The 45,524-nt window shown below is 71.5% G+C and carries 39 protein-coding genes (1 of these 39 cut by a window edge); 23 read left to right on the forward strand and 16 right to left on the reverse strand.

Features of this window, described 5'->3' with window-relative positions:
- On the reverse strand, positions 1–1,329 hold the 5' portion of the coding sequence (locus ACWGJ2_RS12235; RefSeq protein ID WP_453345963.1) for an HSP90 family protein. It extends 591 nt beyond the left edge of the window; only the first 1,329 of its 1,920 coding nucleotides appear in the window; the start codon lies at positions 1,327–1,329; its stop codon lies off the left edge, out of view.
- A gap of 189 nt (positions 1,330–1,518) precedes the next feature.
- On the opposite strand from ACWGJ2_RS12235, the gene ACWGJ2_RS12240 reads away from it, so the two are divergent.
- From ACWGJ2_RS12240 to ACWGJ2_RS12265, 6 genes are all read left to right on the forward strand, one after another.
- Positions 1,519–3,135, forward strand: coding sequence for an alkaline phosphatase D family protein (locus ACWGJ2_RS12240; protein WP_453345964.1), 1,617 nt, complete (start codon positions 1,519–1,521; stop codon positions 3,133–3,135).
- Positions 3,132–3,734 (forward strand): DUF1990 family protein, encoded by a 603-nt coding sequence (locus ACWGJ2_RS12245; protein WP_453345965.1) that lies wholly within the window; start codon positions 3,132–3,134, stop codon positions 3,732–3,734. Before ACWGJ2_RS12240 ends, ACWGJ2_RS12245 begins: the two co-directional genes overlap by 4 nt.
- Before the next feature lie 99 nt (positions 3,735–3,833).
- Complete coding sequence (locus tag ACWGJ2_RS12250) at positions 3,834–5,258, forward strand: GNAT family N-acetyltransferase (RefSeq protein ID WP_453345966.1); 1,425 nt, start codon at positions 3,834–3,836, stop codon at positions 5,256–5,258.
- A 197-nt stretch (positions 5,259–5,455) separates the two neighbouring features.
- Positions 5,456–7,159, forward strand: coding sequence for a DUF885 domain-containing protein (locus ACWGJ2_RS12255; protein WP_453345967.1), 1,704 nt, complete (start codon positions 5,456–5,458; stop codon positions 7,157–7,159).
- A 329-nt stretch (positions 7,160–7,488) separates the two neighbouring features.
- The gene (locus tag ACWGJ2_RS12260; protein ID WP_453345968.1) at positions 7,489–9,009 is read left to right on the forward strand and encodes a SulP family inorganic anion transporter; all 1,521 of its coding nucleotides are present in this window, start codon (positions 7,489–7,491) and stop codon (positions 9,007–9,009) included.
- 249 nt (positions 9,010–9,258) lie between these two features.
- A complete protein-coding gene (locus tag ACWGJ2_RS12265; protein ID WP_453345969.1) occupies positions 9,259–10,110 on the forward strand; it encodes an endonuclease I family protein in 852 nt (283 codons plus the stop codon).
- Positions 10,111–10,203: 93 nt separating this feature from the next.
- Here ACWGJ2_RS12265 and ACWGJ2_RS12270 read toward each other — a convergent pair whose 3' ends face one another.
- A complete protein-coding gene (locus ACWGJ2_RS12270; protein WP_453345970.1) occupies positions 10,204–10,698 on the reverse strand; it encodes an STAS domain-containing protein in 495 nt (164 codons plus the stop codon).
- Positions 10,699–10,995: 297 nt separating this feature from the next.
- On the opposite strand from ACWGJ2_RS12270, the gene ACWGJ2_RS12275 reads away from it, so the two are divergent.
- Complete coding sequence (locus ACWGJ2_RS12275) at positions 10,996–11,910, forward strand: alpha/beta hydrolase family protein (RefSeq protein WP_453345971.1); 915 nt, start codon at positions 10,996–10,998, stop codon at positions 11,908–11,910.
- Positions 11,911–11,954: 44 nt separating this feature from the next.
- On the opposite strand, the gene ACWGJ2_RS12280 is transcribed toward ACWGJ2_RS12275, so the two are convergent.
- Together ACWGJ2_RS12280 and ACWGJ2_RS12285 are read right to left on the reverse strand one after the other, a co-directional pair.
- A complete protein-coding gene (locus tag ACWGJ2_RS12280; protein ID WP_453345972.1) occupies positions 11,955–15,131 on the reverse strand; it encodes an AAA family ATPase in 3,177 nt (1,058 codons plus the stop codon).
- Positions 15,128–16,372, reverse strand: coding sequence for an exonuclease SbcCD subunit D (locus ACWGJ2_RS12285; protein WP_453345973.1), 1,245 nt, complete (start codon positions 16,370–16,372; stop codon positions 15,128–15,130). Before ACWGJ2_RS12285 ends, ACWGJ2_RS12280 begins: the two co-directional genes overlap by 4 nt.
- A gap of 438 nt (positions 16,373–16,810) precedes the next feature.
- On the opposite strand from ACWGJ2_RS12285, the gene ACWGJ2_RS12290 reads away from it, so the two are divergent.
- The gene (locus tag ACWGJ2_RS12290; RefSeq protein ID WP_453345974.1) at positions 16,811–17,041 is read left to right on the forward strand and encodes a hypothetical protein; all 231 of its coding nucleotides are present in this window, start codon (positions 16,811–16,813) and stop codon (positions 17,039–17,041) included.
- Between the two features lie 61 nt (positions 17,042–17,102).
- On the opposite strand, the gene ACWGJ2_RS12295 is transcribed toward ACWGJ2_RS12290, so the two are convergent.
- Complete coding sequence (locus ACWGJ2_RS12295) at positions 17,103–17,732, reverse strand: YigZ family protein (protein WP_453345975.1); 630 nt, start codon at positions 17,730–17,732, stop codon at positions 17,103–17,105.
- A gap of 98 nt (positions 17,733–17,830) precedes the next feature.
- On the opposite strand from ACWGJ2_RS12295, the gene ACWGJ2_RS12300 reads away from it, so the two are divergent.
- From ACWGJ2_RS12300 to ACWGJ2_RS12310, 3 genes are all read left to right on the forward strand, one after another.
- Positions 17,831–18,271, forward strand: a complete 441-nt coding sequence (locus tag ACWGJ2_RS12300; RefSeq protein ID WP_453345976.1) for a CoA-binding protein — start codon at positions 17,831–17,833, stop codon at positions 18,269–18,271.
- Positions 18,272–18,516: 245 nt separating this feature from the next.
- Positions 18,517–19,470 (forward strand): endonuclease/exonuclease/phosphatase family protein, encoded by a 954-nt coding sequence (locus ACWGJ2_RS12305; protein ID WP_453345977.1) that lies wholly within the window; start codon positions 18,517–18,519, stop codon positions 19,468–19,470.
- 135 nt (positions 19,471–19,605) lie between these two features.
- Complete coding sequence (locus ACWGJ2_RS12310; RefSeq protein WP_453345978.1) at positions 19,606–20,133, forward strand: GNAT family N-acetyltransferase; 528 nt, start codon at positions 19,606–19,608, stop codon at positions 20,131–20,133.
- Between the two features lie 45 nt (positions 20,134–20,178).
- Here the strand turns inward: ACWGJ2_RS12310 and ACWGJ2_RS12315 are convergent, their stop codons facing one another.
- Entirely contained in the window at positions 20,179–20,730 is a 552-nt protein-coding gene (locus tag ACWGJ2_RS12315) for a YbaK/EbsC family protein (RefSeq protein ID WP_453345979.1), read from the reverse strand.
- 138 nt (positions 20,731–20,868) lie between these two features.
- On the opposite strand from ACWGJ2_RS12315, the gene ACWGJ2_RS12320 reads away from it, so the two are divergent.
- Entirely contained in the window at positions 20,869–21,456 is a 588-nt protein-coding gene (locus ACWGJ2_RS12320; RefSeq protein WP_453345980.1) for an N-acetyltransferase family protein, read from the forward strand.
- Positions 21,457–21,477: 21 nt separating this feature from the next.
- Here ACWGJ2_RS12320 and ACWGJ2_RS12325 read toward each other — a convergent pair whose 3' ends face one another.
- Entirely contained in the window at positions 21,478–22,050 is a 573-nt protein-coding gene (locus ACWGJ2_RS12325; RefSeq protein WP_453346035.1) for a helix-turn-helix domain-containing protein, read from the reverse strand.
- 102 nt (positions 22,051–22,152) lie between these two features.
- On the opposite strand from ACWGJ2_RS12325, the gene ACWGJ2_RS12330 reads away from it, so the two are divergent.
- Positions 22,153–23,028: an EamA family transporter gene (locus tag ACWGJ2_RS12330; RefSeq protein WP_453345981.1), complete on the forward strand. Its 876-nt coding sequence runs from the start codon at positions 22,153–22,155 to the stop codon at positions 23,026–23,028.
- Between the two features lie 258 nt (positions 23,029–23,286).
- On the opposite strand, the gene ACWGJ2_RS12335 is transcribed toward ACWGJ2_RS12330, so the two are convergent.
- A complete protein-coding gene (locus ACWGJ2_RS12335) occupies positions 23,287–24,090 on the reverse strand; it encodes an acyltransferase (RefSeq protein WP_453345982.1) in 804 nt (267 codons plus the stop codon).
- A 134-nt stretch (positions 24,091–24,224) separates the two neighbouring features.
- Between ACWGJ2_RS12335 and ACWGJ2_RS12340 the strand changes: the two genes are divergently transcribed.
- Entirely contained in the window at positions 24,225–24,800 is a 576-nt protein-coding gene (locus ACWGJ2_RS12340; protein ID WP_453345983.1) for a gamma carbonic anhydrase family protein, read from the forward strand.
- Positions 24,801–24,881: 81 nt separating this feature from the next.
- Here the strand turns inward: ACWGJ2_RS12340 and ACWGJ2_RS12345 are convergent, their stop codons facing one another.
- A complete protein-coding gene (locus ACWGJ2_RS12345; protein ID WP_453345984.1) occupies positions 24,882–25,670 on the reverse strand; it encodes a DedA family protein in 789 nt (262 codons plus the stop codon).
- Positions 25,671–25,871: 201 nt separating this feature from the next.
- On the opposite strand from ACWGJ2_RS12345, the gene ACWGJ2_RS12350 reads away from it, so the two are divergent.
- Together ACWGJ2_RS12350 and ACWGJ2_RS12355 are read left to right on the forward strand one after the other, a co-directional pair.
- A complete protein-coding gene (locus ACWGJ2_RS12350) occupies positions 25,872–26,945 on the forward strand; it encodes a hypothetical protein (protein ID WP_453345985.1) in 1,074 nt (357 codons plus the stop codon).
- Positions 26,946–27,101: 156 nt separating this feature from the next.
- Positions 27,102–28,424, forward strand: a complete 1,323-nt coding sequence (locus ACWGJ2_RS12355) for an MFS transporter (protein WP_453345986.1) — start codon at positions 27,102–27,104, stop codon at positions 28,422–28,424.
- Here the strand turns inward: ACWGJ2_RS12355 and ACWGJ2_RS12360 are convergent.
- The 3 genes from ACWGJ2_RS12360 to ACWGJ2_RS12370 all read right to left on the reverse strand — a co-directional run bounded on the left by ACWGJ2_RS12360 (position 28,364) and on the right by ACWGJ2_RS12370 (position 30,831).
- Positions 28,364–29,209 (reverse strand): spermidine synthase, encoded by an 846-nt coding sequence (locus ACWGJ2_RS12360; RefSeq protein WP_453345987.1) that lies wholly within the window; start codon positions 29,207–29,209, stop codon positions 28,364–28,366. The two genes, ACWGJ2_RS12355 and ACWGJ2_RS12360, sit on opposite strands and share 61 nt — an antisense overlap.
- A gap of 78 nt (positions 29,210–29,287) precedes the next feature.
- Positions 29,288–30,505, reverse strand: coding sequence for an elongation factor Tu (gene tuf / locus ACWGJ2_RS12365; protein ID WP_453345988.1), 1,218 nt, complete (start codon positions 30,503–30,505; stop codon positions 29,288–29,290).
- 140 nt (positions 30,506–30,645) lie between these two features.
- A complete protein-coding gene (locus tag ACWGJ2_RS12370) occupies positions 30,646–30,831 on the reverse strand; it encodes a hypothetical protein (protein ID WP_453345989.1) in 186 nt (61 codons plus the stop codon).
- Positions 30,832–31,040: 209 nt separating this feature from the next.
- On the opposite strand from ACWGJ2_RS12370, the gene ACWGJ2_RS12375 reads away from it, so the two are divergent.
- The gene (locus ACWGJ2_RS12375) at positions 31,041–31,784 is read left to right on the forward strand and encodes a TVP38/TMEM64 family protein (protein WP_453345990.1); all 744 of its coding nucleotides are present in this window, start codon (positions 31,041–31,043) and stop codon (positions 31,782–31,784) included.
- Positions 31,785–31,803: 19 nt separating this feature from the next.
- Here the strand turns inward: ACWGJ2_RS12375 and ACWGJ2_RS12380 are convergent, their stop codons facing one another.
- Entirely contained in the window at positions 31,804–32,013 is a 210-nt protein-coding gene (locus ACWGJ2_RS12380) for a DUF6011 domain-containing protein (protein ID WP_453345991.1), read from the reverse strand.
- Positions 32,014–32,147: 134 nt separating this feature from the next.
- On the opposite strand from ACWGJ2_RS12380, the gene ACWGJ2_RS12385 reads away from it, so the two are divergent.
- The 3 genes from ACWGJ2_RS12385 to ACWGJ2_RS12395 all read left to right on the forward strand — a co-directional run bounded on the left by ACWGJ2_RS12385 (position 32,148) and on the right by ACWGJ2_RS12395 (position 35,252).
- Positions 32,148–32,831 carry a DNA polymerase ligase N-terminal domain-containing protein gene (locus ACWGJ2_RS12385; RefSeq protein WP_453345992.1) on the forward strand — a complete coding sequence of 228 codons (684 nt, stop codon included), beginning with the start codon at positions 32,148–32,150 and terminating at the stop codon, positions 32,829–32,831.
- Positions 32,828–33,838 carry a non-homologous end-joining DNA ligase gene (gene ligD, locus ACWGJ2_RS12390; RefSeq protein ID WP_453345993.1) on the forward strand — a complete coding sequence of 337 codons (1,011 nt, stop codon included), beginning with the start codon at positions 32,828–32,830 and terminating at the stop codon, positions 33,836–33,838. The genes ACWGJ2_RS12385 and ligD overlap by 4 nt, the downstream gene beginning before the upstream one ends.
- A 541-nt stretch (positions 33,839–34,379) precedes the next feature.
- Positions 34,380–35,252: an undecaprenyl-diphosphate phosphatase gene (locus ACWGJ2_RS12395; RefSeq protein ID WP_453345994.1), complete on the forward strand. Its 873-nt coding sequence runs from the start codon at positions 34,380–34,382 to the stop codon at positions 35,250–35,252.
- A 17-nt stretch (positions 35,253–35,269) separates the two neighbouring features.
- Here ACWGJ2_RS12395 and ACWGJ2_RS12400 read toward each other — a convergent pair whose 3' ends face one another.
- Positions 35,270–35,680 carry a hypothetical protein gene (locus tag ACWGJ2_RS12400; RefSeq protein ID WP_453345995.1) on the reverse strand — a complete coding sequence of 137 codons (411 nt, stop codon included), beginning with the start codon at positions 35,678–35,680 and terminating at the stop codon, positions 35,270–35,272.
- Between the two features lie 483 nt (positions 35,681–36,163).
- Here ACWGJ2_RS12400 and ACWGJ2_RS12405 point away from each other — a divergent pair, with 483 nt between their 5' ends.
- Entirely contained in the window at positions 36,164–37,378 is a 1,215-nt protein-coding gene (locus tag ACWGJ2_RS12405; RefSeq protein ID WP_453345996.1) for a DMT family transporter, read from the forward strand.
- A 44-nt stretch (positions 37,379–37,422) separates the two neighbouring features.
- Here ACWGJ2_RS12405 and ACWGJ2_RS12410 read toward each other — a convergent pair whose 3' ends face one another.
- Entirely contained in the window at positions 37,423–38,064 is a 642-nt protein-coding gene (locus tag ACWGJ2_RS12410; protein WP_453345997.1) for a flavin reductase family protein, read from the reverse strand.
- A gap of 125 nt (positions 38,065–38,189) precedes the next feature.
- On the opposite strand from ACWGJ2_RS12410, the gene ACWGJ2_RS12415 reads away from it, so the two are divergent.
- The gene (locus ACWGJ2_RS12415; RefSeq protein WP_453345998.1) at positions 38,190–39,866 is read left to right on the forward strand and encodes a recombinase family protein; all 1,677 of its coding nucleotides are present in this window, start codon (positions 38,190–38,192) and stop codon (positions 39,864–39,866) included.
- 394 nt (positions 39,867–40,260) lie between these two features.
- Complete coding sequence (locus ACWGJ2_RS12420; RefSeq protein ID WP_453346036.1) at positions 40,261–40,392, forward strand: hypothetical protein; 132 nt, start codon at positions 40,261–40,263, stop codon at positions 40,390–40,392.
- A gap of 1,143 nt (positions 40,393–41,535) precedes the next feature.
- Here ACWGJ2_RS12420 and ACWGJ2_RS12425 read toward each other — a convergent pair.
- A complete protein-coding gene (locus tag ACWGJ2_RS12425; RefSeq protein ID WP_453345999.1) occupies positions 41,536–45,390 on the reverse strand; it encodes a WD40 repeat domain-containing protein in 3,855 nt (1,284 codons plus the stop codon).
- Between the last annotated feature and the right edge of the window lie 134 nt (positions 45,391–45,524).

The raw sequence follows: 45,524 nt of genomic DNA on the forward strand, positions 1-45,524 counted from the left end.
GCCGGGGCGGGCCCTGGGCAGCAGCTCGACCAGCTCGCTGTCGTACGTGTAGCCGCCGTTGACGACGCCGATGCCCTGGGCCGAGGCGATGGCGGCGACCTGGCGGTACTCCTCGACGCCACGGGTGAAGTGGACGACGGGGTGCCGCTTGGCGAACTCCTCCAGGGAGAGCTGTCCGTCGGTGGTCTCGAACGGCAGCCAGGGCAGCATCAGCCTGAGCATGTCCTCGTCGTGCCTGGCCAGGGACTTGACGCCCAGGTGGTGCACGGCGAGGAAGCGGCCCAGCCGCTCCTGGTCGCCCGCCGCGAGGCCCGCGAGCCACTCGCGGATGCGCCCGCCCAGCGCCTCGCGCACGGCCTCCAGCGTCCCGTCGGCGTACAGGTTCTCGCGCGACGCGGTGGGCCGGAGGCTGTCCGTGTCGATGACGCAGCGGACGAAGAAGGCCCAGTCGGGCAGGAGTTCGTCGGCGCGCTCCGTCAGCAGCATGCCCTTGAGGTGGACGCGGTGGGCGCCGCGCCGCGCCGGGCTGACGGCCGAGGGCAGCACATAGGCCACACCGCGGACCCCGGCGAGCGGCACCTCCAGCTCGATGACGTCCAGCGGCGAGAAGCCGAACGTCTCGTGGCAGTGCGCCGCGAGCGCCGCACGCCGCGCGGAGGGCCCGGAGTGGCGGCGCTCCCAGACCGGGGGCCTGTCGGTGACGGGCTTGTCGGCGACGCGCACGTCATAGGGCAGCAGCGCCCCGAAGTGGCGGGCCAGCTCGGCGACCCGCTCCTCCGTCAGCCACTCCTCGGCGCCGGGGCGCGCGGTGAGGTGCACGGTGGTGCCGGGCTCGGCACGGGCCTCGTCGGGCAGGGTGCGCACGGTGTACGAGCCGTCGTCGCGGGCCAGCCACTCGACGGGCGGGGCCTCGGGGTGGCGTGCCGAGCGGGAGACGACGCGTATCCGCTCCGCGACGACGAAGCAGGCGAGGAGGCCGATGCCGAACTGTCCCAGGAACTCGGCGCGCGCCGTCTCCAGACCGGCCTCGTCGCCCCGTTTGGAGCTGCGCCCGATGGTGGCCAGGAGGCTGTGCACATCGCTCTCGGTCAGGCCGACACCGCTGTCCTCGACGCGGAGAGCGCCGTCCGCCGCGTACAGGCGGACGGTCGCGGGCGCTTCGGGCTCCTCGGCGCGGCGCGCGGTGATGGCGTCCACGCCGTTCTGGAGCAGTTCGCGCAGATACACCTTGGGGCTGGAGTAGAGGTGGTGGGAGAGGAGGTCCACGAGCCCGCGCAGGTCGACCTGGAAGGTGTGCGGAGGTACGTGCGGTATCCGTTCGGCAGTCATTGCGCGGAATCCTAGGACGAGGGTCCGACACCGCACACGCCATATGACCACGCCGTACGACCACGCCGTTCGGCCGGAACCCTTATGTCCGCTGTGGCGTCGGTGTTCACTGGGGCGTCGTGTGTGGGGCACACGAAACGGCTATACGTGAGCCGCCGACCCTTTGACCACCACCAGGAGGCCCGTCCCATGGCGCAAGACGATCCGACCACCGGCAGAACCCCGGCCCCGGGCCCGGCCCCGGTTCCGGCCCCGGGGCGGCGCGCGGTGCTGCGCGGCTCGCTCGCCGCTTCCGCCGCGCTCTCGCTGCCCGCGCTCTCCGGTGCGGCGCCCGCGCAGGCACTCGCGGGGCGGCCGAGCGCCAGGTGGGGCGTCCAGGCGGGTGACGTGACCACGTCGTCCGGGCTGGTGTGGGCGCGTGCCGACCGCAGGGCGCGGATGGTGGTGGAGACGTCGGCGACGGAGTCGTTCCGGAACGCGAAGCGCTGGCACGGTCCCGTGGTGGGCCCGGAGACGGACTTCACGGGGCGCACCGCGCTGCGCGGCCTGCCCGCGGGCGAGCAGATCCACTACCGCGTGCTGCTCGCCGACCCCGACGACCCGCGCCGCACGGGCGAGCCGGTGTACGGCACCTTCCGTACGGCCCCTGACCGCAGGCGCGAGGACGTGCGCTTCCTGTGGTCGGGCGACCTGGCGGGGCAGGGCTGGGGGATCAACCCGGACCGGGGCGGCTATCCGATCTTCGAGGAGATGCGCCGTCTGGACCCGGACTTCTTCCTCAACAGCGGCGACACCATCTACGCCGACTCCCCCATCGTGGAGAAGGTGGAGCTGCCGGGGGGCGGCGTGTGGCGGAACGTCACCACGCCGGAGAAGGCGAAGGTCGCCGAGACCCTGGACGAGTTCCGCGGGAACTTCCGCTACAACCTCCTTGACGAGAACCTGCGCCGCTTCAACGCGCAGGTCCCCTCCGTCGTGCAGTGGGACGACCACGAGGTGCTGAACAACTGGTACCCGGGCGAGATCCTGGACGACGCCCGCTACACCGTGAAGGACGTGGACACCCTCGCCGCCCGCTCACTGCGGGCCTTCAGCGAATACTTCCCGCTCTCCACCCTGCCCCCGGGTGACGACGAGGGCAGGGTCTACCGCGTGGTGCACCACGGTCCCCTGCTGGACGTGTTCGTGCTGGACATGCGCTCGTACCGCAACGCCAACTCGCCGGGCCGCCAGGCCGACGACACGCAGGGCATCCTCGGCGCGACACAGCTCAAGTGGCTCAAGCGGGAGCTGTCGCGCTCGCGCGCGGTGTGGAAGGTCATCGCCTCCGACATGCCGGTCGGCCTCGTGGTCCCGGACGGCAAGACGGACTTCGAGGCGGTCGCGCAGGGCGACCCGGGCGCGCCGCTGGGCAGGGAACTCCAGATCGCGGAGCTGCTGCGGCACATCAAGCGGCAGCGGATCACCGGCACGGTCTGGTTCACCACGGACGTGCACTACACCTGCGCGCAGCACTACGAGCCGTCGGAGGCGGCGTTCGACGACTTCGCCCCGTTCTGGGAGTTCATCTCGGGCCCGCTGAACGCGGGCGGCTTCCCCGCGCTGAAGCTGGACGGCACGTTCGGCCCGAAGCAGGCGTTCGCGAAGGCACCGAGCACGGCGAACGTGCCGCCGTCCGAGGGCGGCCAGTTCTACGGGCAGGTCGACATCGACGGGTCGAGCGGCGAGATGACGGTCCGGCTGCGCGAGGAGGGCGGCGAGGTCCTGTTCACGAAGGTGCTCCAGCCGGGGCGCGTAGGCCAGTGAGTCCGGGCACGCCGGGGCGCCCCGCCGTGCGGCGCGCCCCGGACCTCACGGGCCTCACGTACGCGGAGACGGGCGCGACCTGGGAGGACACGGCTCCGCCCGGCTACCGCACGCTGCGCGTGAGCACGGTGCTCGGCTCCGGCGACGCCGTGTTCCGCGCCGCCGCAGCGGCCCTCATGGAGTGGCGGATGCACCGCGCGATGGGGGTACGCGTAGCCAAGGGGGCCACGCGGGCGGGGCGCGCCACTCCGGGCGCCGAGGTCACCGTGGGTCTTGGCGTGGGGCCGCTGCGGGTGTACGGGCCGTGCCGGGTGGTGTGGACGGCGGAGGGCGAACGCCTGGCGGGGTGGGCCTACGGGACGCTGCCGGGCCACCCGGTCTCCGGCGAGGAGGCGTTCCTCGTCAGCCGCGACGGCGCGGGCCCGGACGCCGCCGTGGTGCTGACGGTGCGCGCGTTCAGCAGGCCCCGCACCTGGTGGACACGGGCGGCGGGCCCGCTGCTCCGGTGGTTCCAGCGCGCGTACGCGCGACGCTGCGGGCAGGTGCTCCGGCGCGTCGCACGAGCTGACGCGACGGACAGGGCCGAAAGGGATAAGTAAAAGGGGTATCAATGGGGCACTAAGCGTCCAGATGCACCCTTAACCCGTCGGTCACAGAGCGTTCTTGATCACGCAATACCCGTGCGTGAGGGTGGTTTCATGGCTCACAACCCGAAGCGCAGGAAACCACACCGTCCCCACCACTGGCGCCGTGACATGGTGGAGCTGGCGGCCCTGTTCACCGCCGTCGCCGTCGCCGACACCGCGGCCAAGACCGTGGTGCACGCCCCCGAGGGGCCCGTCACGCTGAGTGTCGCCGCCGCGGCGCTGCTGGCCACGGCCGGGTTCCACACATGGTGGTCACGACGTCACACGCACGCGCCGCCGGGCTCCGATACGGACGGTCCGCGCACGGCGGGCGGACCGGCGCACACCCGCACCCCGGCGGACGGCGAGGACTCCGCGACGCGCGGGGTGACCTCGCTGTGGCGGATGCGGACGACCGTCGAGGAGGCACCGGGCTCCCTCGCCGCGCTGTGCACGGCGATGGCGGAGCACCGGGTGGACGTCCTCTCCCTCCAGACGCACCCGCTCGGCGACCGCACCGTGGACGAGTTCCTGCTGCGCGCCCCTGAGGCGCTGGAGGGCGACGAGCTGTCCCGGTTCGTCTCCCGCGCGGGCGGCAGCGACACCTGGCTGGAGCGCGCCGACGCGCACGACCTGGTGGACGCCCCGGCCAGGGTGCTCGGCCTGGCCACCCGTACGGCGCTGGACGCGGCGGAACTCCCGCTCGCACTGCGCCAGTTGCTGGGGCGCTGCGCCATCCAGTCGCTGCCCCCGGTCTCCGTGTTCGGACACAGGGCGGCCGGTGAGGTGCCGCCGGAGGGTGTGATGGAGGAGCACACGCTGCGGCTGCCCGACCCGGCGGGCGGGGCCATCGTCGTCGAGCGGCCCCACCTGCCCTTCACCCCGACCGAGTTCGCGCGCGCACGCGCCCTCGTCGAGCTGGACGCCAGGCTGGGGCACCGCATGCCGCGCAGCCGTGACGCGCTGACCCTGCCGGAGGGGCAGGAGATCACCGTACGCAGGGCGGACACCAGCGACCTCGACGCGGCCCGCGCGATGCACGAGCGCTGCTCGCAGCGGACCCTCGCGCTGCGCTACCACGGCCCCGTCAAGGACGCCGACCGCTATCTGGGCCACCTGCTCTCGCCGCGCTTCGGGCGGACCCTCGCCGTGGAGACGGCCTCGGGCAAGCTGGTGGCGCTGGGGCATCTGCTGTGGGACGGCGACGAGACCGAGGTGGCCCTCCTGGTCGAGGACGCCTGGCAGCGCAGGGGCATCGGCGAGGAGCTGCTGCGGCGGCTGGTCGCGCTGGCCGGTGAGGCGCGCTCCGAGTGCGTCTACGCCGTCACCCAGTCGTCCAACACCGCCATGGTCGCGGTGATGCGGGGCCTCGGGCTGCCGCTCGACTACCAGGTGGAGGAGGGCACGCTCGTCATCACAGCGCGGCTGGCTCCCGTGCCCGCGTCCGCGCCGTCCGCTGAACCCGTGGCCCCCGCGACGAAGGGCGCCGAGGGCTGAGCACCGGAGCGGGACGGCCCAGGCCCGGAAGGGTACGTCCCGCTCCCGGCGCGCCCCGGCGCGTCCCGGCGCGGCGACCGGCCGCGTGCCGTACGTACGCCCCCCCGCGACGCCCTCGCCCACGGCGCGGCGCCGATCCGTCAGCTCACGGCGCAATGCTGGTGACGCGGGGCGCTTCCCCGTACCAGGATGGGCGCATGTCCGATGCAATGAATGCCGCGCCCCTGCCGCGCCAGGTCGCCGACGCCTATGTCGACGCGCTCGTCGAACTCGACCCGATCACCGGCACCTATCTCGGAGTGCCCGAGAGCCATGGCAAGCTGCCCGACTTCTCCCCCGCGGGCCAGGAGGCGCTGGCGGAGCTGAGCCGGGTGACGCTCCAGCGGCTGGCCGAGGCGGAGGCGCGGCCCGGCGGGGACAGCGAGGCGGAGCGGCGCTGCGCGCGGCTGCTGCGCGAGCGGCTGACCGCCGAGCTGGCCGTGCACGAGGCGGACGAGGGCCTGCGCGCCGTCAGCAACCTCAGCTCACCGGCGCACTCCGTGCGCGGCATCTTCACCGTGATGCCGTCCGAGTCCGAGGAGGACTGGACGAACGTGGCCGCGCGGCTGCGTGCGGTGCCCGCGGCGATGGAGGGGTACCGCGCGTCGCTGGAGGCCGGGCTCGCCAAGAAGCTGTACGCGGGCCCGCGCCAGGTGTCCACGGTGACCGGCCAGCTCAGCGAGTGGATCGGCGAGGACGAGCAGGGGGACGGCAAGGGCTGGTTCGTCTCCTTCGCGGGCGAGGGCCCCGAGTCGCTGCGCGCGGAGCTGACCGAGGCCGCGGGAGCGGCCACGCGCGCCATCGGGGAGCTGCGCGACTGGCTGCGCGACGTGTACGCGCCCGCCGTCGAGGGCGCACCGGAGACGGTGGGCCGTGAGCGCTACGCGCGCTGGGCCCGCTACTGGAACGGCGCCGATCTGGACCTGGACGAGGCGTACGCGTACGGCTGGTCCGAGTTCCATCGGCTGCTGGGCGAGATGCGCGTCGAGGCGGAGAAAATCCTGCCGGGCGCGCGCACCCCCTGGGAGGCGCTGCGTCATCTGGACACGCACGGCGAGGCCGTCGAGGGCGTGGACGAAGTGCGCGACTGGCTCCAGAGCATCATGGACGAGGCCATCGAGAAGCTGGACGGCACCCACTTCGAGCTGGCCGAGCGCGTCAAGCGCGTCGAGTCCCGCATCGCGCCGCCCGGCAGCGCCGCCGCCCCGTACTACACGCAGCCGTCGCTGGACTTCTCCCGCCCTGGGCGCACCTGGCTGCCGACGATGGGCGAGACCCGCTTCCCCGTCTACGACCTGGTCTCGACGTGGTACCACGAGGGCGTTCCTGGCCACCACCTCCAGTTGGCCCAGTGGGCGCACGTCGCGGACGAGCTGTCGCGCTACCAGACGACGGTCGGCATGGTCAGTGCCAACGCGGAGGGCTGGGCGCTCTACGCCGAGCGGCTGATGGACGAGCTGGGCTTCCTGCACAACGCGGAGCGGCGCCTCGGCTATCTGGACGCGCAGATGATGCGCGCGACGCGCGTGATCGTGGACATCGGCATGCACCTGGAGCTGGAGATCCCGGCCGACTCGCCCTTCCACCCCGGCGAGCGGTGGACACCCGAGCTGGCGCAGGAGTTCTTCGGCATGCACAGCGGCCGTCCCGCCGACTTCGTCGAGAGCGAGCTGGTGCGCTACCTGGGCATCCCGGGCCAGGCCATCGGCTACAAGCTGGGCGAGCGCGCCTGGCTGACGGGCCGTGAGGCGGCCCGCAAGGCACACGGTGACGCCTTCGACGCGAAGAAGTGGCACATGGCCGCGCTGTCCCAGGGCTCGCTGGGCCTGGACGACCTGGTGGCGGAGCTCTCCGCACTCTGACCCGCCCCGGCTCCCCGGCCCCCGGCCCACAGTCCGCGCGCCCGGCCCGTACCCCGCGTTCCTCACCGGCGGGGTGCGGGCCGCGCGCGTTCAGGAACCCGCCCCGCGCCCCCGTGCGCTGGGCTTTTCTCTTCAGGCTGCCTTCAGGAAGCGTGCGCCATCGTGTGGCGCACGGTGCCCGGAAAGATCACGGCGGGGCCCGCTCCGCCGTGCCCGCTCCCCTGCCGCGTCAACGCCGACGTGCCGGCCGGCGCACCGTTCCCTGACATGACCCGACCACACCACGCGCGCCGCGGCAGCACTGCGCAGCGCGTAGGAGGCAGGCCAGCATGAGGAACCGGATCCCCGCGTTCTCCCCCCTCACTCCCCCCGTGATCAGGCGCGACGTCCTCGCGTCCCTGGTCGTCTTCCTCGTCGCCGTCCCCCTGTGCGTCGGCGTGGCCGTCGCCTCGGGCGTCCCGGCCGAACTGGGCCTCATCACCGGCATCGTCGGCGGGCTCGTCGTCGGCTGCCTGCCCGGCAGCTCGCTCCAGGTGAGCGGTCCGGCCGCCGGACTCACCGTCCTCGTCTACGAGGCGGTCCGCGAGTTCGGGCTTCCCGCGCTCGGCCTCATCGTCCTCGCGGCCGGACTGCTCCAGGTCGCGCTCGGCGCCCTGCGCTTCGGCCGCTGGTTCCGCGCGATCTCCGTCGCCGTGGTGCAGGGGATGCTGGCCGGGATCGGCCTCGTCCTCGTTCTCGGGCAGGTCTACGCGATGGCCGACGCCGAGCAGCCCACCAGCGGCCTCGGCAAGCTGGCGGGGCTGCCGGGGCTCGCCGCCGACATCGTGAGCGGACCCGCCGCGCTCCCGGCCTTCTGCGTCGGCGTGGGCACCCTCGCCGTCCTCGTCCTGTGGCAGCGGCTGCCCGCCAAGGTCCGCCTCGTGCCGGGCCCCCTCGTGGCCGTCGCCCTCGCCACAGCGGTGACCGCGGTGGCCGGGCTCCCCGTGGCCAAGGTCGAGGTCCACGGGCTGATCGCGTCAATCCAGCCGCCAGGGCTGGGCGAACTCGGCTCGCTGGCACAGCTCTCCTTCCTCGGTACCGTCCTCGCCTTCGCCCTCATCGCGTCCGCCGAGAGCCTCTTCAGCGCGGCGGCCGTGGACCGCATGCGGGAGGGGGCGCGTACGGACTACGACAAGGAGCTGATGGCACAGGGCGCGGGCAACCTGGTCTGCGGCGCGCTGGGCGCGCTCCCGATGACCGCCGTGATCGTGCGGAGCGCCGCCAACGTCCAGGCGGGCGCGCGGACCAAGCTCTCCCGGGTGCTGCACGGCTTCTGGCTGCTGCTGTTCGCCGCGCTGCTCCCCTCCGCGCTCGGCGTCATCCCCGTCGCCGCGCTCGCGGGCGTGCTGGTGCACGCGGGCGCGAAGCTGGTGCCCGTACGGCAGTTGGCGCCGCTGTGGCGCGAGCACCGGGGCGAGGCGGTCGTCCTCGGGGTGACCGCGGTCGCGATCGTGGTGACCAACATGTTCGAGGGTGTGCTGCTCGGGCTGCTGCTGGCCGTCGTGAAGACCGCGTGGGAGACCTCCCATGTCCACGTGGACGTGCGCGAGCTGACGGGCGGGCGGCTCGTGGTGTCGGTCGGCGGCAACGCGACGTTCCTGCGGCTGCCCAAGATCCTGGACACGCTGGAGGCGCTGCCCCCTTCGAGGCCCGTCGAGCTGGACCTGACCGGGCTGCGGCACCTGGACCACGCCTGCCGCACCGCGCTGGACAACTGGGCCGAGCAGCACAACGCGACGGGCCAGGACTCACCCGTCCGTGTCACGGGCACCCCCGCCCTCGCGGGACGGTCCGCCGCCTCCGGGGAGTGACGGCGGCGGTCCCCGCGCCCCGGGGGTGAACGGCGGGGCCGGACGGCCGACGGGTCGGGACATGCCCGCCATTCCCGCCCAACGGGAACAGGTGTTCACCGTTTCTCCGCAGATCCCTTCCGTCACCGTCGCACCGAGGAGATGCGGCGGTGGAAGGCTTCACCGCGGCTGATGACCCGTCGGCCGGTGCCGCTCCGCACCCCCACGTTCGGCGGCGCGGTGCCACATCCTCGGGGAGAGGACAGCTTCGTGGACCAGACGAAACGTTCCACCGCGCGCCGTAGAACCCTGACCGGGCTCACCGGAGCCGTACTCGTCGCGCTCGCCGCCGCTACCGTGACCACGGCGCAGGCGACGCCCGAACCCGCGTCGCCCGCGGCCCACTCGGCCGCCGCCCGGGCCGGTTCCGCCGCTGACGACGAGTACTACAAGGACGCGGAGGGCAAGACCGGACCCGAACTCAAGTCCGCGCTGCACGAGATCATCAGCAGCAACACCACCCAGCTCTCGTACGACGAGGTGTGGGACGCGCTCAAGGTCACCGACCAGGACCCCGACAACTCGTCCAACGTCATCCTCCTCTACAGCGGCCGTTCCCAGTCCAAGGACAGCAACGGCGGCGACGCGGACAACTGGAACCGCGAGCACGTCTGGGCCAAGTCGCACGGCGACTTCGGCACCAGCACGGGCCCCGGCACCGACGTCCACCACCTGCGGCCCACCGACGTGTCGGTCAACAGCACCCGGGGCAACAAGGACTTCGACGAGGGCGGCACGGAGGTCGACGAGGCCCCGGGCAACTTCACCGACGACGACTCCTACGAGCCGCGCGACGCGGTCAAGGGCGACGTCGCCCGGATGATCCTCTACATGGCCGTCCGCTACGACGGCGACGACGGCTTCGCCGACCTGGAGCCTAACGACGAGGTGGACAACGGCTCGAAGCCGAACATCGGCCGCCTCTCGGTCCTCAAGGAGTGGAGCACGCAGGACCCGCCGGACGACTTCGAGAAGAACCGCAACCAGGTGATATTCGACCAGTTCCAGCACAACAGGAACCCGTTCATCGACCACCCGGAGTGGGTCGGCGAGATCTGGTAGACCGCCGTCGGCCCAGTACCACCGACGAGCGCTCCCGTACCCCTACCCCTTCCGGTGCGGGAGCGCTCTTCCCCGGCTCTGCGCGAGGTGCGCTCAGGCGAGGCCCGAGGGCGGCGCGGGCGGCGGGGGGATGCGCTCGGACAGGTCGGACGAGGCCAGCTCGGCACGTACCTCGGGGGTCTCGAAGAGGCCGCAGGGCACCTGCGGCGGCCAGACGGGACGGTGGTGCTCGGGCACCGTGTCCAGCGCCTGACGGACGGTGTCGAAGGCGCACAGCAGGGTGTCGCTGCTCGTCTGGTGCAGCAGATCGGCGAGCCTGCGCCCCACACCTGCGAGCAGGAGCGCGCCGTCACGGCGGTGCAGCAGCCAGCGCAGGCTCAGCATGCAGTACAGGCCCCGCGAGTCGCAGAAGGACAGCGCGGTCACGTCCAGGATCAGATAGCGGTAGCCGGCCGCCGCCGCGGCACCGAGCGAGGTGAGGAACTGCCGCTCGGACACATAGTCGAGGTCGCCGCTCACCCGTACCACCGCACAGCCGTCACAGGCCGCGAGAGCGGTGATGCGCACATGGCTGGACTCTGGGGGCACCGCACCTCCGTTCGGTCATCGCGTCAGAACCAGTAGCCAGCGGCACATTACCGACTCACCCGGCCGCTCCTGTCACCGAGGCCACCCAAGACCCGCCGAAGTCCCCCGAAGAACCCCCGAAAATCCCCCGAACACCCACCCTGTTCACCACAGTGGCCCCGTCGGTTCCGGTCCGGCGCCGCGTGTCGGCCGGACGCGCCGTCCGGCGGGCGTCCGTGCCGCGATGACAACGCGGCGCCGCAAGATGTCCCGTCAAAGCGAAGAACGGCGGCGGGGACGTGGACACACTGTCGGCGCATGAGACCGAAGAGCACCCCCACGAGAACGACGAGAACCACGAGAACGCAGAACAGAGTCGCGCTGGTGACGGCCGTCGCCGCGCTCGCGGGCGCCGCGACGCTCGTGCCCCAGCAGGCGCAGGCGGGCCCCGGCAACCCCTACGAGCGCGGGCCTGCGCCCACAGAGGCGAGCGTCACCGCCGAGCGCGGTCCCTTCGCCGTCTCCCAGAAGGCGGTACCCGAGAGCGCTGACGGCCGCTTCAACAAGGGCACCGTCTACTACCCCACCGACACCTCGCAGGGCACGTTCGGCGCCGTCGCGATCAGCCCGGGGTTCGTCTCCCCCGAGGCCGCCGTCGGCTGGCTCGGGCCGCGGCTGGCCTCCCAGGGCTTCGTCGTCATGACGCTGGAGACGAACACGCCGCTCGACTTCCCCGACCAGCGCGCCGACCAGTTGCTCGGCGCGCTGGACTGGCTCACCACGTTGAGCGACGTACGCGACCGGATCGACGCCTCCCGGCTCGCGGTCGCGGGCCACTCCATGGGCGGCGGCGCCAGCCTCCGCGCCTCCGAGAAGCGGCCGACGCTCCAGGCCGCCGTCCCCCTCACGCCCTGGCACACCGACAAGACGTGGGAGAAGGACCCCGTGCCCACGCTCGTCGTCGGCGCAGAGAACGACGCCATCGCGCCCGTGGCCGAGCACGCCGAGCCGTTCTACGGCAGCCTGAGCGCCGCGCCAGAGAAGGCGTACCTGGAACTGGAGGGCGCCGACCACCTGGCGCCCGTGGCGCCCAATGTGACGGTGGCGAAGTACGCCATCTCGTGGCTCAAGCGGTACGTGGACGACGACACCCGCTACGAGCAGTTCCTCTGCCCGCCCCCGCGGCCCTCCTCGACGATCAGCGAGTACCGCGACACCTGCCCCGGTTCCTGAACCCTGACCCCTGAGCCCGTGAGGGGCGCCCGTGCGGGCGTCCCTCACGCCCGTACGGGCGCGGACCGCAGCCGCAGCGACGAGCCCTTGCGGGACTTGGCGACCTCCAGTTGCACCGGGACACGCTGACGCAGGTCGGCGACGTGGCTGACGATCCCGACGCAGCGGTCGCGCTCGCGGAGTGAGTCGAGGACGTCCAGCACCTCGTCCAGGGTCTGCTCGTCCAGGCTGCCGAAGCCCTCGTCGATGAAGAGGGTCTCCAGCCGGGTCCCGCCCGCCTCCTCGGTGACGACGTCGGCCAGGCCGAGCGCCAGAGCCAGCGAGGCGGAGAAGGTCTCACCGCCCGAGAGGGTCGCCGTGTCCCGTTCGACGCCGGTCCACGCGTCGATGACGTGCAGCCCGAGCCCCGAACGGCCGCGGCCCGAGGCGCGCGCGTCGGAGTGCACGAGCGTGTAGCGCCCGCCCGACATGTGGGACAGCCGGGCGCTCGCCGCCGCTGCCACCTGCTCCAGGCGGGCCGCCAGCACGTACGACTCCAGCCGCATCTTGCGCTCGTTCTCCGCCGAGGTGCCCGCCGCGAGTCCGGCGAGGCGCGCGACGCGCTCGTAGCTCTCGCGCAGCGGCGCCACCCGGCGCGCCTCCGCGAGCGCGCGGGCCGTGAGCCCGTCCAGCTCGTCGCAGCGGTGCCGGGCCGCCTCGTCGGCGGCCGACGCCGCGCGCAGCCGGGCGGTCGCCTCCCGCACCGCGCGCTCGGCCTCCTCGGTGTCGGCCGGGGCCTCGCCCGCGGCCTCGGCCAGCTCCGGGTCCGCCAGCTCCGCCGCGACGGACGCCTCTTCGGCCTGCCGCGCCTCCAGCCGCTCGCGCAGGGCGGCCTGTTCGGCCTCGCCGAGCACCGCTTCGGCGGCGGCCCCGGGCGTGTCGAAGTGCGCGCGGTAGGCGGCGTCGGCGAGTCGCGCGTCGGCCTCCTTGAGCCGCTGCGCCGTGCCCTGCGCGGTACGGGCCGCCTCGGCAGCGCCGGTCAGCAGCGCGACACGCCGCTCCAGGAAGGCCGCGCGCTCGGCGACGCTGCGTTCCGCGCCGCGCGCCTGCCGCAACTCCTCGGCCAGCGACGCCTGTTCGCGCTGGAGCGCCTCGCGCTGCGAGGTGCGTGCCGCGGTGCGCCGCGCCGCGTCCTGCTGCTGGGCGCGGCGCCGCTCGTACTCGCCCTCGGCCCTGGCCAGCGCCTCCTTCGCCGCGTGCGCCCCGGCCGCCAGGCCGTGGGCCTCGGCGTGTTCGCGCTCCAGGCGGGCCGCGACCTCTGCGAGTTCCCCGGTCTCCTCCTCGCCGGACTCGGCGCGCGCGGCGGCCAGTTCCTCGCGCAGCCGTCCGAAGGTCTCCTCCGCCGACTCCCGCGCCGACTCCGCCCGCCCGCTGGCCGCGAACGCGCCGTCCTCGGCCTCCTGCCCGACGTGCTCGGCGTCCAGGCGCGCGGGCTCGGGGTGTTCGGGCGAGCCGCAGACGGCGCACGGCTCGCCGTCGCGCAGCCCGGCGGCCAGCTCGGCCGCGAAGCCGCGCAGCCGCCTGTCCTTGAGGTCGAGCCAGCGCTCGCGTGCGGCGGACGCCGCCTCACGGGCGCGCAGCGACGCCTCCCGCGCCGCCTCGGTCTCCCCGGCGAGCCGGTCCCTGCGCCGGGCCGCCTCCAGGCGGCGGCGTGCCGGTTCGAGCTGTCCCGCGAGGTGTTCGGTGCGGGCGAGCGCCTCCTGCGCGGCGTCGACGCGCCGCTGGTGCTCCTCGCGCGTGCGCTCCCAGCCCGCCAGCCACTCATCGGCCTCGCGCAGCACCTCCTCGTCGGCGCGCGACTCGCGCTCCAGCGCCCCGAGTTCGGCGGCGATGGCGCCCTCGCGGGCCTCGGCGCGGCGCGCCGCGCTCAGGGAGCCCAGCTCTTCGCGGGCCTCGCCCTCCAGCTCGGCGAGGCGCGCCGGGGCCGCGTCGGCGATGTCCGGCGGCAGCGGTGCGCGGCTGCGGCTCTCCTCGGCTGCGGCCCGCCGGTGCTCGGCCTCGGCCGACTCGCGCAGGGCGACGGCCGGGGCGACGGACTCGGCGGCGCGGGCGCGCTCCAGCCGCTCCCGTTCGGCGTCGCGACGCGGTGCCGTGGCCCCCAGTTCGGCCGCGCGCCGACGGGCCTCGGCGTGGCGCCGCTGACGTCGGGCCAGTTCCCGTATGTCGTCCTGTCGGCGTGTCGCGCGGGCGTGCCCGTCCTCGGCGGCGAGCGCGGCGAGCGCGGCGATGTCGCGGCGCTCGCGGGCCTCCGTACGGGCGAGGGCCGCCCATTCCAGCACCGCGTCGGCCAGCCCGGGGTCGCCGGGCGACAGCGGCGCGGCGTCGTCCTGGCCCGCGCCGGTGCGTGTACCCGGTCCCGTCGTGGCGGGGCGGCGTCCGCGCGCGGGGGCGGCGGCCTGCCGGCGCTGGTCGGGCACGGCGCGCGGGGTGCCGTCCCCCGGTGCGTCCGCATCTGCATCCGCATCCGCGTCCGCGTCCGAGAAGGCCCCCGCTGAGGGTGCGGCCTCCCCCGCCGCCTGGCGCATGCGGTGGGCGAGGCCCAGCAGCGCCTCGTCCCCTGCCCGTACTTCCTCCTGCGCGCTCCTGCGCATCTTCGCCAGGTGCTCCTCGACGGCGGCGAAGCGCCCGGTGTCGAAGAGGCGGCCCAGCAGCTTGGCGCGTTCCTCGGCCCCGGCGCGCAGGAAGCGCGCGAAGTCTCCCTGCGGGAGCAGCACGACCTGGCAGAACTGGTCGCGGTTCATGCCCGTGAGCTGGGTGATCTCCTCGCCGATCTCCTGGTGGGAGCGGCTGAGCGCCTTCCAGTCACCCGTCACCGTGTCGTACTCGCGCAGCCACGACTGCGCCTTCTCCCTGGTGGTGCCGCTCCCCCGGAGCTTGGGCCGCTCCTGCTCCGGCCTGCGGGTGATCTCCAGCCGCCGCTCGCCGACAGTCAGGTCGAGCACGACCTCCGTCAGGGTGTGCGGCTCAGCGTGGTGGCTGCGCAGCGTGCCGCCCGGCTGCTGGCGGGCCCCCGGCACGCCCCCGTACAGCGCGAAGCACACCGCGTCGAGCACGGAGGTCTTGCCCGCGCCCGTCGCGCCGTGCAGCAGGAAGAGTCCGGCGGCCGAGAGCGTGTCGAAGTCGACCTCGTGGGAGCCGCCGAAGGGCCCGAACGCGGTCATCGTCAGCCGGTGCAGCCTCATCGTGCCCCCTCGGTCACCGTATGCCCCGCCCCCGCTCCGGTCCCGGTGCCGGTCGCCGTGTGGCCGGTCCCGGGTACCGCGTGCCCCGTCTCGGCCGCCTCGTCGGCCCGTACGGCGTCGAGCGCGGCGCTCAGCATGTCCCGCTCGCCGCTGTCGGCGTCGCGGCCGGCGCGCACATGTCCGACGAAGTCCTCGGCGATCTGCTGGTCACTGCGGCCACGCAGCTTCCGCGCGTACGAGGCGTGCGCGTCCTCCTCCTCGCGCTCGGGCTGGAAGGCGAGGGCGAGGATGTGCGGGAAGCGGGTCTCCAGGCGGGCCATCGGCTCGTACGGGCGCGCCGCGTCGGTGAGCGTCGCCTCGACCCACGAATCCTCGTGCCGCGCGTGCGCCGGGTCCGCCAGCAGCTCCTCCAGCGTGCCCCTGATCCTGGCCAGCGGGCGCGGCACGGGGCAGTCGATCCGCTCGGCCGCCACGGAGCCTCCGGCATCCAGGTCGACGAGCCACATGGACTTGCGGTGCCCGCTCTCGGAGAAGGAGTAGGCCAGCGGCGAGCCCGAGTAGCGCACCCGCTCGGTGAGGGTCTGGCAGCCGTGGAGGTGGCCCAGTGCCGCGTAGTCCACGCCGTCGAAGACCGAGGCGGGGACGGAGGCGACGCCGCCGACGGTGAGGTCCCGTTCACTGTCGGAGGCCTCACCGCCGGTGACGAAGGCGTGGGCCAGGACGACGGAGCGGGTGCCGGGGTCGCGCCCGGCCAGGTCGGCGCGCACCCGGTCCATGGCGGCGCCCAGCACGGCGGTGTGGCTGCGGCTCTCGGCGCCCAGTTCCTCGCGCACGAGAGAGGGCTCCAGATACGGCAGCCCGTAGAAGGCCACGTCGCCGTCGGCGTCGGAGAGCAGCACGGGGGTGCCGCAGGAGGCGGGGTCGGTGCGCAGATGGATGCCCGCGCCCTCCATGAGCCCGGAGCCGACGCCGAGCCTGCGCGCCGAGTCGTGGTTGCCCGAGGTCATGACGGTGGGGACGCCGAGCGAGGCGAGCCGGTGCAGCGCCGTGTCGAACAGCTCGACGGCCGCGAGGGGCGGCACCGCCCTGTCGTAGATGTCCCCGGCGACGACGACGGCCTCGACCTCCCTGGCCTCCACCGTGGCGACGAGGTGTTCGAGGAAGGCCCGCTGCGCGTCGAGCAGGCTCACCCGGTGGAGGCCTCGCCCCAGGTGCCAGTCCGATGTGTGCAGCACTCTCACGACAGGCACCCCACCCGCACGTCCACCCTCTCCCGCCCTCTACGCCCTGAAGCCGGTACTTCACCGCCACCGGTCCCCGCCGGTGGGCACGCACCACACTAGCCCCGCTGCGCACACGCCTCGTCACGGCTCTCCCTACGGGCGCGGACCGGGAGAGGCGAGGGCGAGAAGAAGAGGAGGCGGGACAAGGCCGGAGGAGCTGCCCCGGACACCACACGGAATGCGTCCGCGCCTCGTTTTCGAAGGCCCCGAGTGGTGAACCCGGTCACAGTGAGGACCGACGGAAGGAGGCGCGAGGGAGACTGTCCGGGCAAGCGGCCCGGGTGTGGCCATTGATTTCACGCCCTGTTCGCGGGCATTTTGCCCACGTGTAGGAACGCCACCTCGCGGAAAGACGACAGCACGGTGACAAGTGATCCGGCGTACAGGAGGCGAGGGGTGAGCGAGGAGGCTTTTACGGCCCGCTACTACCGCTACGAGGAAGCAGGTGAACAGCGTTGCTCCTCATTGCTGGAGGCCGTGCGTTATCTGAGACAGCACTACGAACGGGGGGACCTCTTCCCCAGGGACATCGTCGACGGTGACGACACCGTGGTCCTCAGCGGTCACGCGCTGCGCCGCGCCATGGACCACGCGCGCTCCCTCATACCCAGGCAGCGCCAGGAATAGGGGGCGGTACCCACACGTCCCGTCCGGAGGCCGGGCCCCCGCCTCCGCGGGGACGGTCGGCTCAGACCGACCCGTAGACCTCTCCGCCCAGCTCCAGTCGTGCCGTGCCCGCCGTGGCGTCGGCCAGCCAGGAGCGGAAGGCGTCGAGACCGGATTCGGGGAGACCGACCTCGATGGCCACCTCCGCCCCGTAGGTCACCTCCCGCACCGCGTGCCCCGTCGCACGCAGCTCGTTCTCCAGCTTCCCCGCACGTTGGTGGTCCGTGGTGACCGTGACGAGCCGGAAGCGCTGCCTCACGACGGTTCCCACCGCGTCCAGTGCCTCGCCGACGGCGCCCCCGTAGGCGCGGATCAGACCGCCGGCGCCCAGCTTGGTGCCGCCGAAGTAGCGGGTCACGACGGCGACCGCGTAGCGGATCTCGCGACGGGTCAGCATCTGGAGCATGGGCACTCCGGCCGTGCCGCCGGGCTCGCCGTCGTCGCCGGCCTTCTGGACCGCGCCGTCGGCGCCGATGACGTAGGCCCAGCAGTTGTGGTTGGCGGCCGGGTGCCGCTTGCGCACGCCCGCGATGAAGTCCTGCGCCTCCTGCTCCGTGGCAGCGGGCGCGAGGGCGCAGAGGAAGCGCGAACGGCTGATCTCGGTCTCGTGGACACCCTCGCCCGCGACGGTCACATACTGCTCCTGCTGCATCCCGCCACCCTATGCGGGCCGGTGCGGGGGCTGCGCGGGACCGGTACGGGGCCGGTACGGGCGGGAATGCTCCGCCCGTGTCAGGGGTTGGATCAGCCATGGCAGCGACACGCGGTGAGACATACGGCGAGACGTACGGCGACCAGGAAACGGTCCGCAGGATCCTGACGGAGTCGGGCGACACCTGGGCGGTGGTCGGCCTCTCCAACAACCAGGCGCGTGCCGCGTACGGCGTGGCGGGGGTCCTCCAGCGCTTCGGCAAGCGCGTGGTACCGGTGCACCCGAAGGCCGAGCCGGTCCACGGCGAACAGGGCTACGCCTCCCTGGCCGACATCCCCTTCCCCGTCGACGTCGTGGACGTCTTCGTCAACGCGGACCTGGCGGGGGCCGTCGCCGACGAGGCGGTGGCCGTGGGCGCCAAGGCGGTCTGGTTCCAGCTCGACGTGATCGACGAGTCCGCGTACGCGCGTACGCGCGCGGCGGGCCTGGACATGGTGATGAACCGCTGCCCGGCGATCGAGATCCCCCGCCTGGGCTGAGCCCACCGGGCCACATCCGTCGGCCAGTTCCCTGCCCGACGCCCGACAGCCCCGCGTCGGCCCGGCGCTGGAATGTGACCTGGATCTCCCCGCCCCGCCGCACAACGGGGCGTTAGCGGTGGCGCCCAAACGCGGTCCTTCCGGCAGGATGAGGCGGACCAGGAACGACCCGCACCGAGTCCGGCTGAGACGCGGCGGAGACGCTCCGACGTGTCGAGACCGCACGCTTCGGAGGGATCACCGCCTTGATACGAAGAAGGCACCGTCTCCGCTATCTGATCGCCGCCTTCGGCGCGCTGGCACTCACCGCGCAACTGGGGATCAACAGCCCGGAGGCCGAGGCCAGCACCGACCTGAGGTTCTGGCACTTCAACATGTGCGGCAACAAGTGCTGGACGGCTGGCGCTCCGCACAACTACCTGCCCGGCACCGACACCCGCGGGGAAATCCCCGTACGGGCGGCCCAGATCGTGGAATCGGTCGGCAACTACAGCCCGGACGTCGTCACCCTGAACGAGGCCTGCTACACCCAGTACCGCCACATCCGCGAGGCTCTGGTCGCCCAGGGATACCACGCGACGTACGCCAGCAGCAGCCAGACCTCCGGCGAGCACTGCGACGGGGGAGACACCGCGTTCGGCATGGCGCTCTTCTCCAAGAAGCCCATCGCCACCCCCCGGGAGACCCACAACCTCGGCGACACGCAGATCCACGCGCTCTGCGCCGACACCGCCCTCGGCTCCCGCCCCGTGAAGGCCTGTTCCGTACATCTCTCCGTCGACGACCCGGACGACCCCGCGGACGACGGCAAGCGGGAGGAACAGGCGACGAAGCTGGCGGCCCTGGCCTCCGGGTGGCACGCCACGAAGCCGGTGGTGCTGATGGGTGACTTCAACGCGCAGCCGTTCGACGCCGACATGGACAAGTTCTACAGCCACAGCGGTGGCGAGGGGATCTTCAACGAGGCCGACGAGTCGGACGCGGACCACTCCTCCTCCTGGCCCCCGGGAGCCGTCCGGGGCCAGAGCGGGGAGATCACCTTCACCTCGTCGACGACCGTTCCGCCAATCCTGAAGAAGATCGACTACATCTTCCTCAGCGCCGCCGACTTCAGAGCCGTCGAAGGCGACAGCCTCTACGGCGGCGAGCGGCGCACCTCCGACCACCGGGTCTACCGCGGCGGTGCCACCTGGCAGTGAGCACACCCCGGGCCTCAGAAGCCGCCGGACAGGTCCCCCGCCGACAGGGGTGCGGTCGACGTTGAGGCAGTACCGCTTGCCACCCCGCCCGTAAACCCCGTGCTGGGCCGCAAGGTACCGCGTTAGCGTCCGGGCATGATCAATGAGCGACACGTGGGACGCGTGCGGCCTGCCCGTCCCGATGACGCGCCCGAGCTGGTGCGGCTGCGCCGCGTGATGTTCGCGGCGATGAACGGGAGGGACCAGCCCGGCGACTGGGAGCGTGCGGCCGAGAAGGCGGTGCGGCGCTTTCTCTCGGAGCCGGAGGGGGAGCGGCGCTTCGGCGCGTTCGTCGTCGACGCGGACGAGGACGGGGACAGCGGCGGGACCAGGGGGCCGCGGCTGGCCGCGTGTGCCGTGGGGACCGTGGAGGAGCGGCTGGCCGCTCCCCCGCATCCGGACGGGCTCTTCGGCTTCGTCTTCAACGTCTGCACCGACGCGCCCCACCGTGGCCGCGGCTACGCCCGCGACACGACGCGGGCCCTGCTCGGCTGGTTCGCGGACCGGGGCGTCACACGCGTGGACCTGCACGCCACGCCGGAGGCCGAAGGTCTCTACCGCGGGCTCGGGTTCACCACGCACTCGATCCCGCTCTCGCTCGGCCTCCCGGCACGGGGACGGTAACGGCCCGCCCTGTGCCTCCGAGGCCCCGGGACCGCGTGGCGCCTCTCAGACCCCGAGTCCCTCCAGCAGCACCACGTTCGGCAGCCCCGCGAGCGCCTTGCCGGGGACGATGAGCTTGCCGCGGCGGCGGCCGCTGCCGACCAGGACCCAGGGGAGGTCGGCCACGGCGGTGTCCACCAGGAGCGGCCAGTCGGCGGGGAGGCCGAAGGGGGTGATGCCGCCGTACTCCATGCCGGTCTCCTCGACCGCCGTGTCCATCGGCGCGAACGACGCCTTTCGCGCCTCCAGCTGGCGGCGCACCGCGCCGTTGACGTCCACGCGGGTGCGGGAGAGGACGAGGCAGGCGGCGAGCGTGCGCTCCCCCGCCCGCTTGGCGGCGACCACGACGCAGTTGGCCGAGGTCTCCATCAGGTCGGCGCCGTAGTTCTCCACGAAGACGGCCGTGTCGGCCTTCTCGGGGTCGGTGTCGACGTAGAGCAGCTGCTCGGCCGGTACGGGCCCGGTCCACGCCCGTACCGCGTCGGCCGCCGGGCCGTCAAAGTGCTCGGCCTCGGCGGCGGGGACGGCGTTGTCGAAGTCTCCGATGGGTGCGCGCATGCCGCGCACGCTAACAGGACCGCGCCCGGCGCTTCCCGCGTACGTCCGCCGCACGGCGAACGCGGACACCGTAACGCCACGACGGCGCCGTTACGATACGTATGACCGTTTTACCCCGTAGAGAGCCGAGAGCCGACGATGCCGACAGCGCAGCCGACCGACCACGACGGGACCGACCGCTCCGGGATCGACGTGCGGCCCATGGCGCTGGACGACCTGTCCGCCGTCCTCGCCCTGGGCAACAGCGTCTACGACACCGCCGTCATGCCCTATACGGGGTGGTCGCTGACGGCCGTCGCCACCCATCTGGACGCCTCGGCGCCCGCCTGCCGCGTGGCCGTCAGCACCGATGGGGGCCGGCTCGCGGGGTTCGTCCTGGGGTCGATGTCCTTCGAGCAGCGCGACGACTGGGGCTATCTCGAATGGATCGCCGTCGACCCGGACTTCCAGGGGCACGGCGTCGCGGGGCGGCTGGTCAGGGCGTGCTGCGAGGCGCTGGAGTCGGCGGGCGCCACCTGTGTCGTCACCGACGTGGAGGTGGACAACACCGCCTCCAGCGCCCTGATGCGGCGCAACGGCTTCACCGAGGGCGCCACCATGACCCTCTTCGTGCGCGAAACCGGGGACGGCGCCGCGCACACCCCCTCCGGACGCGTCCCGCGCGGCCACCTCGCCCGCGCGGTGCGCCCCGCGCCGCCCGGCGAGGACGCGGGCCCCACCACCTGACGGCCCCGGAAGCAGCCGCCGTCAGCGCGGAGCCGGTACCGAGACGGCCATGGTCATCTCGACAGGCTCGTCGCCGTCGTTGCGGAACGCGTGCGCGACGTCGGACTCGAAGCTGGCCGACGTGCCCGCCGGTACGGCGTGCACGGAGCCGTCCACGGTGAGCGTGAGGTGCCCGGCCGTGACGTGGACCAGTTCGGTGGTCCCGGCCGGATGCGCGTCGGACTCGGAGCCCTCACCCGGCATCAGCCGCCAGGACCACAGCTCCAGTGGCCCCGGTGCCTCCGCGCCCGCGAGCAGCGTGCTGTGGCTGCCCGCCTCCGTCGACCACAGGCGCACCGCCTGCTCGGCGGGCACGAGCCGGACCCGGGGCTCCTGGTCGAAGTCGAGCAGCGTGGTGATGCTGACGCCCAGCGCGTCGCCGACCTTGACCACCGTGCCGACGCTGGGATTCGTGCGGGCCTGCTCGATCTGGATGAGCATGCCGCGGCTGACTCCGGCCCTGGCGGCGAGCGCGTCCAGGGTGTAGCCACGCTCCTGGCGCCAGCGCTTGAGATTGCGGGCGAGGGACTGCGTGAGGCGGTCGAGGTCCGTCACGGGCTTCCGCACCGTCCAATATTCTGGATGACAGCGTTCACTTCACTGAACTACTCTGTGCTGGACTTTACTGTTCACGACACTGTACTGCGAGGTAGACCCATGACCGCAGCCCTGGCCCTGGCCACCAGTCTGATGTGGGGACTGGCCGACTTCGGCGGCGGGCTGCTCACACGACGTATGCCCGCGCTGACGGTCGTCGTGGTCTCCCAGGCCCTCGCCGCCGCCGTCCTCGGCGCCGTCGTGATCGCGATGGGCGGGTGGAGCGAGTGGGGGCCGCAACTGTGGTTCGCGGCTGGGGCCGGTGTCGTGGGCCCCGTCGCGATGCTCACCTTCTACAAGGCGCTCGCCCAGGGCCCCATGGGCGTCGTCTCGCCGCTCGCCTCTCTCGCGGTGATCGTGCCGGTCGGCGCGGGCCTCGCGCTGGGCGAGCGTCCCGGCTGGCTCCAGGCCCTCGGCATCACCGTCGCCATCGCGGGCGTCGTCCTGGCGGGCGGCCCCGAACTGCGCGGTGCCCCCGTGCAGCGGCAGACGGTGGTGCTCACCCTCGTCTCCGCGCTGGGCTTCGGCGCGGTCATGGCGCTGATCGAGCACGCGTCGACGACCATGGCGGGGCTCTTCCTCGCGCTGTTCGTGCAGCGGGTGTGCAACGTGGCCGTCGGCGGCGCCGCGCTGTTCGCGCAGAAGCAGCGCGGCGTCCCCGCACTCCCCTCGCTTCCCGAGGGCGGTGGCCGCCGCGTCGTCGTCGCCGCGCTGCCCGCGCTCGCCTTCGTCGGGCTCGCGGACGTGGCCGCGAACGGCACGTACATGGTCGCGGCCCAGACCGGCCCCGTGACCATGGCCGCCGTGCTCGCCTCGCTCTATCCGGTGATCACGGCCCTCGCCGCGCGCGCCGTCCTCCAGGAGCGGCTGCGCCTCATCCAGGCGGCGGGCGCGGGGCTGGCCATGGCGGGCACGGTCCTGCTGGCCTCGACCTGACGCTGACGTGCGCTTCGTCGCCGGGCACCGGCTCTGGGGCCCTCTCCTGACGCCCCGCTCAGAAGTGACGCACCAGCCACGCCAGCAGCGCGACCCCTTGGACGGCCACGGCGATCGCCAGCAGGATGCGCAGGGTGCGGTTGCTCAAGGCGGCCTCCCGGGCGCGGGCCCGTACGGTTGACGGAGCGTCAGCCGCGCGGCCAGGGCCCGGCCCGCCGGGCACCCCAAAGGGAACCTCGCGAGCACGGCCGGGCGCGGCTACCGCTCCTCGGCTGTGCGGTCCAGTGTGCCCCCGGACGCCGTCCCCGTATCACGTCCGGCATCGCGCACCGCGTCGTGCACGACGTCGCACACGGCCAGATCGGACAGCGCCACCAACTGCTCGGGGGTCACGCCCTCGGGGATCGGCACGGGCGGCGGCGTCCGCAGCGGCGGCTGCCAGCCCTGCTCCGGGTCCCAGCGCCGCACCACCCGGGCCGGTGCGCCCGCGACGACCGCGTGGTCGGGTACCTCGCCCCGTACGACGGCGCCCGCGGCCACCACCACGTTCCGGCCCAGCCGCGCGCCGGGCAGGACCACGGCGCCCGCGCCGAGCCAGCTCCCGCTGCCGATCTCGACGGGCGCGGTGCGCGGCCACTGCCTGCCGACGGGCTCTTCCGGGTCGTCGTAGGAGTGGTTGGTGGAGGTGACGTAGACGTACGGGCCGCAGAAGACGTCGTCCCCGAAGGTCACCGACGTGTCCGCGATGACGTGACTGCCGCGGCCGAGCACGACCCCGTTGCCGAGCCGCAGCACGGTGTCGGGCCCGAGGTCGAGGTCGGGCATCATCCCGGCCGTCAGGGTCACTTCCTGGCCGATCACACAGTGGTCGCCGATCTCGATCCAGGGCGCGCCGAAGACCGTCCCCTGCGGGAACGCCAGCCGCGAGCCCTCGCCGATGCGGCGGAAGGCGTGGGGCCCCGGACGGTCGGCCGTGACGGCACCGGCCCGCTGCGCCCAGCGCCAGGTGCCGTGCACCGCGCGGGACGCCAGCGACGAGAACATGTTCCGGATCGAGGGCACGCCCGTCACCGTAATGGGCGGGGCGGGTGCCGGTGGTGTCCGATGTGCTGTGATCTTCGACCCACCCATCGCATACGGTTCACTCAGGCGCGCGAAGGTACACGTACGCGTACGACGGAGAGCGAGCGAAGACAATGGCGCAGCATGAAGCGGTGATCGCGGGAGTCGGCGGCCGGGAGCCGAAGGTCGACGACGAGGCGTACGCGGCGCCCACGTCCGTGGTGGTGGGCGATGTGACCCTCGGCGCGTCGTCCAGCGTCTGGTACGGCGCGGTGCTGCGCGGCGACTGCGACGCCATCACCCTGGGCGCGGGCTCCAACATCCAGGACAACTGCACGGTCCACGCCGACCCCGGCTTCCCCGCCCACGTCGGCGAGCGGGTCTCGGTCGGGCACAACGCGGTGCTGCACGGCTGCGTCGTCGAGGACGACGTGCTCGTGGGCATGGGCGCGACGGTGCTCAACGGCGCCCGGATCGGTGCCGGTTCGCTCGTCGCGGCGCACGCGCTGGTGCCGCAGGGCATGCGGGTGCCGCCGGGTTCGCTGGTGGCGGGGGTGCCGGCGAAGGTCAAGCGCGAGCTGACGGAGGAGGAGCGCGAGGGCATCAAGGCCAACTCCGCGATGTACGTGGAGCTGGCCCGTACGCACCGTGCCTCGCTCCCGACGAACGGCTCGCACGACGGCACCGAAGGCAGCGAAGGGGACGGCTGACCGGGCCGCTTCTCGCCCGGGGCCGACGGGCCGTCGCGCCGGTCGGCTCCGGGTGGAGACGAGACAGGGGGAGCGGGCGCGTCAGTCCCTCGCGGTGGCGGGCTGCGGCTCGCGCCCGGTGCCCGGGGAGTCAGCGGGGCCCTCGGCGGCGGAGTCCCCGGTGGCGTCCTCGCCCCCGGTCCCACCGGTCCCGCCCTGGGCCGACGCCGGATCGCCCGCCTCGGCCTCAGCCTCGGCCTTCGTCGCCGCCTCGGCCTCCGCTTCCGCTTCCGCCTTCTTCGCGCGGCGCTTCAGCATGAGCATCGAGCCGAGCCCGACCAGCACGGCCGCGACGAGCCCGAGCCAGGAGAAGCGCTTCAGCCACGCCTCGGCGACGATGCCGACGTAGTAGATGACGGCCGTCGTACCGCCCGCCCAGACGATGCCGCCGAGGACGTTGGCGGTCAGGAACTTCCAGTACGGCATCTTCAGCACACCGGCCAGGGGCCCGGCGAAGATCCGCAGCAGCGCGACGAAGCGGCCGAAGAAGACCGCCCACATGCCCCACTTCTCGAAGGAGCGCTCCGCCGTGGCCACATGGTGCGGCCCGAAGTGGCGGGGGAACTTGCCCCCGAGCCAGGCCAGCAGTGGCTTGCCGCCCTTGCGGCCGATGGCGTAGCCGATGGAGTCACCCACGATCGCGCCCGCCGTGGCGGAGGCGCCGAGGACCACCGGATCGATCTCGCCGTGCTGGGACGCGAGCAGAGCCGAGCTGACGAGGACGATCTCACCGGGGAGCGGGATGCCCAGGCTCTCCAGCCCGATGACCACCCCCACCAGGAGATAGACGCTGACGGCCGGTACGGACTCCAGCCACTCCTGGACGTGCAACTCCGCTGCCTCCCACGATGATCGGCCCGGACCCGCCCGGGCACGCGTTCGCGAAGCCTACTCGATCCGCCCCCGCACCCCGTCGGAGCAGCCAGGAGGACGGCCCGGAGAGCAGCCGGAGGGCAGCCGGAGATCGCGGCTCGGTACCGAAGCGAGGGCGGGCGTGGTACTCGCGGTAGGGGCCGCATATGGTTAGCCGCCATGTGGCCAGGACAACAGCAGCCCGGTGGCGAGCAGAACCCTCAGCAGCCGAACCCGTATCAGCAGCCGGGTTACCAGCAGCCCAACCCGTACCAGCAGCCCGGGTACGGTCAGCCGCAGCCGGGACAGGGACCGAATCCGTACGCGCAACAGCCGGGACAGCAGCCGGGGCAGGGGCCCGGACAGCAGCCCGGTCAGCCAGGACAGCCGGGACAGCACCCCGGGCAGCAGGGGTGGGACTACCCGACATACCCGGGCGGGCCCCAGTCCCCCAAGGGCGGGGGCGGCAAGCCGAAGGGCGCGACGATCGCGATCATCACGGCCGTCGCCGTGATCGCCGCGGCGGGCGTCACCGGCTTCTTCCTCTTCCAGGGCGACGACGAGAAGGACACCGCCGGCGGCGGCGCGCCCTCGGCGTCCGCGAAGCCGTCCGCCACCGCGGCCGAGGAGGACGGGAAGCCGGAGACCGGTGCCTCCAAGGACCCGTCCGAGCCCGTCGTCCCCGGCTGGCAGACGGTCATCAACCCCAAGCACTACTCGGCCTTCGACGTGCCCAAGAACAGTGACTGGGAGATCGCCTCGCAGTCCACCATCACGGGCTTCGAGGACGACAAGGGCAAGGTCCTGGTGGCCATGTCGGCGCCCGCCTACTTCAAGCAGGACTGGTGCAAGAGCAGCACCCGTGGCGCGGTCGGCACCAAGGGCGCCCAGGGTTCGCGCAACACGAAGGAGGCCGCCGAGATCGCGGCGACCAACTTCGTCCTCGCGGGCTACGACCAGAAGCAGAAGGGCACCCTCAAGGAGACCAAGGCAAAGCCCTTCGCCAACAAGCACGGCATCAAGGGCCACATCGCCGCCGCGAGCGTCACCGGGGCGCCCAAGGAGGACAAGTGCTCCGCGGACGGCAAGGCGGTGGCGGTCTCCTGGATCAACGCCAACGACGACCTGGCGATCTGGGTCCTGTACTCGGACACCGGCGTCAAGGACGAGATCCCGGAGAGCACCATCAAGAAGATGACGGCCAGCCTCCGCACGTACGGTGAGCCCGGCGAGGGCGACGAGCCCCGCGGCTGACCTCCGGGCACGGCCACCGAGGACCGAGGGCCTGCCACTCGCGGCGCACGAGGCCGCGGGCGGCAGGCCGCCTCAGCGACAGGACCAGAGCCAGGGCCAGGGCCACGGGGCGACCCCTCACGGCACTGCCTCGGCGAACAGATCGGAACGACACCAGTGGGCCGCAACTTCCACCTGCTCACGGCCGCCGCCGTGGTCACGGGCCTGGGCAGTGCCGGGGCCCTGATCGCGTCGGCCTTCGCCGTGCTGGAGTCGGGGGGCAGCGGCACCGAGGTCGGTCTGGTCGCCGCGGCCCGTACGGTCCCGCTCGTCCTGTTCCTCCTCATCGGGGGCGCGGTCGCCGACCGCATACCCCGGCACCGGGTGATGGTCGCGGCCAACGCCCTCAACTTCCTCTCCCAGGGCGCCTTCGGGCTCCTGGTGCTCTCGGGGCACGCGCAGCTCTGGCAGATGATGCTGCTGTCCGCGCTCGGCGGCACGGGACAGGCGTTCTTCGGCCCCGCGGCCGAGGGCATGGTGCTCTCCAGCGTGCGCGGCGGCGAGGGCGCGGGCCGCGCGTTCGCGGTGTTCCGGGTCGCCATGAACGGCGCCAACATCGGCGGCGCGGCACTGGGCGGCGCGCTGGTCGCCGCCGTCGGCCCCGGCTGGGTGCTCCTCGTCGACTCGCTGGCCTTCGCGGTGGCCGGGGCCCTGCGCGCCTTCCTCGACGTCAGCCACGTGCCCGAGCGCGAACCCGGCGAGGGCATGCTCGCCGATCTGCGCGAGGGGTGGCGCGAGGTCGTCGGCAGGCCCTGGCTGTGGGCCGTGGTGCTCCAGTTCGCCGTCGTCAACGCCGTGGTCGCCGCCGCCGAGGCGGTCTACGGGCCGCTGGTCGCCGAGGAGCACCTCGGCGGCGCCCGCCCCTGGGGCATCGCGCTGGGCGCCTTCGGCGCGGGCACCGTGTGCGGCGCGCTGCTGCTGACCCGCTGGAAACCCCGGCGGCTGCTGCTCACGGGGGCACTGTCCGTCTTCCCCCTCGCGCTGCCCTCGGCGGCGCTCGCGGTGCCCGTCTCCGCCCCGACGCTGGTCGCGGTGATGTTCGTGAGCGGGCTCGCCGTGGAGACCTTCGCCGTGACGTGGATGCTGGCGCTGCACCAGGAGATACCCGAGGAGAAGTTCTCGCGGGTCTCCTCCTACGACTGGCTCGGTTCCGTCGCCATGGTCCCCCTCGCCACCTCGCTCGCTGGTCCCGTCGAGTCCCTGGTGGGCAGGCCGACGGCGCTGTGGGGGTGCTCGGCACTGATCGTGCTGCTGACGACCGCTGTGCTGTGCGTGCCCGACGTACGGAACCTGCGCCGCCGCTCCCCCGCCGCTCCGGCCTCCCCCGACGGCCCCGACTTTCCCGTCGAAGCCGCACAGGGCACGACGGGGGACGACGATCAGCCCACGCTGAAGGCGCCGTCGGGCGGCTCGGGCGAGGGCACCTCCTCCCCGTCCTGAACCGGTGCCACGCCCCGGGTGAAGCGCTCCAGTGCCTCCCCGTACTCCACCCGCGCCGGAAAGACGTCCGCGACGGAGCGCCTGGCCAGCGTCTCGACCGGGAACGGCTCGCGCGAGGCGGCCACCACGATGTTGCCGAAGCGGCGGCCCCGCAGCACCGAGGGCTCGGCGATGAGGAGCAGCTCGTCGAAAACGGCGGCGAAGGTCGCGAGCTGGGAGGCGAGGAAGGCGAAGGGCGCGGAGTCTGCGAGGTTGGCGAGGTAGATCCCGTGCGGGCGCAGTGCGCGGGCGACCGCCTGGGCGTAGGGCAGCGTCGTCAGATGCGGGGGTACGCGCGAGCCGCCGTAGACATCCGCGAGGACGACGTCCAGGGAGCCGGGCTCCGCCTCCTCCAGCACCTCGCGGGCGTCGCGCGCCAGCAGCCGCACCCCGGAGTCGTCGGGGAGGGGAAGGTACTCGGTGACCAGGTCCAGCAGCGCGGCGTCGGTGTCGGCGACGTCCTGCCGGGACCCGGGCCTGGTGGCCGTCAGATAGCGCGGCAGGGTCAGCGCGCCACCGCCCAGGTGCAGCACGTCGAGGGGTTCGCCCTCATCGGCTGCGGTGTCCAGCACGTGCGCGACGCGTCGCGCGTACTCGAACTCCAGGTAGGTGGGGTCGTCCAGATCGACGTACGACTGGGGTGCGCCGTCGACCGTGAGCAGCCAGCCACGGGCACGGTCGATGTCGGGCATCAGTTTCGCGGAGCCGCTGTCGACGGCGCGGCTCACGGGTATCGGCTCGTCCACCGTCCCATTGTGGGGGTGGCCCCGCCGTACGCTCCAAGCGCGTACGGCGGAACCGCCCCTCTCCTCGGCCCGGCGTCCTCAGCCGTCCCCTTCGCCGACGGCGGCGACGGCGACGGCGCTGACCGCTGTGACGGTTCCGGCGCCGACCGTCCGGCCGCCCTCGCGGATCGCGAAGCCCAGCCCTGGCTCCAGGGGCACGGGGTGCCCCAGCTCGACCGTCATCGTGACGGTGTCGCCCGGCAGGGCCATGCCCTCGGTACCGAGGTCGATGGCCCCGTCGACGTCCGCTGTGCGGATGTAGAACTGCGGCCGGTACCCGGTGTACACCGGGTTGCGGCGTCCGCCGTCCCTGGCGGGCAGCAGATAGACCTCGGCGGTGAAGGCCCGCCGTGGCGTGACGCTGCCGGGCGCCGCGACGATGTGCCCGCGCCGCACCGCGTCGCGCGCGACCCCGCGCAGCAGCAGCGCGACGTTGTCGCCCGCCTGCGCCTCGTCCATCGGCTTGCCGAAGGTCTCCACGCCGGTGACGACGGTCTCCGTCTCCTCCCGCGTCTCCCCGCCCGTCAGCCGCACCCGGTCGCCGACGCGCACTGTGCCCCGCTCGATGGCCCCGGTGACGACGGTGCCGCGCCCGGTGATGGTGAGCACGTTCTCCACCGGGAGCAGGAACGGCGCGTCCACATAGCGCTCTGGCACCGGCACATAGGTGTCGACGGCGTCCAGCAGCGCCTCGATGGCACCGGTCCAGCGCGGGTCGCCCTCCAGCGCGCGAAGGCCCGAGACCCGGACGACGGGAAGCGCGTCCCCGTCGTAGCCGTGCGCGGTCAGCAGCTCGCGCACCTCCAGCTCGACCAGCTCGGTCAGCTCGTCGTCGGCCGCGTCCGCCTTGTTCAGCGCGACGACGACGTGCTCGACGCCGACCTGCCGCGCGAGCAGCACATGCTCGGCGGTCTGCGGCATCACGCCGTCGAGCGCGGAGACGACGAGGATCGCCCCGTCGAGCTGCGCCGCTCCCGTGACCATGTTCTTGATGAAGTCCGCGTGGCCCGGCATGTCCACATGCGCGTAGTGCCGGGTGTCCGTCTCGTACTCGACGTGCGCGATCGTGATAGTGATCCCGCGCGCGGCCTCCTCGGGCGCCTTGTCGATGCGGTCGAAGGGCACGAAGGTGCCGGAGCCGTTATCGCTGAGCACCTTGGTGATGGCGGCCGTCAGCGTCGTCTTGCCGTGGTCGACGTGGCCCATGGTGCCGATGTTCAGGTGGGGCTTGGTGCGTACGTATGCCTGCTTGGGCATGATGCGTCCTCGTCAGCAGCGCGGCATCCGCGTGGGCACCGGCGGTCCGGTGCCGCTCACGCGGTGTCACGGTGGATTTCGGGACCCCAAGAGCCCGCCGACCCTCCCCCTGCGGGGTCCTCGGTGCGATCCGGGAAGGGTCAGCTTCGGGCGCCGTCGGCAGGCGTGAGGACGGGATGTCCGGCCGCGTGCCCGGTGGCGGCATGCTCGGTGGCGGCATGTGCGGCGGCAGCGTGCTCGGCCGCGACGTGCCAGGTGGCGGCAGCCATCAGCGCGTGGGCGGCGAGTGCCGCGCACGGTGCTGGGAAGAAGGGCTGCCGGAACATGCCGGAATGATCGCCCGCCCAACTGCCCCGCGTCGAATGATTTTTCGGTGAACTGTGCGGAACGCCGCCCGATGAACGCGCCGCACCGCTGCGCCCCTGCTCGGGCGGGGTGAACGGGGCGGAGCCCGTTCGGTTCCCTCCAGAGGGGGTCGTGTTCGTCACCGCCCGACGGCCGCGCGGGGGCCACCTCCGTCGGTTACGCTCCCCACGTGCCCGTCCCCGTAACGCAGTCCGACGGACGCCCCGCCCGTCTCGCTCAGACACTGCTCTCCCCGAGGTCCCGACTCGCCCTGCTGCTGGTGCTGCTGTGCGCCGCGGGGGCCTCCATGCTGCTGTACGAGCCCCAGCGCCTGCTGTCCCAGGGCTGGCCCGCCCAACTCTCGGGCGCGGCCGCCGTGGTGCTCTTCGCCGTCGCCTACGGGGTGTGCACGGCGGCCTTTGTGCCACGTCCGGTTCTGAACCTCGCCGCGGGCGCGCTGTTCGGCGCCCAGGCGGGGACGGTATCGGCGACGGCGGGCACGGTCGTCGGTGCGGGCATCGCGTTCGGTCTGGGCAGGGTGCTCGGCCAGGACGCGCTGCGGCCACTGCTGCGCGCCCGGTGGCTGACGGCCGCCGACCGCCAGCTCAGCCGCCACGGGTTCCGCTCGATGCTGGTGATCCGGCTGATGCCGGGGGTGCCGTTCGCCGCGTCGAACTACGGCGCCGCGGTCTCCCGCATGAGCTGGCTCTCCTTCCTCTCGGCCACCGCGATCGGTTCGATCCCGAACACCGCCGCCTACGTCGTCGCGGGCAGCCGCGCGACGGCGCCCACCTCGCCCGCCTTCCTCGCGGCCTTCGCCTTCATCGCCCTCTCGGGACTGGGCGGCGCGTTCTACGCGTGGCGCAAGCGCGGGCAGCTCCGCGCCGCCCCTTCCGGGGAACCGTCCCGTCCCGTGGACAGCACCGCCCCGTAGAGCCCCTGGGGCCAGCTCGTCAGAGCCCCGGGAGGGGGTCCTGTTCGACCTCGTGGGCCGGGGGTGTGGGCGCGATGCGCGGGTCCAGCTTGCCGCGGCACTCCGGGCCGAGCCCCCACATCCGGGCCTCGCGATCCCTCAGCGGACGGCCGCACATCCGGCAGGTGACGCGCCGCCGCGCCTCGGCGGGCAGCTCGTCGTCGGGCACCAGCATGGACTCGTCGCTCATGGCCCCTGTGTACCACCCGCACGGCCTCCTCCCTCCGCCGCGCTGCCCATGCGGTCCGCGCCGGTACGCGCGACAGTGAACGGGTACGCGGCACGGATCACGGTCACGGCGGGCGGCAGGAGGGAGCGGGGACGGTGAGCGGCAAGAAGGCGAACGGCGACGGCGACGGCAAGGACGCGCTGTCGGCGTACCGCGGCAAGCGGCACTTCGAGCGGACGGCCGAGCCGCGCGGCGCGGGCGCGAAGGGCGCGGACGCGCCCTGCTTCGTGGTCCAGATCCACGCGGCGAGCACGACGCACTTCGACTTCCGGCTGGAGGTGGACGGGGTGCTCAAGTCGTGGTCCGTGCCGAAGGGCCCCTCCGCCGACCCGCAGGACAAGCGGCTGGCCGTGCCGACGGAGGACCATCCGCTGGAGTACCGCGAGTTCGAGGGCGTCATCCCCTCGGGCGAGTACGGAGCGGGCAGTGTCATCGTGTGGGACGAGGGCACCTACCGTCCCCTCACCGGCGAGGGCACCGGCGGCGGCAAGCGCGCCCCCGCCTCCTTCGCCGAGGCCCTGGAGCGCGGCCACGCCTCCTTCCGGCTCGACGGCGCCAAGCTGCGCGGCGGCTACGCCCTCACCCGTATCCGCCGTCCCGGCGAGGGCGACGACGGGCGGGAGGCGTGGCTGCTGGTCAAGGAGAAGGGCGGCGGCGCCTCCGGAAGCGGCGCCCCCGACCCGGCACGCGCCCGCTCGGCCCGCAGCGGTCGCACGCTCAAGCAGGTCGCGGCGGAGGCCGACGGCGGGGGCAAGGGGAGAAGGGGAGGCCGCCGGTGAGCGGGCTCCTGGACCGGCTGCCCGCCGCGCAGCGGCGGCTGCTGACCGAGGCGCCGTCCGGCGTCGAACTCGCCGCGCGCCCCACGCTCGCCGTCCTCAGCGACAGACGCGACTTCGGCGACGGCTGGCTCTTCGAGCGCAAGCTCGACGGCGTACGCGCCTTCGCCGTGCGCGAGAACGGGCGGGTGCGGCTGCTCTCACGCAACGGCAACCGCCTGGACGACACCTATCCGGAGCTGGTCGAGGCGCTGGCAGCGCAGCCGTGCGAGGACTTCACCGTCGACGGCGAGATCGTCGCGTACGCGCACGGCCGTACCGACTTCGCCCGCCTCCAGCGCAGGATGCAGCTCACCGACCCGGACAAGGCGCGGGCCAGCGGGGTCGCCGTCACCTTCTTCCTCTTCGACCTGCTGCGGCTCGACAGCATGAACGTCACCGCGCTCCCCCTGCGCACCCGCAAGTCGCTGCTGCGGGACGCGCTGGAGTTCGGCCCTCCCCTGCGCTTCACCACCCACCGCAACCAGGGTGGGCAGGAGCTGCTGGACCAGGCGTGCGCGCGGGGCTGGGAAGGGCTGATCGCCAAGCGGGCGCAGGGGCGTTACCCCGCACGGCGGTCCCCGGACTGGCTGAAACTCAAGTGCCAGGCGGGGCAGGAACTGGTCGTCGGCGGCTTCACCGAGCCGGCGGGCAGCAGGGAGGGGTTCGGCGCTCTGCTCGTCGGCCACTACGAGAACGGGCGGCTGCGCTACGCGGGCAAGGTGGGGACGGGATACGACCGCGCCACCCTCCTGCGGCTGCGCCGGAAGCTCGACGAACTGGAGCGGCGGACCTCGCCGTTCGCCGATCCCGTGCACGAGCACGGAGCGCACTGGTGCCATCCGGCGCTCGTCGCCCAGATCGGCTTCAGCGAGTGGACACGGGACGGGATGCTGCGCCATCCGCGCTTCCTGGGGCTGCGCGACGACAAGAAACCCGAGGACGTCGTGCGTGAGGCACCGGCCGCCTGACGTGGCCGGCCCGCTGCCCACCCATTGCCCACCCATTGCCCACCCGCTGCCCGCGCGCGGCTTGCCCACGGTCCGCCCACGTGGAGGGGGCGTCATCTTGCCGCTGTAGTCTGCTCCCCGTGATCGAGGAGGCGCGGGATTGAGCGGGCGCTGTGCGGCGGCGGACCGGTGCCCCGGTGGGCCCGTCGACGGCACCGTCGGCACGGACCTCCCTCCGGCGAGGTAGTCCGGTGCGCCCGGCCGTGCGCGTACGGCCAGGCGGCGGCCTTCCGTGGCTGCCGCGGACGCCGCACGGGCACCGCCCGTCGGCGCACCCGGCGAAGGGGCGGGCAGCGCACGCGCGTCGTCACCGTCGCCCGGTCACGCTCACGGGTCCGCGTCCGCGCCCGGACCGCGGTCAGGTCCGCGTCAGGACCGTCCGCGCCGGGACCGCCCGCGGGGGCGCGGTCCGCACCTCTCCACCCCTGGCACCCGCAAACCGCATCTGGCCTGCACCGGCGCAGGTCACGAGCACGATCGTCGACAGGACGGGTTAGACAGCATGTCGTGGTTCGAATCGTTCATCCTGGGGCTCGTCCAGGGGCTGACCGAGTTCCTGCCCATCTCCTCCAGCGCGCATCTGCGCCTCACCGCCGCGTTCGCGGGCTGGGAGGACCCCGGGGCCGCCTTCACCGCCGTCACTCAGATCGGCACGGAGGCGGCGGTGCTGATCTTCTTCCGCAAGGACATCGCGCGCATCGTCTCCTCCTGGTTCCGCTCGGTGTTCAGCGGCGGCAAGCACAAGGACCACGACTCCACGATGGGCTGGCTGGTGATCGTCGGCTCCATCCCGATCGGTGTGCTCGGGCTCGCCTTCAAGGACCAGATCGAGGGCCCGTTCCGTGACCTGCGGCTGATCGCCACCACCCTCATCGTGCTGGGCATCATCCTGGGCATCGCCGACCGGCTCGCGGCCCGCGACGCCAAGGGCGGCAGGCACCGCGCGGTGCGGGAGCGCAAGACGCTGGAGGAACTGAACGTCAAGGACGGCCTGTTGTTCGGCTGCGCCCAGGCCATGGCGCTGATCCCCGGCGTCTCCCGCTCCGGCGCCACCATCAGCGGCGGCCTGTTCATGGGCTACACCCGCGAGGCCGCGGCCCGCTACTCCTTCCTCCTCGCGATCCCCGCCGTCCTCGCCTCGGGCCTCTTCGAGCTGAAGGACATCGGCGAGGGCCATGTCTCCTGGGGCCCGACGCTCTTCGCGACGGTGCTCGCCTTCGTGGTGGCCTACGCGGTGATCGCGTGGTTCATGAAGTTCATCTCCACTCGCAGTTTCATGCCCTTCGTCATCTACCGCGTGGTGCTGGGCATCGTCCTGTTCGTCCTCATCGCCATGGGTGTGCTGAGCCCGCACGCGGGCGAATCGGTCGGCTGAGGACCCGGCCCGCGGCGTCAGAGGGGGCGCTCGCCCGGCCTTTCGTAGAGCCGGTCCAGCAGCAGGTCCAGCTCGGCCATGTCCGGGTGGCGGCGGGCGAACCGCAGTCCCCGCTCGTGGTCCCTGATGCCCTCGCGCGCCTCCACCCGCGCGGTGACCTCCAGCGCCTCGGCCACGGAAGCGCGGGAGGTGTGGACGGCGTGCAGCGAGTGGGCCATGCGCCGGAGGACCGGGCGGTAGGCGTCGAGGGCGGGGCGGACCTTCTCCTCGAACAGCGCGCGGTACTCCTCCCCCACCACCTCAAGGTGCTCGCCCCGCTGGGCGCGGGCGTCCTCCACCGCCCGCTCGGCACCGGCCAGGTCCAGCCCGGTGCGCGCCGCGACACGGCGGACCAGTTCGTCGAGGATCCCGTTACGCCTGTCGCTCACGTGCCCTCCTCGTCGTAGCGGCCCCGCCGCGCAGTCGGCGGGGCCTTCCACCACATGCAGCCAGCATGACGGATGGATACGGACAGTGTGGCAGCGCTCACTGACAACGCCCCCGGATATGGATGATCCGCCGCCCCCCGGGCGCCGTCCGCGCCGGGCGGGCGAGGCGGGCGAGGCGTGTGACGGGGGAAGACATGCGAGAGGCCCCGGCCGGAGCCGGGGCCTGTGCCGCCGTGGGGGACGCGGACTTCTTCTTGCACCCCTTTCAACGAGCACGGCGCAGGAACGTTACGCCTGACTCGGCGGCGGGCCCATCGAGGGCGCCCTCGCGCCGCCGGGCCGTCCGCTGGCAGGTGTACGCCGCATACGGACGTACTCCGCTAGGGGTACGGAAAGACGCCCCTGGCAGACGACGACAAAGACGACTTCGCGAGTCATCGTTGGAGACATGGACAGGACGCCCACGCCCCGCCGGGGCAGGCCATGACTCCGCTGCTCGCGGCGGTGCTGCTCTCGCTGGTCTCGGCGGGCTGCTACGCCGCCGCGGCGATCGTGCAGGAGCGGCTGGCCGCCACCACGGCCCCGAGCCGCTTCGGACTGCTGCGCTCGGCACCCTGGTGGGCCGCGGCGGCCCTCCAGGGCTCCGGCGCACTGCTGCACGTGGCCGCGCTGGGCCTGGGGCCTCTCACCGTCGTGCAGCCGCTGGGCGTGCTGACCCTGGTCCTGGCGGCGCCGATGGCCGCGCTGCTGGTCAGGCGCCCGGTGACCGGCACCGGCTGGCGCGGCGTCCTGCTGGCCTCGGCCGGTCTGGCGGGCATCCTGCTGCTCACGGGCTCCTCGGCGGCACGTCCGCTCGACACCACGGAGCAGTTGCTGGTCGGGGGCCCCGTGCTGGCGGCGCTGCTGGCGCTGACCGTGATCGCCACGTCGGCGGGCAGGCGGGCGCCGCTGATCAGGGGTGTCTCGCTGGCAACGGCCGCCGGGATCGCGTACGGCGGGGCCTCCGTCTTCGTGAAGACCGTCGCTGACAGCTGGGGCGCCTCCTCGCTCCTCGCGCTGCTGCCCGCACTGCTGCTGACGGGGGTGCTCGCGGCGTCCGGGCTGGCCGCTTCGCAGGCGTCGTACCGTGGCAGCGGCCTGACCGTGCCGCTGGCGACCGCGACCGTGGTCAACCCGGTCGTCGCCGCCGCCGTCGGTATCCTGCTGCTGGACGAGGGGTTCCGCTTCGGCGTGCTGGGTGAGCTGCTGGCCCTCACCGCCGCCGCTGTGGCCGCCTGGGGCCTGGTGCTGCTGGCCTCGGACAGCGCGGCGCGGCACGAGCGCGTATCGCACGCCTCCGGGGACGACGCCCGCGACGCTACGGGCCAGGTCCCCGAGCCGGTCGTGATCCGCGCACCGGCCGGGACGTCCCGTGTCCTCCGGGGAGCGCGCGGAGGCGGGGGCTCCACCCGGGCCGACGCGGCGACGGTGCCCCCTGGCCCGCGACGCACCGTGACCGGCGACGACGCGGCCGGGCCCGGCCGCGCGAGAGCGCACGGTTCCAGGAAAGTGACCTGGCCAGGGAGGGGAAGCGGGCCCGTCGAGGAAGCCTCCCCCGCCTCCTTCGCCGTCCCGGTGCCCGGCACGGTCCCGGCGCCCCTGCCCACCGCTTCCCCGGACGACCCCCTCGATCCGGCGCGGCCCTTCCAGCTCCACTGACGGGAGCGAGCGGGGCCGGTCCGGGCCCGGCCCGGACCGGGCGTCTACGGCGTCTGCTCCCCGCCGCCCCGCGCGGGCCGCTCGTTCCTGCCCTCGGTGTACGGGATGCGCGCGATCTCCCACACCTCGCCGAGGGTGCCCCACTCGTTCTTGCCCAGGCGGGTCAGCGGGCGCAGCCGTGTCACCTCCGGGTGGCCGTCCACCAGCACGTCCTCGGAGACGGCGGCGTGCACCACGCGCCCGAAGACGACGGTGGAGTCGCCCAGCCGCACCGTGCTGTGCAGCTCGCACTCCAGCGCGACCGGCGAGTCGGCGACCCGGGGCGGCTTCACCCGGCAGCTTCCCTCCTTGCTGAGCCCGACGGCGTCGAACTCGCTCATGCCGCGCGGGAAGTCCGTGGCCGTGGAGTTGATCTGCTCGAAGAGCGGCTCGGTCGCGAGATTGACGACGAACTGACCGGTCTCCTCGATGTTGCGCAGCGAGTCCTTGCGCCCGACCGAGGTGAACTGCACGACGGGCGGCGTCACGCACGAGACGGTGAAGAAGGAGTGCGGGGCAAGGTTGTCCGTATCACTGTCTCGGCTCACCGTCGACACCCAGGCGATGGGCCGGGGCACGACGGTGGCTGTCAACAGCTTGTAGAAGTCCCGACTGGGCATGGCCTGGGGATCAAAGTCAACACGCATGATCACCAGTATCCCCCGCGCGGCAACCGCGCAGGCTAACCGGGGTTTCACGGCTCTACCCAACCGCGAAGTCCGACCGAAGGTGCCCGGTATCGGGAAGCGACGAGCACCTGGAGCCGACACCGGTGATACCCGCACCACCCACCACTGTCTGGGAGGACTTCGAAGTCCCCGCCCATGTCCGCGGCGGACATGTCACCCTCAACCTGCACGACCACCTGGCCGCCTACGCTCCCCAGCGGCCGGCCGCATACCTGCGCATCTCCTCCGACCGCTTCGGACTGGAGGCAGGAGTCGACCGGCAACTCGAAGACGCTGAAGACAGCCGCACCCGCCTGCACTGGGGTCCGTTCGCCAAGGTCTACCGGGAGAACGACACCTCGGCCTTCAAGAAGAAGAAGGTCACCAAACCCGACGGCTCCACCGACTGGGTCGTCGTACGCCCCCAGTTCCGCCGGCTTCTCGCCGACCTCGCCTCCGGAGTGATCGACGGCGTCATCTTCTACGACCTGGACCGGCTGGTGCGCCAGCCCCGGGACCTGGAAGACCTCATCGACATCGTCGAATACACCAAGCGCCCGGTCACCGGCGCCACCGGCGGCCGGATGAACCTGATCAACGACAATGACCGGCATATGGCCCGGATGATGTGCGTGATGGCGCTCAAGTCCTCCGAGGACACCGCGCGCCGCGTCGCCCGCCAGCACCTCTCCGCCGCCCAGAACGGTCTCGCCCAGGGCCGCATCGCCTACGGCTGGGTCCGCAAGGGTGAACACAAGGGCCAGCTCATCCCCGACGAAGCCGACGTCGTCACCCGCATCTACCAGGACTTTCTCTCGGGCGAGTCCGCTTACAGCATCGCCAAGACCTTCAACACCGAAGGCATCCAGCCTCCGGCAGCCAAAGCGTGGTCCTCCACGATGATCACCAAGATGCTGCGCAACCCGCGCTACGCGGGCATGGTCTCCTACAGCGGCCGACACCGCATCGACGCCGCGAAAGCCTGGGACGGCTGGTCCCTGGTCCTCTTCGACGACGAGGGCCGACCACTGCTGGGCTCCTGGGAACCCCTCGTCACCCCGAAACTGTGGTCCCGGGCGCAGTTCGAGTTGCAGCACCGCCGCCAGCAGGCAGGCGTCCAGCCCGGTCGCCTGCGGGGCGCTGCCGCGATCAGGCATCTTCTGTCCGGCATTCTCAAGTGCGGCAAGTGCGGACGCGGCCTGGTCGGCCACTGGGGCCGGAAGCGCAAGGACGGCCTCAAGGTCCGCTCCTACATCTGCCCCAAGAACATCCCCACCGGATGCCCGGGCACCTACATCGCTGCGGACACTGTTGAAGCGGCCGTCGAAGAGGCTCTGGACGCCTTCTTGCTGCGCCTCCTCCAAGGCCCACAGAGTGCTGCTGCGACGACGGACTCCGAAACGGTAACGGCGCTTCAAGCTCGCTTGGACCAAGAGCAGGCCCGCAAACGCGACCTCATCAACCGGTGGTCGGAAGGCACTCTCAACGAGGCCGGACTGACCGAAGAGGACTATTTCAGTATGCTCTCCGGACTCAACCGAAAGATATCCAACTACCGCGATTCGATCGAAACTTTGGAGGGAAAGGCTGTTCCCTCCATCTCAGCCGAGCAGCTGCTCACCAATTGGCGTTCAGGAAGCCTGCGACAACGGCGCGCCATCCTCAAGCGCTATCTCCACGGCATCACCGTTCACCGGGCCCCCGAACCCAAGGGGTTCAACCGGAGCGCTCTGGTGAAGGAGCGTCTCGAACCACTCTGGAAGAGTCCCGAAGAGATTTAGATAGAAGTGGAGCCCGACTGTCACAGCCGGGCTCCACTCATTTTCCGATGTATGACAGCAAATTCCGAAGCCTCTCCCCTTCAACGGAACTGACTTCTGGACTACGAGCCAGGAAGCGGGTCAACCACTCATCTTCACGAGGACTCCTTTCCGTAGCCAGTGGCGCAGGATCCTGTGGAGCACAGTCAGAGCTACGACATTGCAGTCGTGCCGTCGAGGGCCCCTTTCGCCGCCCGGAGGCTCGCGCGTCAGCCATACCAGCACCCCAATCTTTTAGCACATCAAGTCTTTGAAGTGCCATACCACATGCCCACGAACCAGTAATGACTGCACAGTACGACCAAAATCCGGCCCACCCAAACGCGCGTCTCATTGCGGAAAACATCAGGAGCCAATGAGCAAAAACCACGAACGAAAGGTGACATGCCGAATACGTTGGGCGCCGAATCATCAGCTCATCGACATGAAGACGAAGTACAAGGAGACCGCGCGCGGCGGGCTCGCGGTCAACGTCATCGAGTGCTGAGCGCGTAGGCCCTGACCAGGCGATTCGCGTCTTTCAGCTCTGTCACGGGCTTACCCTTCTGTACGGCCGAATGTCCCTCAGAAGTCCCTGCGACAGAGCTGAAAGTCCCTGAAAAGTCCCTGGGGGTTCCCCTGACGGACCAGTGAATGACCTGACCCAAGAGCGTCTCGCGCCCGACGGGGCAGCCCACACCGGGGCCTCCGCCACGCCGAGGGCGCGGGGCGCTTATCCAAGAGCCGTGTCCGACGCTGAATCGAGCTGGGCCCGTGAGCGCCCGGTCGCGCGATAGGACATGCCCCCTTGTTCCTACCGCCTGAGACCGGCCAGAAGCTCGCGCTCGACCACACTCGACTGCGCTGCAGCGTGGACACCGAAGCGCTGATCGCGGGGGCCGATTCAGCGCGGATGCGTGATCATGCTTCATCGTCCAGGGGCGCCCCCGCCGCTTATCGATCGTCGCACTGGTCTGCTACAAGCCGGGCGAACGCTTCCATCTGATCTACCGGACCTGCCCCGACGCACGTCCCGACGGGCGCAAGGGCTTCTCCTGGAAGGACTACCGCGCCCTAATCCAGGCCGCCCACCAGCAACTCGGCGGTCCTATCATGCTGGTCTGGGATAATCTCAGTACCCACCTCACCGCGGGAATGCGTCAAATACATCGCGGACCGTGACTGGCTCAGCATCTTCCAGCTTCTGCTCTACGCGCCCTATCTCAACCCGCCGAGGGCATCTCGTCCGTACTGCGGCGCACCGTCTTGGCCAACCGGACCTTCACCGACCCTGACGACTTGACCGTCGCTGTCCGCCGGGGCCTACCCGGCTCCGGTACCGCGCCGATGTCCTCGAAGGCTGCCTCACCAGCACCGGGCCTCCAGCGCGACCCACCCATGACGACAGCACACGTTCAAGGTCAGTAGACGTCGAAGTAGAGCCAGGTGATCCTTCTGACGTGTACTTACGCTTTCCGGGAGACAGGGCGGTGCGCAAAGGGTGCGCAATGCGGGCGCCCTCGTTCTTACTTGAGCGCTAGAGCCTCACCTCGCCCGCCGGGTCGGGCTGTGACTGTTAGGCCGTGCGAACAGTTCAGAAGAGTATTGGCTTCCCCCAGGGGAACGCAGCACTGGGCAGGACAAAGGGTCTCTATTCGGAGAACCCTCGGTAGGAATCGCGTTGCACCGGAACCCCCTGCGCACGAAGGCCAGTCGAGGCGAGATCCGTCGCAGTGAGGTCGAGCCGGATTCCAAGCATCCCTGCGTCCAAACTCACCGTGATATCGGAGGCAGCTTGGGCCGCCCAGACGATCCTGTGATGGACAGGGATTTGCACTATCGGTTGGGCGGTGGCAGGGTCCCAGACTCTCAGTGCCCGGTCGTCACCGGCGCTCACCAGAATCGTGCGACCATTGACGACTGACACCCAAAGCTGCCGCACTCTGGCTGAATGTCCTTCAAGGGAGGCGACCGGTTGCCGGGTCGCCACATCCCAAAACTGGACCACGCCAAACTCATTGCCGGTAGCGAGGAGTACTTCCCTCCCAACTCGAACGGCGCACTGTGCGGTTAGCGCTCCTCGGCCAATGTTCAACTGGGACAGTTTCTTACCTGAGTTGGGGTTCCAGACTTCTATACGCCCATCGAAGGTTATCCCTGCAATGGCGAGTTGCCCGCGCACTTGCACAGGGCAGATGTCCCGCGCTCCCACCGCACCTATATCAAATTCGTGAACGAGACACCCCTGTGTAACATCCCAGAAATGTAGGGAGTTTCCCAAGGACCCCACTAGAACTGGAGTTGAATCGATCTTAATCGCGCAAATCGAGAGGATGGCCGTGTAGTGGAAGCGTGGATGTTTGATTACCCGGACCAGATCCCCGGTCTGCGGATCCCAGATCTGGATTCCTGTCCCGGCGACAGCGAGATGAGGCTGCCCTCCGAGCGGTAGCGTACATAGCGCGTTGACTTCAAACGTGGGCAGTCTACGGGCCGTAGCCCAAGATATCGGGTCCCTAATGTCAACCCCATCTTCACCGACTTGCGCTGTTGCCATGGCCAACCTGGAGCCCAGCCGGACCACACAGGCGGCGTCGAAGAGGTGTGCCTCACTGCTTTGCACCAGCGTGTTCTGTCCGCCGGTATCCCGATCCCAGATATGGATGGCGTGGTCGTCGCCGCTACTGGCCAACCAGACTTTGACTCCGGTACGAATTGAGCAAACTGCATAGATCGAGCCTGTATGGCCATGCCACATCTCAAGCTGACGCCCAGTTCCCGGGTCCCAGAGCCGCAGGGTCTCGTCGTCCCCCGCACTGAACAGAACGGCCTCCCCGTCAAGGACCGCAGCGCAGATGGCGAGCACCGGACCCTCGTGCCCGGTCAGCCATCCGGCCTCGCTCCCGTCACGCGGATCCCAAAGACGGATCGCGGAGTCGTACCCCGCGCCAGCCAGCAGTGTGCGCCCCTGGACCTGGACCGTACACAGTGCCCGGTTCCATTCGTTCCACGTTCCCTGAAGCACTGCAGTCCAGCGGATGGCCCCCGTGCCTGGATCCCACAAACGTACAGTTCCGTCTTCACTGCACGAGGCGAGAAGGGTGACGTCGTCCACGGTGACCTCGCAGAGGTCAGTGATCCAATCGTCATGTCCGTCAAGTTGGATGATTTGTTCACCCGTGGCGGGGTCGAGTATCCGAATAGTGGCGTCCGTCGCGTGTGCCACAGCGAGAACTGTTCGGCCGCCCTGCGTGAGGGAGCAAAGGGCCGAGTATCCGCCTGGATGCCCGTTGATGTGATGCAAAGCCTCCCCCGTGAGGGGATCCCAGAACCGGATCACTCCGTCACGTCCGGCGGAGGCGAGGGAATCCACCATCTCAAGCCGCACGCATACGATGGAGCGGACCTCGTCAGTGTGTCCTTCCATTACATGCAGGACTTCGCCGAGTAACGGGTCCCAGACCCGTACGGTGCGGTCACCACCTGCACTAGCCAACAGCTCCTGGCCTCCCGCAGTGAATGCGCACAGGACGTACGACCAGCGCGTATGGCCGTCTAGCACGGCCTCCTCCCGGCCAGGCACCACGGTGGACCAGCGGGCGCGGTACGGCGCAGGTAGAGGCAACTCACGGTAGATCTTCCCGAGATGCTGCTGAGCCTCCGTCAGGCTGTACAAGGCAACTCGCCGAGTAGAATCGGCATTGAATGCTTGGGGAGTACGCCGGATGAGTTTTGTTCTGGCGCGGGCGAGGTCGGAATTACCACGGTCAGCCACCGGGAGCAGCCGACGCAGATCGGCGTGGAGCAGATACACATCCTTGGAAAGCAGCTCGTCCAGTACGTCACCAGCTTCGGCATGGCCAGGTAGCGAACGCTTGAGATACGGATCAGCATCCGTCCAGCCGACACGCTCGCCTTCGGCGATCATGGCACGGGTAAGTGCCCGTTCATCCTCGTGGCGTGTGTGCAGTTCGGCTCGGGAGCTAAGCAGAGTGTCGTTAAGCGCTTGATGAAAGAGGCGGTAAATGGTATCGCGCCTTTCGCAGCCCGACTCAACAAGGAAGTTCGCAGCCGAGGAGCGGGCGAAGGCCGCGAGGGTGGCCTCGGGCACAGATGGGCCGCCGAGCGCACTGATCGCCACTTGCCAAAGGGCGAGTGAGAAGCCCGAGGCTTCAGCGAAGGCGAGGGCCGTGAGGATCGATCCGGCCGAGTAGTCGTGCACCGGCTGAATGCGGTCGAGATAGTCCCGCAGAGCGCCGTCCACAGTGGGAGTGAAAGCGATCTCCTCCGGCCGGACGGCCTCCCAGTCATGCAGTCCGTGCGCCCGCGCCACCAGTCCAGCCACCAGAAAGTTACGGTCGGCCATGGTGGCGATGCGGCTCGCAACCGGCTCTGCGGTGGCGTTGTCGGTGTACGGGTTATCCTGTCGTTCGTCGCCGAACATTTGGAGGGTGGCGAGGGTATACGACTCAAGGTCGTCGTACTCGAAGAAGCGTGGCTCGTCGAGATCGACCAATGACAGTGCCTTACCGAACGAGGCGAGGAGGTCACCGGAGTCGTCCCGGCGCCTGCTGCCCACGATCACTCGGATGTTCAGGTCGGCACAGGTCTCCACCAGCGGGGTGATGATTCGCCGGATGATCAGCCGCACCTGCTGAGGTGAAGTTGCCTCGTCCAGTGCGTCGATGACCACTGTGAAATCAGGGAGAGGGCTACTGCTCCCCCTTCCGAAATGCCCCCGCTCGACCGGAGACGAGCCCTTAAGAGCCTCGCGTAGGTACTCCGGCAGATACTCGATGTCGCTGGGGAGCGCAGCCGAGGCTGCTGCGGCGATCTCGATGGCAACATCTAGCGCTGTCTTGCCCTTGGCGTGTACCGCACAAGCGATGGACCCGATCGGCGCTCGCACAGCGATGTCGTCATTCGGCAGCAAAGCCGCGATCTCCCGGTCCGCCGTAGTGACGATCCGGCCCAGAACGGCAGACTTTCCCACACCAGGCGACCCGGTTACAACGAGTGCCTTCCGCGCCGGAGGCGCACTGATCCAATCGGCGATAGCGCTGAGGGCGGTGGTCCGTCCACGGAAGCGAAACCCTCTCTCGGTATCGATGCTGACGCCACGAGCGCGGGGGCGCCAGTGGCGGCCGGCTTCGGGATCGCTCCGCAGACACCACCCCCAAGAGGCAAGGGCCGACTCACCAGCCGCTTCTACCCTCCACGAGGCGAGGTCTGCGATGCCTTCCCCAGGGAAGATACGGTCGATCTGTCGAAGTGACAGGGCACGCGCGTCACCGTCCCCACTTGCCTGACCGACCATACCGATGATCGCGTCGTATTCGGGCGACCATATCGCCGATCCACTGAAACCCGATCTAACAGTGTATCGGGAATGAGTATCGAGCCGCACCCAGCCGTAGCCAAGGGCTTCGCCGATGATTCCGGCGGCAGAATTGCCGAGCAATTCGCCCCCTGGAAAGCCAAAGGCCCACCAGTCTCGGCCGACCACGTCTGCTGGAAGTGGGGACACCCACCCCGCGGTGAACCAGCATGGGACGACCGGGGGCAAAAGGCGGATAGCACCAAACAGGTTAATCTAAAACCCCGACGGAGGGAGAAAGAACACCCACACACGCAAGAGAG

It is taken from the genome of Streptomyces sp. NPDC054796 (assembly GCF_053611545.1).

Coding starts and splice junctions, on each gene's coding strand:
- ACWGJ2_RS12250 (WP_453345966.1), top strand. CDS start 3,834: ATGGCTCACAACCCGAAGCGCAGGAAACCACACCGTCCCCACCACTGG.
- ACWGJ2_RS12255 (WP_453345967.1), top strand. CDS start 5,456: ATGTCCGATGCAATGAATGCCGCGCCCCTGCCGCGCCAGGTCGCCGAC.
- ACWGJ2_RS12275 (WP_453345971.1), top strand. CDS start 10,996: ATGAGACCGAAGAGCACCCCCACGAGAACGACGAGAACCACGAGAACG.
- ACWGJ2_RS12370 (WP_453345989.1), bottom strand. CDS start 30,831: ATGTTCCGGCAGCCCTTCTTCCCAGCACCGTGCGCGGCACTCGCCGCC.
- ACWGJ2_RS12405 (WP_453345996.1), top strand. CDS start 36,164: ATGACTCCGCTGCTCGCGGCGGTGCTGCTCTCGCTGGTCTCGGCGGGC.
- tuf (WP_453345988.1), bottom strand. CDS start 30,505: ATGCCCAAGCAGGCATACGTACGCACCAAGCCCCACCTGAACATCGGC.
- ACWGJ2_RS12420 (WP_453346036.1), top strand. CDS start 40,261: ATGAGCAAAAACCACGAACGAAAGGTGACATGCCGAATACGTTGGGCG.
- ACWGJ2_RS12320 (WP_453345980.1), top strand. CDS start 20,869: ATGCCGACAGCGCAGCCGACCGACCACGACGGGACCGACCGCTCCGGG.
- ACWGJ2_RS12295 (WP_453345975.1), bottom strand. CDS start 17,732: ATGCAGCAGGAGCAGTATGTGACCGTCGCGGGCGAGGGTGTCCACGAG.
- ACWGJ2_RS12350 (WP_453345985.1), top strand. CDS start 25,872: ATGTGGCCAGGACAACAGCAGCCCGGTGGCGAGCAGAACCCTCAGCAG.
- ACWGJ2_RS12310 (WP_453345978.1), top strand. CDS start 19,606: ATGATCAATGAGCGACACGTGGGACGCGTGCGGCCTGCCCGTCCCGAT.
- ACWGJ2_RS12410 (WP_453345997.1), bottom strand. CDS start 38,064: ATGCGTGTTGACTTTGATCCCCAGGCCATGCCCAGTCGGGACTTCTAC.
- ACWGJ2_RS12260 (WP_453345968.1), top strand. CDS start 7,489: ATGAGGAACCGGATCCCCGCGTTCTCCCCCCTCACTCCCCCCGTGATC.
- ACWGJ2_RS12330 (WP_453345981.1), top strand. CDS start 22,153: ATGACCGCAGCCCTGGCCCTGGCCACCAGTCTGATGTGGGGACTGGCC.
- ACWGJ2_RS12300 (WP_453345976.1), top strand. CDS start 17,831: ATGGCAGCGACACGCGGTGAGACATACGGCGAGACGTACGGCGACCAG.
- ACWGJ2_RS12340 (WP_453345983.1), top strand. CDS start 24,225: ATGGCGCAGCATGAAGCGGTGATCGCGGGAGTCGGCGGCCGGGAGCCG.
- ACWGJ2_RS12315 (WP_453345979.1), bottom strand. CDS start 20,730: ATGCGCGCACCCATCGGAGACTTCGACAACGCCGTCCCCGCCGCCGAG.
- ACWGJ2_RS12380 (WP_453345991.1), bottom strand. CDS start 32,013: ATGAGCGACGAGTCCATGCTGGTGCCCGACGACGAGCTGCCCGCCGAG.
- ACWGJ2_RS12240 (WP_453345964.1), top strand. CDS start 1,519: ATGGCGCAAGACGATCCGACCACCGGCAGAACCCCGGCCCCGGGCCCG.
- ACWGJ2_RS12280 (WP_453345972.1), bottom strand. CDS start 15,131: ATGAGGCTGCACCGGCTGACGATGACCGCGTTCGGGCCCTTCGGCGGC.
- ACWGJ2_RS12395 (WP_453345994.1), top strand. CDS start 34,380: ATGTCGTGGTTCGAATCGTTCATCCTGGGGCTCGTCCAGGGGCTGACC.